This is a genomic window from Pseudoduganella sp. GW821-FHT11H04, from assembly GCF_058807935.1.
This window is the reverse complement of record NZ_JBXARE010000016.1, coordinates 53,678-110,560: the sequence shown is the minus strand read 5'-3', so window position 1 is coordinate 110,560 and position 56,883 is coordinate 53,678. Positions and strand designations below refer to the sequence as shown.

Annotated in this window: 49 protein-coding genes and 1 riboswitch (1 of these 50 running past the window's edge); of the genes, 32 read left to right on the top strand and 17 right to left on the bottom strand. The window is 62.3% G+C overall.

Annotation, left to right across the window (positions count from 1 at the left end; translation table 11 throughout):
* Nucleotides 1–80: 80 nt before the first annotated feature.
* From purH to AC1RTP_RS24845, 10 genes are all read left to right on the top strand, one after another.
* Nucleotides 81–1,655 carry a bifunctional phosphoribosylaminoimidazolecarboxamide formyltransferase/IMP cyclohydrolase gene (gene purH, locus AC1RTP_RS24890; protein ID WP_498611331.1) on the top strand — a complete coding sequence of 525 codons (1,575 nt, stop codon included), beginning with the start codon at nt 81–83 and terminating at the stop codon, nt 1,653–1,655.
* 146 nt (nt 1,656–1,801) lie between these two features.
* Nucleotides 1,802–2,338, top strand: coding sequence for a crossover junction endodeoxyribonuclease RuvC (ruvC, locus tag AC1RTP_RS24885; RefSeq protein WP_498611330.1), 537 nt, complete (start codon nt 1,802–1,804; stop codon nt 2,336–2,338).
* A gap of 16 nt (nt 2,339–2,354) precedes the next feature.
* Nucleotides 2,355–2,936, top strand: a complete 582-nt coding sequence (gene ruvA, locus AC1RTP_RS24880; RefSeq protein ID WP_498611329.1) for a Holliday junction branch migration protein RuvA — start codon at nt 2,355–2,357, stop codon at nt 2,934–2,936.
* A gap of 25 nt (nt 2,937–2,961) precedes the next feature.
* Nucleotides 2,962–3,186 carry a GDCCVxC domain-containing (seleno)protein gene (locus tag AC1RTP_RS24875; protein ID WP_498611328.1) on the top strand — a complete coding sequence of 75 codons (225 nt, stop codon included), beginning with the start codon at nt 2,962–2,964 and terminating at the stop codon, nt 3,184–3,186.
* Nucleotides 3,176–3,472: a hypothetical protein gene (locus AC1RTP_RS24870; RefSeq protein WP_498611327.1), complete on the top strand. Its 297-nt coding sequence runs from the start codon at nt 3,176–3,178 to the stop codon at nt 3,470–3,472. Before AC1RTP_RS24875 ends, AC1RTP_RS24870 begins: the two co-directional genes overlap by 11 nt.
* Nucleotides 3,473–3,503: 31 nt before the next feature.
* Nucleotides 3,504–3,785, top strand: coding sequence for a hypothetical protein (locus AC1RTP_RS24865; RefSeq protein ID WP_498611326.1), 282 nt, complete (start codon nt 3,504–3,506; stop codon nt 3,783–3,785).
* Nucleotides 3,786–3,872: 87 nt separating this feature from the next.
* Entirely contained in the window at nt 3,873–4,928 is a 1,056-nt protein-coding gene (gene ruvB, locus AC1RTP_RS24860; protein WP_498611325.1) for a Holliday junction branch migration DNA helicase RuvB, read from the top strand.
* Nucleotides 4,921–5,685 carry a glutaminyl-peptide cyclotransferase gene (locus tag AC1RTP_RS24855; protein WP_498611324.1) on the top strand — a complete coding sequence of 255 codons (765 nt, stop codon included), beginning with the start codon at nt 4,921–4,923 and terminating at the stop codon, nt 5,683–5,685. Before ruvB ends, AC1RTP_RS24855 begins: the two co-directional genes overlap by 8 nt.
* Nucleotides 5,686–5,761: 76 nt before the next feature.
* Complete coding sequence (locus AC1RTP_RS24850) at nt 5,762–9,268, top strand: response regulator (protein WP_498611323.1); 3,507 nt, start codon at nt 5,762–5,764, stop codon at nt 9,266–9,268.
* Between the two features lie 8 nt (nt 9,269–9,276).
* Nucleotides 9,277–10,785, top strand: a complete 1,509-nt coding sequence (locus AC1RTP_RS24845) for an ATP-binding protein (RefSeq protein ID WP_498611322.1) — start codon at nt 9,277–9,279, stop codon at nt 10,783–10,785.
* Here AC1RTP_RS24845 and AC1RTP_RS24840 read toward each other — a convergent pair.
* Nucleotides 10,782–11,471: an SDR family NAD(P)-dependent oxidoreductase gene (locus AC1RTP_RS24840; protein WP_498611321.1), complete on the bottom strand. Its 690-nt coding sequence runs from the start codon at nt 11,469–11,471 to the stop codon at nt 10,782–10,784. The two genes, AC1RTP_RS24845 and AC1RTP_RS24840, sit on opposite strands and share 4 nt — an antisense overlap.
* Nucleotides 11,464–12,321, bottom strand: coding sequence for a sterol desaturase family protein (locus tag AC1RTP_RS24835; RefSeq protein WP_498611320.1), 858 nt, complete (start codon nt 12,319–12,321; stop codon nt 11,464–11,466). Before AC1RTP_RS24835 ends, AC1RTP_RS24840 begins: the two co-directional genes overlap by 8 nt.
* A 77-nt stretch (nt 12,322–12,398) precedes the next feature.
* Here AC1RTP_RS24835 and AC1RTP_RS24830 point away from each other — a divergent pair, with 77 nt between their 5' ends.
* A complete protein-coding gene (locus AC1RTP_RS24830) occupies nt 12,399–13,079 on the top strand; it encodes a Crp/Fnr family transcriptional regulator (protein ID WP_498611319.1) in 681 nt (226 codons plus the stop codon).
* Nucleotides 13,080–13,151: 72 nt separating this feature from the next.
* Here the strand turns inward: AC1RTP_RS24830 and AC1RTP_RS24825 are convergent, their stop codons facing one another.
* Nucleotides 13,152–14,075: a LysR family transcriptional regulator gene (locus tag AC1RTP_RS24825; protein ID WP_498611318.1), complete on the bottom strand. Its 924-nt coding sequence runs from the start codon at nt 14,073–14,075 to the stop codon at nt 13,152–13,154.
* A 321-nt stretch (nt 14,076–14,396) separates the two neighbouring features.
* On the opposite strand from AC1RTP_RS24825, the gene AC1RTP_RS24820 reads away from it, so the two are divergent.
* The 5 genes from AC1RTP_RS24820 to AC1RTP_RS24800 all read left to right on the top strand — a co-directional run bounded on the left by AC1RTP_RS24820 (nt 14,397) and on the right by AC1RTP_RS24800 (nt 22,740).
* The gene (locus tag AC1RTP_RS24820; protein WP_498611317.1) at nt 14,397–15,821 is read left to right on the top strand and encodes a coniferyl aldehyde dehydrogenase; all 1,425 of its coding nucleotides are present in this window, start codon (nt 14,397–14,399) and stop codon (nt 15,819–15,821) included.
* A 67-nt stretch (nt 15,822–15,888) separates the two neighbouring features.
* Nucleotides 15,889–17,820 (top strand): DUF1302 domain-containing protein, encoded by a 1,932-nt coding sequence (locus AC1RTP_RS24815; RefSeq protein WP_498611316.1) that lies wholly within the window; start codon nt 15,889–15,891, stop codon nt 17,818–17,820.
* Nucleotides 17,821–17,842: 22 nt separating this feature from the next.
* The gene (locus AC1RTP_RS24810; protein WP_498611315.1) at nt 17,843–19,186 is read left to right on the top strand and encodes a DUF1329 domain-containing protein; all 1,344 of its coding nucleotides are present in this window, start codon (nt 17,843–17,845) and stop codon (nt 19,184–19,186) included.
* Nucleotides 19,187–19,270: 84 nt separating this feature from the next.
* A complete protein-coding gene (locus AC1RTP_RS24805) occupies nt 19,271–20,350 on the top strand; it encodes a WD40/YVTN/BNR-like repeat-containing protein (protein ID WP_498611314.1) in 1,080 nt (359 codons plus the stop codon).
* Nucleotides 20,350–22,740 (top strand): efflux RND transporter permease subunit, encoded by a 2,391-nt coding sequence (locus AC1RTP_RS24800; RefSeq protein ID WP_498611313.1) that lies wholly within the window; start codon nt 20,350–20,352, stop codon nt 22,738–22,740. Before AC1RTP_RS24805 ends, AC1RTP_RS24800 begins: the two co-directional genes overlap by 1 nt.
* A gap of 111 nt (nt 22,741–22,851) precedes the next feature.
* Here the strand turns inward: AC1RTP_RS24800 and AC1RTP_RS24795 are convergent, their stop codons facing one another.
* Nucleotides 22,852–23,301 (bottom strand): DUF2147 domain-containing protein, encoded by a 450-nt coding sequence (locus AC1RTP_RS24795; protein ID WP_498611312.1) that lies wholly within the window; start codon nt 23,299–23,301, stop codon nt 22,852–22,854.
* Nucleotides 23,302–23,451: 150 nt separating this feature from the next.
* Nucleotides 23,452–26,250: a valine--tRNA ligase gene (locus AC1RTP_RS24790; protein WP_498611311.1), complete on the bottom strand. Its 2,799-nt coding sequence runs from the start codon at nt 26,248–26,250 to the stop codon at nt 23,452–23,454.
* A gap of 213 nt (nt 26,251–26,463) precedes the next feature.
* On the opposite strand from AC1RTP_RS24790, the gene AC1RTP_RS24785 reads away from it, so the two are divergent.
* Nucleotides 26,464–26,955, top strand: a complete 492-nt coding sequence (locus AC1RTP_RS24785) for a hypothetical protein (protein ID WP_498611310.1) — start codon at nt 26,464–26,466, stop codon at nt 26,953–26,955.
* Here AC1RTP_RS24785 and AC1RTP_RS24780 read toward each other — a convergent pair.
* Both AC1RTP_RS24780 and AC1RTP_RS24775 read right to left on the bottom strand, forming a co-directional pair.
* Complete coding sequence (locus tag AC1RTP_RS24780; protein ID WP_498611309.1) at nt 26,952–28,163, bottom strand: DUF4382 domain-containing protein; 1,212 nt, start codon at nt 28,161–28,163, stop codon at nt 26,952–26,954. The two genes, AC1RTP_RS24785 and AC1RTP_RS24780, sit on opposite strands and share 4 nt — an antisense overlap.
* A gap of 145 nt (nt 28,164–28,308) precedes the next feature.
* Nucleotides 28,309–28,908, bottom strand: a complete 600-nt coding sequence (locus tag AC1RTP_RS24775; protein WP_498611308.1) for a hypothetical protein — start codon at nt 28,906–28,908, stop codon at nt 28,309–28,311.
* A 57-nt stretch (nt 28,909–28,965) separates the two neighbouring features.
* A riboswitch (TPP riboswitch) is annotated at nt 28,966–29,068 on the top strand.
* A 79-nt stretch (nt 29,069–29,147) separates the two neighbouring features.
* On the opposite strand from AC1RTP_RS24775, the gene thiC reads away from it, so the two are divergent.
* The 9 genes from thiC (at nt 29,148) to AC1RTP_RS24730 (ending at nt 38,231) form a co-directional block, all read left to right on the top strand.
* Nucleotides 29,148–31,007, top strand: coding sequence for a phosphomethylpyrimidine synthase ThiC (gene thiC, locus AC1RTP_RS24770; RefSeq protein ID WP_498611307.1), 1,860 nt, complete (start codon nt 29,148–29,150; stop codon nt 31,005–31,007).
* Nucleotides 31,004–31,207: a sulfur carrier protein ThiS gene (gene thiS, locus AC1RTP_RS24765; RefSeq protein ID WP_498611306.1), complete on the top strand. Its 204-nt coding sequence runs from the start codon at nt 31,004–31,006 to the stop codon at nt 31,205–31,207. The genes thiC and thiS overlap by 4 nt, the downstream gene beginning before the upstream one ends.
* 12 nt (nt 31,208–31,219) lie before the next feature.
* Complete coding sequence (locus tag AC1RTP_RS24760; RefSeq protein WP_498611305.1) at nt 31,220–32,002, top strand: thiazole synthase; 783 nt, start codon at nt 31,220–31,222, stop codon at nt 32,000–32,002.
* The gene (gene thiD, locus AC1RTP_RS24755; RefSeq protein WP_498611304.1) at nt 31,999–32,889 is read left to right on the top strand and encodes a bifunctional hydroxymethylpyrimidine kinase/phosphomethylpyrimidine kinase; all 891 of its coding nucleotides are present in this window, start codon (nt 31,999–32,001) and stop codon (nt 32,887–32,889) included. The genes AC1RTP_RS24760 and thiD overlap by 4 nt, the downstream gene beginning before the upstream one ends.
* Nucleotides 32,890–32,901: 12 nt before the next feature.
* Nucleotides 32,902–33,519 (top strand): thiamine phosphate synthase, encoded by a 618-nt coding sequence (gene thiE, locus AC1RTP_RS24750; protein WP_498611303.1) that lies wholly within the window; start codon nt 32,902–32,904, stop codon nt 33,517–33,519.
* An 18-nt stretch (nt 33,520–33,537) separates the two neighbouring features.
* Nucleotides 33,538–34,167, top strand: a complete 630-nt coding sequence (locus AC1RTP_RS24745; RefSeq protein ID WP_498611302.1) for an ANTAR domain-containing response regulator — start codon at nt 33,538–33,540, stop codon at nt 34,165–34,167.
* A gap of 151 nt (nt 34,168–34,318) precedes the next feature.
* A complete protein-coding gene (locus AC1RTP_RS24740; RefSeq protein WP_498611301.1) occupies nt 34,319–34,711 on the top strand; it encodes a response regulator in 393 nt (130 codons plus the stop codon).
* A 37-nt stretch (nt 34,712–34,748) separates the two neighbouring features.
* Entirely contained in the window at nt 34,749–35,855 is a 1,107-nt protein-coding gene (locus AC1RTP_RS24735; protein WP_498611300.1) for an S-(hydroxymethyl)glutathione dehydrogenase/class III alcohol dehydrogenase, read from the top strand.
* Between the two features lie 231 nt (nt 35,856–36,086).
* A complete protein-coding gene (locus tag AC1RTP_RS24730) occupies nt 36,087–38,231 on the top strand; it encodes a M56 family metallopeptidase (RefSeq protein ID WP_498611299.1) in 2,145 nt (714 codons plus the stop codon).
* A gap of 98 nt (nt 38,232–38,329) precedes the next feature.
* Here the strand turns inward: AC1RTP_RS24730 and AC1RTP_RS24725 are convergent, their stop codons facing one another.
* Together AC1RTP_RS24725 and AC1RTP_RS24720 are read right to left on the bottom strand one after the other, a co-directional pair.
* A complete protein-coding gene (locus AC1RTP_RS24725; RefSeq protein WP_498611298.1) occupies nt 38,330–41,764 on the bottom strand; it encodes an EAL domain-containing protein in 3,435 nt (1,144 codons plus the stop codon).
* A gap of 80 nt (nt 41,765–41,844) precedes the next feature.
* On the bottom strand, nt 41,845–42,147 hold the full coding sequence (locus AC1RTP_RS24720) for a DUF7709 family protein (protein ID WP_498611297.1): 303 nt from the start codon (nt 42,145–42,147) through the stop codon (nt 41,845–41,847).
* A 139-nt stretch (nt 42,148–42,286) separates the two neighbouring features.
* Here AC1RTP_RS24720 and AC1RTP_RS24715 point away from each other — a divergent pair, with 139 nt between their 5' ends.
* On the top strand, nt 42,287–42,796 hold the full coding sequence (locus tag AC1RTP_RS24715; protein ID WP_498611296.1) for a GNAT family N-acetyltransferase: 510 nt from the start codon (nt 42,287–42,289) through the stop codon (nt 42,794–42,796).
* Between the two features lie 12 nt (nt 42,797–42,808).
* Here AC1RTP_RS24715 and AC1RTP_RS24710 read toward each other — a convergent pair whose 3' ends face one another.
* The 5 genes from AC1RTP_RS24710 to AC1RTP_RS24690 all read right to left on the bottom strand — a co-directional run bounded on the left by AC1RTP_RS24710 (nt 42,809) and on the right by AC1RTP_RS24690 (nt 48,462).
* Nucleotides 42,809–44,143 carry a reverse transcriptase family protein gene (locus AC1RTP_RS24710; RefSeq protein ID WP_498611295.1) on the bottom strand — a complete coding sequence of 445 codons (1,335 nt, stop codon included), beginning with the start codon at nt 44,141–44,143 and terminating at the stop codon, nt 42,809–42,811.
* Nucleotides 44,144–44,359: 216 nt separating this feature from the next.
* Complete coding sequence (locus AC1RTP_RS24705; RefSeq protein WP_498611294.1) at nt 44,360–45,283, bottom strand: DMT family transporter; 924 nt, start codon at nt 45,281–45,283, stop codon at nt 44,360–44,362.
* Nucleotides 45,284–45,402: 119 nt separating this feature from the next.
* Nucleotides 45,403–45,765, bottom strand: coding sequence for an HVO_A0114 family putative DNA-binding protein (locus tag AC1RTP_RS24700; protein WP_498611293.1), 363 nt, complete (start codon nt 45,763–45,765; stop codon nt 45,403–45,405).
* Nucleotides 45,753–46,064: a toxin-antitoxin system TumE family protein gene (locus tag AC1RTP_RS24695; protein WP_498611292.1), complete on the bottom strand. Its 312-nt coding sequence runs from the start codon at nt 46,062–46,064 to the stop codon at nt 45,753–45,755. Before AC1RTP_RS24695 ends, AC1RTP_RS24700 begins: the two co-directional genes overlap by 13 nt.
* 88 nt (nt 46,065–46,152) lie before the next feature.
* A complete protein-coding gene (locus AC1RTP_RS24690; protein ID WP_498611291.1) occupies nt 46,153–48,462 on the bottom strand; it encodes a UvrD-helicase domain-containing protein in 2,310 nt (769 codons plus the stop codon).
* Between the two features lie 94 nt (nt 48,463–48,556).
* On the opposite strand from AC1RTP_RS24690, the gene AC1RTP_RS24685 reads away from it, so the two are divergent.
* A complete protein-coding gene (locus AC1RTP_RS24685) occupies nt 48,557–49,570 on the top strand; it encodes a hypothetical protein (protein ID WP_498611290.1) in 1,014 nt (337 codons plus the stop codon).
* A 6-nt stretch (nt 49,571–49,576) separates the two neighbouring features.
* Here AC1RTP_RS24685 and AC1RTP_RS24680 read toward each other — a convergent pair whose 3' ends face one another.
* From AC1RTP_RS24680 to AC1RTP_RS24670, 3 genes are read right to left on the bottom strand one after another with little or no spacing between them, the layout of a single operon-like run.
* Nucleotides 49,577–50,341 carry a BPSS1780 family membrane protein gene (locus AC1RTP_RS24680; RefSeq protein WP_498611289.1) on the bottom strand — a complete coding sequence of 255 codons (765 nt, stop codon included), beginning with the start codon at nt 50,339–50,341 and terminating at the stop codon, nt 49,577–49,579.
* 2 nt (nt 50,342–50,343) lie between these two features.
* Entirely contained in the window at nt 50,344–51,300 is a 957-nt protein-coding gene (locus tag AC1RTP_RS24675) for a homoserine kinase (protein WP_498611288.1), read from the bottom strand.
* Between the two features lie 36 nt (nt 51,301–51,336).
* The gene (locus tag AC1RTP_RS24670; RefSeq protein ID WP_498611287.1) at nt 51,337–51,762 is read right to left on the bottom strand and encodes a hypothetical protein; all 426 of its coding nucleotides are present in this window, start codon (nt 51,760–51,762) and stop codon (nt 51,337–51,339) included.
* 109 nt (nt 51,763–51,871) lie between these two features.
* On the opposite strand from AC1RTP_RS24670, the gene polA reads away from it, so the two are divergent.
* The 4 genes from polA to tagH form a co-directional block, all read left to right on the top strand.
* A complete protein-coding gene (polA, locus tag AC1RTP_RS24665) occupies nt 51,872–54,634 on the top strand; it encodes a DNA polymerase I (RefSeq protein WP_498611286.1) in 2,763 nt (920 codons plus the stop codon).
* Between the two features lie 229 nt (nt 54,635–54,863).
* Nucleotides 54,864–55,694 (top strand): dienelactone hydrolase family protein, encoded by an 831-nt coding sequence (locus AC1RTP_RS24660; RefSeq protein ID WP_498611285.1) that lies wholly within the window; start codon nt 54,864–54,866, stop codon nt 55,692–55,694.
* A 130-nt stretch (nt 55,695–55,824) separates the two neighbouring features.
* Nucleotides 55,825–56,538 carry a ZIP family metal transporter gene (locus AC1RTP_RS24655; protein WP_498611284.1) on the top strand — a complete coding sequence of 238 codons (714 nt, stop codon included), beginning with the start codon at nt 55,825–55,827 and terminating at the stop codon, nt 56,536–56,538.
* Between the two features lie 53 nt (nt 56,539–56,591).
* Nucleotides 56,592–56,883, top strand: partial view of a type VI secretion system-associated FHA domain protein TagH gene (tagH, locus tag AC1RTP_RS24650; protein WP_498611283.1) — the start only. It continues 311 nt past the right edge of the window; 292 of the gene's 603 nt are visible here — the first part of the coding sequence; it begins with the start codon at nt 56,592–56,594; the stop codon falls past the right edge of the window.

Genomic DNA, 56,883 nt, shown 5'->3' with positions numbered 1-56,883 from the left:
GTCCCGGTCCCTATTGGCCGCGACGGGCCGTGGGGCCGGTTGATTTTGTACAGACTTCAACAACCCTTCCCCCCACAGCTATGATCAAACAAGCTCTCATCTCCGTATCCGACAAGACCGGCGTGCTGGAATTCGCCAAGTCCCTGTCGGCCATGGGCGTCAACATCCTGTCCACCGGCGGCACCGCTAAACTGCTGGCCGATAACGGCGTGCCGGTCACCGAAGTGGCCGACTACACCGGCTTCCCGGAAATGCTGGATGGCCGCGTGAAGACGCTGCACCCGAAAGTCCACGGCGGCATCCTGGCTCGCCGCGATTTCCCTGAGCACGTCGCCAAGCTGGAAGAGCACAGCATCCCGACCATCGACATGGTGGTGGTGAACCTGTACCCGTTCCAGGCGACCGTGGCCAAAGCCGAGTGCTCGCTGGAAGACGCGATCGAGAACATCGACATCGGCGGCCCGGCCATGCTGCGCTCCGCTGCTAAGAACCACAAGGACGTGGTGGTGATCTGCGATCCGACCGACTACGGCGTGGTGCTGGCGGAGATGAAGGGTACCGACAACGCCCCTGGCTACGTGTCGTACGAAACCCGCTTCAACCTGGCCAAGAAAGTCTACGCGCACACCGCGCAGTACGATGGCGCCATCACCAACTATTTCTCGAGCCTGGGCCCGGACCGTAAGCACGAGACCCGTTCCGCCTACCCGGCAACCCTGAATGTGGCCTTCGAAAAAGTGCAGGACATGCGCTACGGCGAAAACCCGCACCAGTCGGCTGCCTTCTACCGTGACCTGGCTCCCGTAACCGGCGCACTGGCGAACTACCGCCAGCTGCAGGGCAAGGAACTGTCCTTCAACAATATCGCCGACGCTGATGCAGCGTGGGAGTGCGTGAAGTCCATGGGCTCCACCGCTTGCGTGATCATCAAGCACGCCAACCCATGCGGCGTAGCCCTGGGTGCGAACGCACTGGACGCTTACCAGCGCGCGCTGAAGACCGACCCGACCTCCGCTTTCGGCGGCATCATCGCCTTCAACGTGGAAGTGGACGGCGCAGCTGCTACCGAACTGGCCAAGCTGTTTGTGGAAGTGCTGATCGCTCCTTCCTTCACTGCTGAAGCCCTGCAAATCATGTCGGCCAAGCAGAACGTGCGTCTGCTGGAAATCCCTCTGGGCGACGGCGTGAACGCGATGGACTTCAAGCGCGTTGGCGGCGGCCTGCTGGTGCAGTCGGCCGACTCCAAGAACGTGCTGCCTTCCGAAGTGCGCGTAGTGTCCAAGCTGCAGCCTACCCAGCAGCAGCTGGCGGACCTGATGTTTGCATGGCGCGTGGCGAAGTACGTCAAGTCGAATGCCATCGTCTTCTGCGGTAACAATATGACCCTGGGCGTGGGTGCGGGCCAGATGTCCCGTATCGATTCCGCGCGTATCGCTTCCATCAAGGCACAAAATGCCGGCCTGTCGCTGCAAGGTTCCGCAGTGGCTTCCGATGCATTCTTCCCGTTCCGCGACGGCCTGGATGTGGTGGTTGATGCCGGCGCGACCTGCGTGATCCACCCAGGTGGTTCCATGCGCGACCAGGAAGTGATCGACGCCGCCGACGAGCGCGGCGTGGTGATGCTGTACACCGGCACCCGCCACTTCCGCCACTAAAACCCGGCAAACCTGGGGCAGACCCAAGGGGCAGCCCCGGTCTTCTCGACGGTCACTAGTGCTTTTTTGGCCGTAAAGTGTGCGCAGACAGGGTCAGACCCTCGGGTCTGACCCAGATTTACCGGGTTCTGCCGTACAATCCGGGAATGATCATTCTCGGCATCGACCCCGGCTTACGCACCACTGGCTTCGGCGTTATCCAAAAAGTGGGCAACAAGCTGCGCTACATCGCCTCCGGCACCATCAAGAGCGGGGAGGGCGACCTGCCGCAGCGGCTTAAAGTCATCCTCGACGGCGTCGCACAAGTCGCCGCCACCTACAAACCCGATTGCGCCGCAATCGAAAAAGTCTTCGTCAACGTCAACCCGCAATCTACGCTGCTGCTTGGACAAGCCCGCGGCGCCGCAATCTGCGCACTGGTGACGCACGAACTTAAAGTCGCCGAATACTCCCCGACCCAGCTGAAGCAAGCCGTCGTCGGCACCGGCCGCGCCACCAAGGCGCAGGTGCAGGACATGGTCGCGCGGCTGCTGGCGCTTCCCGGCCTGCCTGGCACTGACGCCGCCGACGCCCTCGGCATCGCAATCTGCCACGCTAATAGCCAGGCCACGCTAGCAATTGTCACCAACGCCCATCCCGCCCTGTCAGGCCTGCGCATGAAGCGCGGCCGCCTGGTGGGCTAATCTCATAAGGAACAATATGATCGGACGTCTCACCGGCATCCTGCTCGAAAAGAATCCCCCGCAACTGCTGGTTGACGTACAAGGCGTCGGCTATGAAGTCGACGTGCCGATGTCTACCTTCTACAACCTGCCTGGCGTCGGCGAAAAAATTAGTCTGTTCACCCACCTGGCGATCCGCGAAGACGCGCACCTGCTGTTCGGCTTCGGCAACGCCGAAGAACGCGCCGTGTTCCGCCAGTTGATCAAGATCAGCGGCATCGGCGCGCGCACTGCGCTGTCGATCCTGTCCGGCCTCTCGATCGCCGACCTGGCACAAGCCGTCACACTGCAGGAAGCCGGCCGCCTGGTGAAGATCCCCGGCATCGGCAAGAAAACGGCAGAACGCCTGCTGCTGGAATTGAAGGGCAAGCTGGGCGCCGACATCGGCGCCGGCGGCGGCGCACACCCGGTCCACGATTCGCAATCCGACATCCTGAACGCGCTGCTGGCACTGGGCTACTCCGACAAGGAAGCCTTGCTGGCGCTGAAGACCGTGCCGGCTGGTTCCTCGGTTTCGGACGGCATCAAGCAAGCGCTCAAAGCGCTGTCAAAAGGCTGACCACTGCCCACCTTTGGAGAAGGGAATGCAAACGACGACCCTGATTTCCGAGATCACTTGTCCGCATTGCGGCGCGACTGCGAGCGAGCAGATGCCGCACGACGCCTGCATGTTCTTCTACGAATGCAAGGCATGTGGCAATATGCTGCGGCCAAATAAGGGAGACTGCTGCGTGTTCTGCTCATTCGGCTCTGTCAAGTGCCCACCTGTCCAACTTCAAGCCTCGTGTTGCCGGCACCATGAAAAATAAAACGTCGTATGCGATTTTGGGTGCGCTGCTAGGCATGGTCGCCGTGTCGTGCTGGATCGGTGGCGTTATCGGTTGGCAGCAGCGTGGGCAATGGCCTGCGTGGCTTACAGTGCCGCTGGGTGTGGGAATGGGGCCGATGTATATCATGATCGACTTGTCGGACCTGATCGATGGCAAACCTGAAGGTATGACCGCTTTGCCGCAATCCCTGATCGGCGGGGTGGTTGGCGCGGCCCTCGGCTGGACGATCGCGCATATCCGTTCCCGCCTGACGCCATCGTCGTAACTGAAATGAAGCCTCACTTAGGAGATCGGCCATGAACTTGCACAAACTGATGCTGTTGACCATTGCCGCATGCGTCGCTGGCGCTGCGTTCGCGCAGGATAAGCAAAACGCTACGCAGGAGCAGCCGAACCAGCCCAAGGCGGGGGCCAAGATCAAAATGCGGCCGGCCAGTTCGGCGCGTACGGCGACCGGCCTGAAAAATGAGAAGCAGCCGGACGCGCAGGACCGCTTTGAGAAGGCGGAGAAGGTCGCCGGCAGCGTGCAGAAAAAGGCCAACGACACCGCCAGCGCCGCAGCATCCAACGTCAAATAGTCATTTGCAAAAGATCGGGCTGCTTCCTGAGCGGGGCGCGCAGCGATAACGGGTACAATCATGCCCAGACATCCTGAACGACCTGGCATGAGTATTCAAACCGACAATTTCACGGAACAGCGCATCATCGATGCTGCGCCAACCTCGCCCAACGAGGAAGCCATCGAGCGCGCGCTGCGCCCCAAGCACCTGGACGAATACGTCGGCCAGTCCAAGATCCGCGACCAGCTGGAAATCTTCATCGCGGCTGCCCGCAAGCGCAGCGAGGCGCTCGACCATACTTTGCTGTTCGGTCCGCCCGGTCTGGGCAAGACCACGCTGGCCAACATCATCGCTCGTGAAATGGGCGTCAACCTGCGCCAGACTTCCGGCCCGGTGCTGGAGCGTCCGGGCGACCTGGCTGCGATCCTGACCAACCTGGAAGCGAACGACGTCCTGTTCATCGACGAGATTCACCGCCTATCGCCGGTGGTCGAGGAGATCCTGTACCCGGCGCTGGAGGACTACCAGATCGACATCATGATCGGCGAGGGTCCGGCGGCGCGCAGCGTCAAACTGGACCTGCAGCCGTTCACCCTGGTCGGCGCCACCACCCGCGCCGGCATGTTGACCAACCCCCTGCGCGACCGTTTCGGCATCGTAGCGCGTCTTGAGTTTTACACCACCGATGAACTGGCGAAGATCGTCACCCGCAGCGCCGCGCTGCTGAAGGCGAAGATCGACGACGCCGGCGCGGTGGAAATCGCCCGCCGCGCACGCGGCACGCCGCGTATCGCCAACCGCCTGCTGCGCCGTGTGCGCGACTATGCGGAGGTGAAGGGCAACGGCGACATCACGCGTGAACTGGCCGACGCTGCGCTGCGCATGCTGGACGTCGACCACGTGGGCTTTGACGTCATGGACCGCAAGCTGCTGGAGGCGGTGCTGTACAAATTCGGCGGTGGCCCGGTCGGCATCGGCAACCTGGCGGCCGCCATCGGCGAGGCTGCGGATACTATCGAGGATGTTTTGGAACCTTACCTGATCCAGCAGGGCTTCCTGCAACGCACGCCGCGTGGCCGCGTCGCCACGGCGTTGGCGTACCAGCATTTCGGCGTCACCCCGCCGCGCAGCAACGCCAGCGGAGACCTGTGGGATGCGTAAGGTTGTAGCGCTGGGCGCGGCGGCGCTGGCCGCGCAAATCGCATCGGCAGCCGTGCCGGTGCAGGGATATTCGATCAAGGCGGCTTACCCGCACGATCCGCAAGCCTTTACCCAGGGCCTGTTCTTCAAGGACGGCTTCCTGTGGGAGAGCACGGGCCAGTACGGCGCGTCTTCGGTACGCAAGGTGGAACTGGCGACCGGCAAAGTGCTGCAGAAACGCGATTTGCCGGAAAAAGTATTCGGCGAAGGCATTGCGCCGCATGGCGACAGCATTGTCGGCATTACCTGGATGAACCAGGCCGGTTACGTGATGGACCAGGGCAGCTTTGCCATCAAGGGCACCTTCAACTACATGGGGGAGGGCTGGGGCCTGACCAGCGACGGCGAGCGCCTGTACATGAGCGACGGCACGCCGGAAATCCGCGTCATCGACCCAAAGACCTTCGGTGAGCAGCGCCGCATCAAGGTCACCGTCGACGGCCAGCCGCTGATGCAGATCAATGAGCTGGAATGGGTGGACGGGCAGATTTACGCCAATGTCTGGCAGACCGACCGCATCGCCCGCATCGACCCGTTCAGCGGCCATGTGCTGGGCTGGATTGACCTGAGTGGACTGGCGGCCGCCGCCAAGGTGGGCAAGGACGTGGACAATGTCCTGAACGGCATCGCCTACGACGCCAAGTCGCATCGCCTGTTCGTGACCGGCAAGCGCTGGCCGAAGCTGTTCGAAATCGAGCTGCGTCCCAAGCGTAAATAGTAACTGTCAGTAGTCTTGCTTCAGAGAGTTTTCCGCGCAAGAATAGGGTGACAACCCATCCTTGCGGAGACTGACCGTGCTCGCACGTTCCAGCAGCTTGTTCTGGAAGCTGTTCTTGCCGATCGGCTTGCTGCTGGCTGGGTGCGGTCTGGTCATTTCAGCATTATTGCCTGTCCTGATCAGCGATAACGCGGAACGGGATGCGGTCGACTCGGCCCAAGCCACGGTGCGCCAGTTCCTTTTGCTGCGCAGGTACTACACCGAGAACGTGGCGGCGCGCGTGCTGGCGCAGACCGATATGCAGGTGGACCCGGATTATCGCAACAAGGAAAACGCGATCCCGCTGCCGGCCACCATGATCCACGACCTGAGCGCCCTGATGCAGGGCAGCGGCACCACGGTCAAGCTTTACAGCCCCTTCCCCTTTCCCCAGCGGCGCGACCGGCCCAGCGACCAGTTTGCGCAAGACGCGTGGAGCTACCTGCAGCAAACGCCGGACGGCGTATTCTCCCGCACCGAAACCCTGCATGGCCGCACCACGGTGCGGGTGGCGCTGGCCGACCGTATGAGCGTCCAGGCTTGCGTCTCCTGTCATAACAGCCATCCGCAAAGTCCGAAGACGGACTGGAAGCTGGGCGACGTGCGCGGCGTGCTGGAAGTCGACTCGATCCGCGAGGCGGCCAGTGCGACCCGTATTGCGAGCTGGGTGCTGATGGCGGTGGGTTCCCTACTGGTGTTGGTGGCGGTGGCGCTCCGCGTGTTCTACCAGCGTAATGTGGCGCGGCCGTTGCATCGGGCGCTTGATGCGGCGCGGGCGCTGGCCCAATCCCGTGCCGCTCATGTGGAGGCTGTGCAGGCGGTGGCGGGCGGGAACCTGGAGCACGATTTCACGCCGGCGCCATTGCCGCAGCTGGAGCTGGCCGGGGTGGCGCATGACGAGGCGGGAGACTTGCTGCTGTCGGTGGCGGGGCTGGCCGAGTCGCAGCGCAGTTTCGACGAGTCCTTTGCCAGGATGACGGCGGCCCTGCGCGCGAGCAACCTGTCCGAGCGTGAGCGCGATTGGCTCAAGTCAAGCCAGAATGAGCTCAATACCGTGATGCGCGGCGAGCAGGAGCTGACCATGCTGGGCCAGCGAATACTGGATTTCGTGGCCGGCCTTTTGGACGCGAGAGTAGGGGCGCTGTATGTGGATGAAGGGCAGGGCACAGGCATGTGCCTGCTGGCCGGATTCAGCCTGGTTGGCGATCGCCATCCTACGCGGGTGGTGCCGGGCGACGGCCTGGCGGGGCAGGCCATCCTCGATGGCAAGCGGGTGCTGGTAAATGCTGTGCCGCCGGGATACCTGGAGGTCGGATCGGCCCTGGGCAATGCGCGTCCTTCCTGTGTGCTGGTGCTGCCGCTGCAGCATGGTCGCAATATGGTGGGTGTGATGGAGTTGGCGACGTTCCGCGAATTCAGCGCCAATGAACTGGCGTTTGTCGACTTGTGTGCGGAGGCTATCGCGATCGGGCTGGAGGTGAACATCACGCGCCAGCGTACGCGGGCCTTGCTGACGGAAACGGCGCAGCAGGCGGAGGAATTGCGGGTGCAGCAGGAGGAACTCCAGCAAAGCAATTCGGAGCTGGAGGAACGTGCGGACCTGCTGGAGCGGCAGCGTGAGGAGATTGCGCGCGTCAGCGCCTACAAGAGCGAGTTCATGGCGAATATGTCGCACGAGCTGCGCACGCCGCTGAATTCGATGCTGATCCTGTCGGCGCTGCTGAAAGAGAACAAGACCGGCAACCTGAATGAGCGCCAGCTCGATTACGCGGGCACCATCCACAATGCGGGGCGCGATTTACTGAACCTGATCAACGACATCCTGGACCTGGCGAAGATCGAGGCGGGCAAGGTTGAATTGCATATCGAGCCTGTAGAGCTGGCGGATATGTGCGAGGAGCTGCTGGCGCAGTTCCAGCCGCAGGCGCAGCAGAAGGGGCTGGCTTTCCAGATCGAGCGCTTGCCAGGCATGCCACAGGCGGCGCTGATGGATGGGCAGCGTGTTTTGCAGGTGCTACGCAACCTGCTGTCCAATGCGCTCAAGTTCACGCACCAGGGCAGTGTGGTGATGCGTTTGTCGGTCGCCGGCGAGCAGTTGTCCTTTGCTGTAAGCGATACGGGGATTGGTGTGCCGGCGGACAAGCAGGTGACCATCTTTGAGGCTTTCCGGCAGGCGGATGGAAGCATCAGCCGTCATTACGGCGGCACAGGGCTGGGCTTGTCGATTTCGCTGCAGCTGGCGCGCAACATGGGTGGCGCGCTTCACCTGCATAGCAAGGAGGGGGAAGGCAGCACCTTTACTCTGATGCTGCCGTTGCAGCCAGGGGCGGTTATGGCCGGGGGCTTGGACGGCCCGGCTACGGGCGGCGCGGCGTCGTCCGGGGCGACGAACGGCCCGCGCCGCATCCTGATCGTCGAGGATGATCCTTTCTTCGCGACGCTGCTGGCCGATTTTGTGCGCGCACGCGGCTACACGCCGCTGGTCGCAGAAGACGGCGAGAAAGGCCTGGAGCTGGCGCGCATGGAGGCTCCGCACGCCGTGCTGCTGGACGTGATGATGGCCCGCATGGACGGATGGGAGGTAATGCGCCAGCTGCGCGCCGACCAGCGCACCAGCCACCTGCCGGTGCACTTCATTTCCTGCCTCGATGAGATCCAGCGAGCACGAGACCTGGGAGCTTTGGGGCTGGTGACGAAACCGGTCAGCCCCGAACAACTGGAGCAGGTCTTCGGCACCATCGAGCGAGCCTGGGTGGGGGCTCTGAAGCGGGTGCTGGTGGTGGAAGACGACGAATCGCAATCGAGCAGCCTGGCCGCCCTGCTGGCAGGCCGCGATGTCGAAGTGGTGCGAACCAAGTCTGGCCGCGAGGCGCTGGACATGCTTGCGCGTGGCCACTTCGACTGCATGGTGCTGGACCTCGGCCTGCTGGACATGTCCGGCTACGAAGTACTGGAAGCGCTGCAAGTTGCCCCCGGCCTGCGCCACTTGCCGGTGGTGGTGCACTCCGGCCAGGACCTGACGCGCGAGCAGCTGCGCATGTTGAACCGCTACGCGCGCAGCGTGATCATCAAAGGCACGCGCAGCCCGGAACGCCTGCTGAGCGAGGTGCAGCTATTTCTGCACAGCGTGGAACAGGGCGTAGGGGGAGTGCAGCAGGAAGCTTTTGCACTGGCCGGCAGCAAAGTGCTGGTGGCGGACGACGATATGCGCAACCTGTTCTCGCTTGCCAGCTTGCTGGGCGAGCGCGGGGTGCAGGTGGTGGAGGCGGAAAACGGACTGGAGGCGCTGGAGAAGCTGGCAAGCGAGGATCATATCGACGCCGTATTGATGGATATAATGATGCCGCAGATGGACGGTTACCAGGCGATGCGCCGCATTCGCGCTGACGCCCGTTACAAGGACCTGCCCATCATTGCGATGACCGCCAAGGCGATGCCGGGCGATCATCAGAACTGCCTGGAGGCGGGAGCCAGTGATTACCTCGCCAAGCCGATCGATACCGCGCAGCTGCTGTCGCTGTTGCGGGTCTGGATTAGACGCTAGGGGAAAGCATGGACCGACCGATTCCGGTGCTGCTCGTCGACGACCGCCAGGAAAACCTGACGGCGCTGGAGGCGCTGCTGGAAGATATGGCGCTGCCGTTACAGCTGGTGAAAGCCATGTCCGGCAACGAGGCGCTGCGCCAGTCGCTCAAGCACGATTTTGCCGTGGTGCTGCTGGACGTGCAAATGCCTGAAATGGATGGCCTGGAAACGGCCGAACTGCTGCGCGCCAACCCTCGCACGCGACACCAGCCCATCATCTTCATCACCGCCGGCCTGCATGACAAGGTGCGCCAGTTCAAGGGCTACGAAATGGGCGCGGTGGACTTCCTCAACAAACCGATCGAACCGGCCGTGCTGCGCAACAAGGTGGCCGTGCTGTGCGAGTTGTACGCCAAGGTGCAGGAGCGCACGCAGGCGCTGCACGATTCGGAGCGGCGCTTGCGCATGGTGATCGACGGCGCCAGCGAGGCCTTCATCGGCACCGATAGCCACGGCGTGGTCACGGACTGGAACCATGCGGCGGAAGGCTTGTTCGGCTGGCGCCGCGACGAAATGTTGGGCCAGCCCGCCAGCAAGGTGCTGCTCCCTTCGCAGAACGGCTGCGCGCGTGCGCGCCACCGCGAGGGGCGCGAATTCGACGTCGAGCTGTCGCAGTGGCAGGTGCCGCAGTCGCAGCCGCCGTCTTTTGCCGCGCTGGTGCGCGACATCACGCAGCGCAGGGAGGCGGAGGAAGCGCGCAGCTGCGAGCTGCGGCAAGCCTTGCAGCAGATCGTTGAACAGGAAAAGATGGTGGCGCTGGGCAGCATCGTGGCCGGCGTGGCGCACGAACTGAATACGCCGGTGGGCAACCTCGTGCTGCTGGCGTCGACCTTGCGCGACCGCGTGATTGAGCTGGCGGACAATGCGTTGGCAGGCAAGCTGACACGTTCCTGCCTGATCCAGTTGGCCGGCGATTGCAGCGAAGCGAGCGAAGTGCTGATACGCAGCGCCGACAAGGCGCGCGAACTGATCGAGAGCTTCAAGAACGTGGCGGTGGACCAGACAAGCCAACGCCGCCGCCAGTTCGACCTGCACACCTGCCTGCACGATATCCTGGTGACGCTGGGGCGCATGATGCGGCAGGCGAATGTAACGGCGGACTTGCAGGTGCCGCCGGGCGTGATGATGAATTCCTATCCCGGCCACCTGGAGCAGATCCTCAACAACCTGATCGTCAACTCCATCCTGCACGGCTTTGAAGGGCGCAGCTGCGGCAAGGTATCGATCGCCGCCAGCGTGGCGGGCGACGACCTCTGCCTGGTCTACTGCGACGATGGCGTGGGCATTGCACCCGAAGTGCAGGCCAGGATTTTCGAACCCTTCTTCTCCACCAAGATCGGCGCCGGCGGCTCGGGACTGGGCATGTTCATCGTGAACAACCTTGTTGGCGGTGCGCTGCAAGGCAGCGTGAGCCTGAGCAGCACGCCGGGCCAGGGCGTGCGCTTCGAATTTACTTTCCCGCTGACGGCCGGCTAGTGCCTTTGCGCCGTGGGGACGGTGACGGGCAGCAGGGCGCCGCTGACGGCGGCCGATGCATCCGACAACAGGAACATGATTACGCGCGCCAGCGCCGCAGGATCGACCCAGCGCGAAGGATCTGCTTGCGGCATGGCGCTGCGGTTGGCCGGCGTGTCGATGATGCTGGGCAGGACGGCGTTGACGGTGATGCCGCTTTCAATGAATTCGTCGGCCATCGCTTCGGTCAGGCGGGCCACGCCGGATTTGGCTGCGGCATAAGCGCCCATGCCAAGCTGCGCACGGCTGGCGGCCATGGCGCCGACATTGACGATGCGCCCGCGTCCCTGGCGCAGCAAGTGCGGCAGGGCTGCCTGGGAAGCTAGCAGGGTGGTGCGTACGTTCATGGCGTACATGCGGTCCCAGGTGGCGACATCGCCCTGTTCCACGGTCTCCCAGGCAAAGCCGCCGGCTACGTTGACGATGCCATCGAGACCGCTGAAGCGCTGTGCCACTTCGTCGATGCAAATCCGCGTTGGCACCGGGGCGCACAGGTCGACGCTGCCACAAAGCAGGGCGCCGAGGGGCAGGCCGGGTTGGGCGGGGGCGTGATCGACCAGGGCGACTTGCGCGCCCGCCTCCAGCAAGGCTTCGCCGACGGCGCGTCCCAGTGCACCAAAGCCGCCGGTGATAATGAAGCTATTCATCGCTGTAGATCTTTCCGCCGAATTTCAGCGCGCTGTATTCGCGCTTCGATTGCAGCAAGGGGTAGAACATCTGCTTGTCCCAGCGCTCGTCGCCGAACAGCTGGTCGTCGCGCAGGCCCACTTCAGCTGGATAGCGGCGCGTAATGTGTGCGGTACGGAACAGCACGTCCCAGAAGAACAGCAGGTTGCCGAAATTGCCCTTGTAATGACCGATGCCGTCGGCGTTGGTGATGGCGTGGTGGGCGCGGTGCGTGGCGGGTGTGGAAATGGTGCGCTCTACCACCCACATCAGCGGGCGCAGGGCGCGCACCTTGTACAGCGGCTCGTCCCAGGCCCAGGCGCAATGCGCGCCGATGATGACGGCCTGCTTGACGACCACGTAGGCGAAATACATCCAGCCGCACCCCAGGTAGACCATGGCGCCGGCGAACCAGATCCCCGGCATCATCAAGTAGTAAAAGAAGTTGTTGCGGTAGGTGATGCGGACGCTCATGTAGGAGGCGCTGTGGTGCGCGCGGTGCAGGGGCCACAGCAGCGGCGAATGTGAGATGCGGTGCCACCAGTACTGGGTCATGTCATCGCCCACCAGCAGCAGGGCGGCCCATGCCCACCAGGGCAGGCTCGCCCACGCGTTGCGCATGCCGGGAGCCAGCCATTGGCCCAGCAGGTCGGCGGAGAAGAGGATGAATGGCTGCGTCACCGCCAGCAGGCCTAGTGTCATCAGGATTTCCAGCGTTGTATCATTGGCGCTGGCATGCACGGTGTCGCGGTAGCGGCGGCTGGCCCACTCCATGGCGCCGAAGCCCGCCAGCACCAGTGCGATCAGCAAGTACATCATGTTCTTGTCCATATGGTCTCCTTTGCGATTCATCATGCAGCGCCGGGGCCTAGGAAGAATGTTCAATTCCGTGCAATTCAGGACTTTCCATGCAAAAGTTTTTCGATAATCCCTGGTTTGCAACGCTGGCCCCGGAGCTGGGGCGGGCCTTGCTGGACGCGGCGCGCCCGCTGCGCCTGGCCCAGGGCGAAATACTCTACCTGCAGGGGGAGCCGACCGCTAATGTGCATACCGGCATATGGGGCGTGGCCTCGGGCTGCTTGCGCTTGTCGGTCATGCATGAGAATGGCAACGAGGCTATCCTGACCATGGTGGAAGCGGGCAACTGGTTCGGCGAGACGGCCCTGCTTGAGGATTTGCCGCGCGCCGCCACGGCGACAGCGCAGGAGGACTCCGAACTGTTGGCGGTGAGCGCCGAGCGTTTCGAAGCGCTGATGCGGGAACCTGATTTTGCTTATGCCATTGCGCGGCTTGAGGCGCAGCGCCTGCGCGCCGCCCTTGGCCTGCTGGCCGATATGGCGCTGCATGGCACACGTGCTCGCGTCGCGCGTCGCCTGCTGATGCTGGCGCGGGGCGACCTGACCAACGCCAGCAACCCGCGCAGCACTATCGTCATTTCGCAGGATCACATCGCAATGATGCTGGGCATGGGACGCACCACTTTGAACACGGAGCTGCGGGCGTTGGCGCGCAGCGGCGCGATCGCGCTGCGCTACGGCCAGATCGAGGTGAAGGACCTTGAACTGCTGAGCGCCGCGGCGTCCGCCTGAGCGCAACGGTAGAGCTCGTGTCAAGCAAACCGGCTCGGCGCCCCCGCCATGCCCCCCAGGTTGACACGGGCTCTAGTGGCGGGGCATTTCGGTGCCGGCCAGCTGCGACAGGATGGAGCGGGCGGCGTGCAGTACGCGTTGGGCGCCGGGGGAGAGGGTGCGGCCGCGCAGGCGGATGGTGGCGATGTCGGCCCATAGCGGCGGCAAGGGCACTGCGACTTGTGCCAGCCGGCCTGCTTCGGCGGCTTCGGCCAGCGCGGCGTGGCTGGAGATCAGCAGCAGGTCGCTTTCGGCCACCACGTCGATCAGGGTGTGTACGCTGTCGCAACTGAGCATGATCGGCAGGTCGCGTCCGGGCGGGAGGCGGAATAGCTTGTTCATCTGCTGCATCAGCACTTCGGGCATGGTTGGCGCCGCCATGCCATAGGGCAGAAGGTCGGCTGGCGTAACGTCGCTGCGTTGCAACAGCGGGTGTCCGCGGCGGCAGTAGATGCCGCCGAACTGGCGGCATTCGTGGGTAATGATCAAGTCTTCCGCCGGTTCGATCAGGCGCACGTCGGACATGAAGAATTCCATTTCCTCGGCGCGCAGGTGATCCAGCAGGTAGGTGGAGTTGTTGATCGCGACGGACAGGCTGATGCCCGGCTGGTCGGCGCGCACCTGGCGCAGCACGCGCGGCAGCAGGGCGCCCGAATGCAGGGGGCCGATGCCGAAGGTGACATGGCCGCTGTCGCCATCACGCAACAGCGCCAGGTCGTGTTCCATGTTGCGTACATCAAACAGCAGGCGCCGCGCGTGGTTGAAGAAAGCGGCGCCGGCGACTGTCACCACCACGTTGCGGTTACCGCGGTCGAACAGCAGGAATCCCAGCTCTTCTTCCAGTGTCTGCACTGCGCGCGAGAGGGCGGGCTGGCTGATGTTGACCCTCTCCGCCGCACGCACAAAATTGCCTTCGTCGGCCACGGCCAGGGCGTAGCGCAAGCGCTTGAAATCCATGGAAATCCCCTTGTATGCACAATATGCATTGCACGGATAAGAACAATGCATTGGACGAATAGTAGTGCCAAACACATACTCATTTCAACGACAGCGTTAATAAAACGCGGCACATACTGGAGACACTGCATGAAAATTCAGCGATTCGATGTTGTCGCCGGGCCCGGCTCGCCCGGCCATGGCCCCACTTTCCCCCTCCTGGCTGCACCCGCAGCCTGAAATGACCCGAGCGCGTTTGCTCGCGGCGCCGATCGACGTCCGGCTATTGCCGGCGCAAGTCGCCGTGCGCCCGTTCGTGCCTATGACCCTGATTGCTTACCCATGAACGCACCACTGTCTTTCAGTACCCAGAACCTCGCCGACACGCTGGAAATCCAGCGCGCTGCCTTCAACGCCGACATGCTGCCATCGGCCGCTGTGCGGCGCGAACGGCTGGACCGCCTGCAAGCCCTGGTGGCCGACAATGAGTCGGCCATCCTGGAGGCGATCAATGCCGATTTCGGCGGCCGCGCGCGGCAGGAGATGGTGTTGACGGAACTGTTCATCGTGCTGTCGGCGATCCGCCAGCAGCGCCGCAAGCTGGGACGCTGGATGCGGCCGCGCCGCGTGGCGACGCCACTGCACATGCTTCCCGGCTCCAGCCAGCTCATGCCGCAGCCGCTGGGCGTGGTCGGCAATATCGTGCCTTGGAATTACCCCTGCCAGCTGGCGCTGGTGCCGGCGGCGGCGGCACTGGCTGCTGGCAACCGCGTCATGATCAAGCCGAGCGAATTGACGCCGGCTTTCTCGCAGCTGCTGGCGCAACTGGCGGCGCGCTATTTCAGCCCGTCAGAACTGGCCGTGATCGAGGGCGGCGTGGACGTCAGCCGCGACTTCGCGTCGCTGCCTTTTGACCATCTCGTGTTCACGGGTTCCACCGCCGTCGGCCGCCAGGTCGCGGTAGCCGCAGCGCGCAACCTGACGCCGGTCACGCTGGAGCTGGGCGGCAAATCGCCCGCCATCATTGACGAAAGTTGCGACCTGGCGGAAGCGGCGCCGCGCCTGGCCTTCGGTAAATTGTTCAATGCGGGGCAGACTTGCGTGGCGCCGGACTATGCGCTGGTGCCGCGCGCCCGCGTGACGGACTTCGTCCGCGAAATCACGGCGGCGGCGGCTGCAATGTATCCGCAGTTTGCCGGCAACGAGCAATACACCAGCATTATCAGCGAGCGCCACTTCGCACGGCTACAGCAACTGGTGCGCGAAGCGGAAGAACAGGGCGCTACCGTGGTGCGCTTGGGCGGGGAGGCTGATGCCGCCGGCGCGCGCCGCATGGCGCCCGTGCTGCTGCTGAACGTGACGCCGGACATGGCGGTGATGCGCGAGGAGATCTTCGGGCCGCTGCTGCCGGTCGTGGCCTACGACGCGCTGCAGGAAGCCATCGCCTTCATCAACCAGCGCGAGCGCCCGCTGGCGCTGTACTGGTTCGGCAGGGAGCGCCGCAACTGCACCAAGGTGCTGCGCTCGACGATTTCCGGCGGCGTGACGATCAACGACGCGCTGTGGCATGCGGCGCAGGAGAACCTGCCGTTCGGCGGTGTGGGCGCGAGCGGCATCGGCGCTTATCACGGCGAGCATGGCTTCCTGGCCTTCTCCAAGCAGAAACCGATTTTCCGCCAGGCGCGCCTGAATGGCTTTGGCCTGTTCCGCCCGCCGTATGGGCGTGTGTTCGACGCGCTGGCCGGTTTCCTCAAACAGCATATGTAGTGGCATCCCCCAAGCAGTCCAAAGCAGTCAAACAGCAGTCAAATATAAAACGATAGGAGACACTAGGATGACGAGGAAGTACAACCGCACCATGGCCCTCGCCGTGGCGGCTGCCCTGGCAAGCCCCCTGGCGCATGCAGAAACCTTCACCACCGACAATGGCCTGGAAGGACGCTTTTCCCTCAATGTTTCGGTGGGCACCAGCATCCGGATGAAGGATGCGGACAAGAACCTGATCTCCGTCCCCAATGGCGGCACGGCCGGCGCCGGCGCCGACGACGGCAATTTGAACTTCGCCAAGCACGACGCCTACTCTACCGTGGGCAAGCTGACCGGCGAATTCGAGCTGAAAGGCGAGACCTACGGCATTTTCGCGCGCGGCTTTGCCTGGTATGACTACACGCTGAAACACCACAAAATGGCGCACGGCAGTTTCAACAACGCCTATGTGCCAAACACCCAGTTGAGCGACAACGGCTTCGATCAGTTGTCCACCTTTGATGGCGCGGCATTGGCCGACGCCTACGTGTTTGCCAACTGGGATGTGAGCGGCAAGCCGCTGTCGGTCAAACTGGGCAACCAGGTGATCAACTGGGGCGAAAGCCTGTTCGTGCCGGGCATTAACGCCATGGGCGCCTTCGATACCAGCGCCGCGCGCCGACCGGGTGCACAGGTGAAGGAAATCCTGCGGCCGCAGCCGGCCCTGATGGCCAACCTGGGCCTGGGTAACGGCGTATCGGTGGAAGCATTCTACAACCTGGGCTGGCGCCAGAACGTGGTGGACGGCTGCGGCACCTATTGGTCGGCGGCGGATTCGCTGAACTGCAATAACGGCACCGTGCTGTTTGGCGACAGCACCAAGATGGACGACCAGGGCCAGTACAACGGCAAGCCTTTCCTGGCAGGCCTGCCGCCGCAGCTCGATCCTGTGCTGGCCTCGCTAGGCCTGTCGCGATCCATGCCGCTGAACTTCCGCATGACTACCGCTAACAAGATCAAGCCTAAGAACTCGGGCCAGTTCGGCGTGTCGACGCACTATTTTGCCGACGCTATTTCGACTGACTTCGGCCTTTACTTCGCGCGCTACCATGGCCACTCGCCTATCGTGTCTGTGGTCAAGCAGCCTTCGGCCTTGCCGTCCGTGTGGTCGGGGCGCTTGGCGCAGCTGGTCAAAGCCGTGCCTTCGCTGGCACCGGCATTGGGTACGCTGGGTGTACTGCCGCCGGGGAATATCGTGTGGGACTACAGCGGCGAGAATGTGAAGACGCTGGGCCTGTCGGCGGCTACCGAGGTGGGCGGCTTCTCCCTGTTCGGCGAGCTGTCGCGCACCAAGGATATTCCGGTGCAGATTAACGCTATCGACCTCCTGGTGGGTACGGCACTGGGCATCGGCCCGCAAGCCAAGCTGGCTGCACTGGCGCGCGATCCGAACGTGCCGACCGGCACTGTGATCCACGGCTATGACCGCAAGGACAAGACCCAGGCCCAGATGTCCTTCATCCGCCAGTTCCCGCAAGTGCTGGGCGCGGATTCGCTCACGCTCCTGGGCGAAGTGGCGGGCCAGAAGTGGAGCGGCATCGGCGACCCGAATACCAGCACCCGTTATGTGCGCGGCTTCATGTACAACTTCGGCCCGACGGCGGCGTTGGGCGGCACTTGCGGCCCGGCTGGCATCCAGCCTAACGCTTCGTACTGCGAGAACGAGGGCTATGCGACCAGCACCGCCTGGGGCTATCGCCTGTCGGCCGAGCTGCTGTTCCCGAACGTGGTGGCCGGCGTCAACTTCAAGCCGCGCCTGTACTTCGCGCATGACGTGAAGGGCTATTCGGCGGACAACCTGTTTGTCGAAGACCGCCAGACCCGCTCTATCGGCCTGCGCGCGGACTACAACAACCGCTACTACGCTGACATCAGCTACACCAGCTATAACAAGAGCGCCAAATACGACCAGTTCCACGACCGCGACAATATGTCCTTCGTGATCGGCGCCAACTTCTAATCGAGACATAGGAGACCACCAGATGAAGATGATGAAGCAAAGCTTGCTGGCTGCAGCGCTGGCGTGCATCGCGGGCAGCGCCGTGGCCGGCCTGCCGCAAGCGGAAGTGGACCGCCTGGGCAAGGACCTGACGCCGGTCGGCGCGGAAAAGGACGGCAACAAGGCCGGCACCATCCCGGCCTGGACGGGCGGCCTGACCAAGGCGCCGGCCGGCTTCGACGGCAAGAACGGCTACGCCGATCCGCTGCCGAACGAGGCGCCCCTGTATACGGTGACCGCGGCCAATATGGACAAGTACAAGGATGTGCTGACGCCGGGCCAGATGGAGATGCTCAAGCGCTACCCGAGCTACAAGATGAACGTCTACAAGACCTATCGCACGGCGGCTTACCCTCAGACCGTGTACGACAACATCAAGGCCGAAGCTTCGAAGGCCGACCTGACCGGCGGCGGCAACGGCGTGACCGGCACCGCCAAGACCACGGTGCCGTTCCCGATCCCGAAAACCGGGGTGGAAGTGATCTGGAACCACCTGATGCGCTACCGTGGCGGCACCATCGAGCGCTACACCGCTGAATTCCCAGTGCAGACCAATGGCGCGTTCACGCCGGTGACGCGCACCGAGAAAGTGGCCTTCGCGCAGGGCATGGCCAATCCTGAACCGAACCGCCTGGTGTACTACATGGCGACCCTGACGGGGCCGTCCTCCGTGGCGGGCGATGCGCTGCTGGTGGTGGACCCGATGGACCAGGTTAAGGAATCACGCATGGCGTGGACCTACAACCCGGGCCAGCGCCGCGTGCTGCGCGCACCGAACGTGGCGTATGACTCTCCGGGCCAAGGTGCGGACGGCTTACGCACGACCGACGACTACGACGGCTTCAATGGCGCACCGGACCGCTACGACTGGAAGCTGGTTGGCAAGAAGGAGATGTTGATCTCCTATAACAACTACAAGATGACCAACAAGGCCGTGAAGTATGCCGACATCGTTCGCGCGGGCCACATCAACCAGGATATGGTGCGTTATGAGCTGCACCGCGTGTGGGTGGTGGAGGCGACGCTGAAGAAAGACAAGCGCCATATCTACGCCAAGCGCGTCTTCTATGTGGACGAGGACAGCTGGCAAGTCGCACACACCGATGCCTATGATGGCCGCGGCGAGCTGTGGCGCGTGCACGAAATCGGCGGCATCCAGTATTACGACGCTCAGACCCACTACTTCGCTAACGAAGTGTTCTACGACCTGCAGGCACGCCGCTACCTGCTGTCCGGCATCTCGAACCAGGAGAAGCAGATCAAATTTGGCGTAAAGCTCGATCCGTCGAACTTCACGCCAGATACGCTGCGCCGTTCCTCTAACTAAGGAAAGGCGTAGCGGGTTTGGGGGTGTCTCTTCGGGCGCACGCGTTCTCAGGGTTCGCTGCGCCCATTTTTTGCGGGTTGAAGCATGAATAAAGCATTGATACTGGCGGCAGCCTTCGCAGGCGCCGTGGCGGCGCTGCCGGCAGCGGCAGGCGAGCCACTGCAAACGCCGGCGCGCATCTCGGCGCGGGCGCCGAAAGCCCTGGTCCTGGCGCTGGCGCAAGCGGGCGCACGCACGGTGGCGGTGGGGGAGCGCGGCATCATCCTGGTGCGCGATGGCGACGCGGCGTGGCGGCAGGCGAAGGTGCCGGTGTCGGTTACGCTGACCGGGGTGGCCTTTGCCGATGCGGCCAACGGCTGGGCGGTTGGGCATGATGGGGTGATCCTGTCCACAAGCGACGGCGGGGCGCAGTGGACGACGCGCTTTGACGGCAACAAGGCCAACGCGCTGATGCTGGCGGACGCCAAAGCGGCGGTGGCGAAGGCGCAGGCGGCTGGCGCGGACAACGCAGCGCTGGGCGACGCTGAGAATGCGCTGGGCGATATTGAAGCGGCGGCAAAGTTCGGCCCGTCGCGGCCCTTGCTGGGCGTATGGTTCCGCGATGCCAAAACGGGCTACGCGGTGGGCGCATACGGCCAGGCTTTCCGCACGATGGATGGCGGGGCAAACTGGAGTTCCATGGGCGCGGGGCTGACAAACCCCGAAGGCCTGCATTACAACGCCATCGCGGGCGGCCCAGGCAATGTGCTGGCCATCGCGGGCGAGGGCGGCTACGTTTATCGATCGAACGACGGCGGCGCAAGTTGGCAGCGCAGCGCGACCGGCTACAGCGGCCAGCTGTACGGCGTGATCTTCACGGGCCGCAGCATGCTGGCTTACGGTTTTGGCGGTCACGTATTCCGCAGCGAAGACGGCGGCGCCACCTGGCGCGAAACGCCTGCGGTGACGAAAAAAAGCCTGGTCGGCGGCGTAATGCAGGGCGCGAGCATCGTGCTGGCCGCGCAGGACGGCGCGCTGCTGCGCAGCGACGACGACGGCGCCAGCTTCCGTGTGATCCGCCAGGGTGATGCAGTGTCAACAGCGGGCATGCTGGCCGCGAACGGCACGGTGCTGTTGTCCGGCGTAGGCGGCGTGCGCGCTGCTGCGGCAGGGGAGGGACGGTAATGATGCGCGACGATAACGACAAATCCTGCGAGGCGATGGAGCAGAGCCACCAGCGCTTCGACTCCATCGAGCACTGGCTGGAACCGCGCCTGTTCAAGCACCGCTTCATCATCATGCTGGCCTTCCTGGCGGCGTCCGTGGTGTTTGCCTGGCAGGCGGCGCTGCTCAAGCCCGATGCCAGCTTCCAGAAGATGGTGCCGGCCACGCACCCCTTCATTGCCAATTACCTGAAGTACGAGAACGAGTTGCGCCCGCTGGGCAACAACATCCGTATCGCGGTGGAGGCGACCAAGGGCGACATCTATTCCAAAGAGTACCTCGACACGCTGAAGGCGGTCACGGACGAAGTGTTCTACATTCCCGGCGTTGACCGCGGCAACCTGAAATCGCTGTGGACGCCAAACGTGTACTGGATGGAGGTGACCGAGACGGGCATGAACAGCGGCCAGATCATCCCGCAGGGCTTCGATGGTTCGCCGGCCATGCTGGACGAGGTGCGCGCCAACGTGGCGCGTTCGGGCCGCATCGGCAGCCTGGTGGCGGCGGACCAGAAGTCCACCATCGTGCAGGTGCCGCTGCTGGAGATCGATCCGGACAAGGGCACCAAGCTTGATTACGGCTTGTTCTCCGAGCGGCTGGAAAAACTGGTGCGCGCCAAGTACGAGGCGCAGGGCGTGAAGATCCACATCGTCGGCTTTGCCAAGGTGGTGGGCGACTTGATCCACGGCGCCAAGGCGATCGGCATGTTCTTCGCGATTACCTTCGCCATGACGGTGGCATTGCTGCTCTGGTATTCGCACTGCTGGAAGTCGACCCTGGTGACGGTATTCTGCTGCTCGCTGGCGGTGATCTGGCAGCTGGGCATCGTGCGGCTATTGGGCTTTGGGCTCGATCCGTATTCGATCCTGGTGCCGTTTCTGACTTTTGCCATCGGCGTGTCGCACGCGGTGCAGAACATTAACACCATGGCGACGGAACGGCTGGCCGGCAAGTCGAATATGGAAACGGCCAAGCAGACCTTCCGCCAGCTGTTCATTCCCGGCACGATTGCGCTGCTGTGCGATGCGGTGGGCTTTTCGACCCTGCTGGTGATCGAGATCGGCGTGATCCGCGAGCTGGCGATATCCGCATCGGTTGGTGTGGCGGTCATCGTGCTGACCAAGATGTTCCTGCTGCCGATCCTGATGTCGTACGTAGGCGTGACCGATGCCTGCCTGCGCAACCAGGCGCGCAAGGCGCAGCGTCCGCACCGCTTTATGCGCAAGCTGTCGCGTTTTGCGGAGCCGAAGTTCGCGAAGCTGGCGGTGCTGGGTGCGCTGGCCGTATTTGCCACGGCTTTTGCTTTGAACCGCGACCTGAAGATAGGCGATCTTGATCCGGGCGCGCCGGAGCTGCGGGCGGATTCGCGCTATAACCGCGACAACGCCTTCATCACCGGCCACTATTCGACCAGTTCGGACGTGTTCGTGGTGATGGTGAAGACGCCGGCCGGCGAGTGCGGTGCTTATCCGACGGCGGAAGTGGTGGACCGCTTCCAGTGGGAGATGGAGAACGTGCCGGGTGTGGAGTCGACCACTTCATTGTTCACGGTGCAGAAGCGGATCATCTCCAACGTGAACGGCGGCAGTTTGAAATGGCAGGCGCTGTCGCGCAACCGCTTTGTTTCCAATTCTGCGCAGCGCATGATTCCGTCCGAGTTGTACAGCAACGATTGCTCGATGCTGCCGGTGCTGGTGTTCCTGGCCGATCACAAGGCCGACACGCTGACGCGTGTGGTGCAGGCGGCGCAGGCGTTTGCGAAAGAGAACAATACGCCGCAGGCGGAGTTCATCCTGGCAGCGGGCAATTCGGGCATCGAGGCGGCTACCAATATCGTGATCAAGCAGGCCGAGATCACCATGCTGGTGCTGGTGTACGCCATCGTGGCGCTGCTGGTGTGGTGGGAGTTCCGTTCCTGGCGTGTGACGGTGTGCATCATGGTGCCGCTGTATATCACCTCGGCGCTGTGCGAGGCGATCATGGCGCGGCTCGGGCTGGGCGTGAAGGTGGCGACCTTGCCGGTGATTGCGCTGGGCATCGGCATCGGCGTGGACTACGGTATCTACATTTACAACCGCTTGCAGTGCTTCCTGGATCGCGGGCTGGAGTTGAAGGAGGCGTATTTCGAAACGCTGAAGACGACAGGCGTTGCGGTGGCGCTGACCGGGGCGACGCTGGCGCTGGGGGTGCTGACCTGGGTCTGGTCGGACATCAAATTCCAAGCCGATATGGGCCTGTTGCTGATGTTTATGTTCCTGTGGAATATGGTGGGCGCGATCGTGATGATTCCGGCGTTGGCGGCGTTGTTGCTGCCTAAAACCGGTAAACCAGGGTCAGACCCAAGGGTCTGACCCTGTACGGTCTCAGGGCTTGTGGTTGGTTCCCCCGAAACCCGAGGCCGTAGTTCTGGCGTGTCTGACCCTGCGGGTCAGACGGGACGGCCATCCGGCAGGTTTGCCGGTTTATTCCTGGCGTTCCCAGGTTTGCGAGCGGCCCAGCCACGAAACGCCGATATAGCCACGCACTTTCAGCTTCTTGCCGCCATCGGCCACTTCCAGCTTGCTCTTGTAGACCTTGCCGTTGTTCGGGTCGAGGATCTCGCCGCCGTTGTATTCGCTGCCATCCTTCTTCAGGCCCGAGACGATCACCATGCCGACGATAGGCTTGTCTTTGCGCGCGTCGGTGCACTTGTCGCATACCGGATTCTGTTCTTCGGCCGGGCCACGGAACAGCTTCTCGATCTTGCCCTGCAGGGCGCCGTTTTCCTCGGTGATGCGGATCAGGGCTTTCGGCTTGCCGCTGACATCATCGATGTTTTTCCACAGGCCGATCGGGGAAGGGTCTTGGGCAAATGCTGGTGCGGCAGCCAGCAGGGCTGCTGCGGCCAGCGCCGCAGTGCGGGTTAGGCGCATGGGGGTGTCTCTTTTATATGGGTTTTGGGGAAAACCAGTGTAGCGTATGACTCGGCGCGACACCGCACGATCATGCTATTTTTATTGGAGGGAAAGCTCTAGAAACAAAAATGCCCGGCCGAAGCCGGGCATTGCGCGGGGACTTTAGCCTTAGGCGGCTGGCAGCTTGGCCAGTTGTTCCTGCATTTTTGCAAGCGTTGCGCCGAAGTTGGCGACGCGCTCTTTTTCCTGCGCCACCACGGCGGCCGGGGCGCGCGCGACGAAGGATTCGGAGGACAGCTTGCCGTTGGCCTTGGCGATCTCGCCTTCCAGGCGGGCGATCTCTTTCGACAGGCGCTCGCGCTCTGCTTTGACGTCGATTTCAACTTTCAGCATCAGCTTCGTCGTGCCGACCACGGAGACGGCGGCCGGGGATTCCGGCAGGGTGTCGACGATCTGCACTTCCGACAGCTTGCCCAGCATCTGGATGTACGGTGCGAAGGCGGCCATCTTGGCCTTGTCGGCGCCGGTGGCTTCCACGATCAGTGGCACGCGCACCGATGGCGACAGCTTCATCTCGCCGCGCAGGTTGCGGGCGGCGTCGGTCATGCCTTTCAGCTCGCCCATCCAGGCTTCGGCTTCGGCGCTGATGGCCGCTTCGTTAGGCAGCGGGTAGGGCTGGGTCATGATCGACATGCCTTCGCCGCCTTTGCCGGCCAGCGGTGCCACGGTTTGCCACAGCTGCTCGGTGACGAACGGGATGATCGGGTGCGCCATGCGCAGGATCACTTCCAGCACGCGCAGCAGGGTGTGGCGGGTAGCTTGCTGCTGGCCCGGCGTGCCATGCTGTACCTGCACCTTCGCCAGTTCCAGGTACCAGTCGCAGTACTCGTACCAGACGAATTGGTAGATGGTGGAGGCGATATTGTCGAAGCGGTAGTCGGCAAAGCCTTTGTGCACTTCCTGCTCGGCGCGGTTGAGGGCGGAGATGATCCACTTGTCGGCGGCCGACAGGTCGGCTTCGTTGGCGGAGCAGTCGTGGCCTTCGGTGTTCATCAGCACGAAGCGGGTGGCGTTCCACAGCTTGTTGCCGAAGTTGCGGTAGCCTTCGCAGCGGCCCAGGTCGAAGTTGATGTTGCGGCCCAGCGAGGCGTAGGAGGCCATGGTGAAGCGCACAGCGTCAGTGCCATAGGCTGGAATACCGTCCGGGAACTCCTTGCGGGTGGCTTTTTCGATCTTGGCCGCGTCTTTCGGGTTCATCAAGCCGGTGGTGCGCTTGGCGACAAGGGCGTCCAGGTCGATGCCGTCGATCAGGTCGATCGGGTCCAGGGTGTTGCCCTTGGACTTGGACATTTTCTGGCCTTGCGAGTCGCGCACCAGGCCGTGCACGTACACGGTTTCGAACGGCACCTTGTTGGTGAAGTGGCTGGTCATGATGACCATGCGCGCGACCCAGAAGAAGATGATGTCGAAGCCGGTGACCAGCACGGAGCTTGGCAGGAAGGCCTGCAGTTCGGGCGTTTCGCTCGGCCAGCCAAGGGTGGAGAACGGTACCAGGGCGGACGAGAACCAGGTGTCCAGCACGTCGTTGTCGCGGGTCAGGGCGCCGGTCACGCCCTTGGCGGCGGCTTGCGCTTGCGCGTCTTCTTCGCTGCGGGCGACGTAGATGTTGCCTTGCTCGTCGTACCAGGCCGGGATCTGGTGGCCCCACCACAGCTGGCGGGAGATACACCAGTCCTGGATGTTGTTCAGCCACTGGTTGTATGTGGTGCTCCAGTTTTCAGGGACGAACTTGATCTCGCCGCTGGAGACTTTTTCCAGCGCTACTTCGGTGATGGATTTGCCCGGGTTGAAGGTGCCTTCAGGTGCCGGTTTGCTCATGGCGACGAACCATTGGTCGGTCAGCATAGGCTCGATCACGACGCCGGTGCGGTCGCCGCGCGGCACCATCAGTTTGTGCGGTTTGACTTCGACCAGGAAGCCTTGCGCATCCAGGTCCGCCACGATTTGCTTGCGGGCGGCGAAGCGGTCCATGCCCTGGTAGGCGGCCGGGCCGTTTTCGTTGATCTTGGCGTCCAAAGTCAGGATGGACGGCATGTCCAGCTTGTGGCGCTGGCCAACGGCGTAGTCGTTGAAGTCGTGGGCTGGGGTGATCTTCACGCAGCCGGTGCCGAATTCCTTGTCGACGTATTCGTCGGCGATGACCGGGATTTCGCGGCCGACCAGCGGCAGCTTGAGCATCTTGCCGACCAGCGCGGTGTAGCGCTCGTCGGTTGGGTCCACGGCCACGGCGACGTCGCCCAGCATGGTTTCAGGGCGAGTGGTTGCAACGACCAGGTGTCCGCTGCCGTCGGCCAGCGGGTACTTGATGTGCCACATCGAGCCGTCTTCTTCTTCAGATACCACTTCCAGGTCGGAGACGGCGGTGCCCAGTACCGGGTCCCAGTTGACCAGGCGCTTGCCGCGGTAGATCAGGCCTTGTTCGAACAGGCGCACGAAGACTTCGCTCACCACCTTGGAGCGCTCGGCGTCCATGGTGAAGTATTCGCGCTTCCAGTCAGGGGAGGTGCCCATGCGGCGCATCTGGCCGGTGATGGTGGAGCCGGATTTTTCCTTCCACTCCCATACTTTTTCGACGAATTTTTCGCGGCCCAGGTCATGGCGGGATACCTTCTGCGCATCGAGCTGGCGCTCCACCACGATCTGGGTGGCGATGCCGGCGTGGTCGGTGCCAGGAATCCAGGCGGTGTTGTGGCCCAGCATACGGTGGTAGCGGGTCAGGCCATCCATGATGGTCTGGTTGAAGGCGTGGCCCATATGCAGGGTGCCGGTCACGTTCGGCGGCGGCAGCTGGATGCTGAAGGACGGCTTGCTCAGGTCGAGGGAGGCTGCGTAGTAACCGCGCTTTTCCCACTCGCTGCGCCAGAACTGTTCAATGTCGGCAGGCTCGAAAGACTTGGCTAATTCCATGATTTGGGCTGTAAATTTGGCGAAAACCTTCATTATAAGGGAGATGCCCACGATCTGGCCGAGTCCGCCACTGAATACCCGCTTGGGGAGTCCGGTGCGCATCTGTCGCTGCCTACTACTGAAAACTACTGAAATTTTTACTGAAACTACTGAAAAACTGAACTTTTTGCCCTTGGTAGCGCTCTAAGGGAGAAAATTTCAGGAGTTTTCAGTATGACTACCCGAGTGACCTTGGAGGTAAGCCTCCCGACCCTACACGCCCTGCTCGACTACCACGCTGAGCAGGCGACAGGCCTGGCCGTCGCAGACTTGGCAGACATCGCCATTCGTGAATGGCTGCAACGCCAGCGCGCTGCCGGCAAGCCGCTGGATCCTAAAGGATATTTCTGGAAGACAGTGTTCCTGCCAGATGGGACGCGGCTGCGCATTTGCAGTCGTCATGGCCCGCATTACGCTGAGGTGGTTTGTGGCGAACTGCTCTATGAGTCGCAACCGCTCTCGCCGAACCAGTTTGTCTTGGCCAGTCTGGGCAATGTGGGCAACGCCTGGAAGGTTGTTGATGTTCAACTCCCTGGCGACAGCGACTGGACACCGGCGATTCGGCTGCGCCACGCGGCGATGGCGCATGCGTTCCGAACTGCGAAACGCAAGGCTGAACGTACGTCGCCGCCCGAGAGGGACGGCGACGGGAGGGGGGGTACTTAAGGCACCAGGGCGAAGTTGACGTTGGTTGCGTTGGCGACGGTGATATCCACCGTTGGAATCGCCAGGGTGGTGTAGCCGGTCGCGGAGGCGTCGACCTTGTACATGCCGGTGGTCGGCGTCGTCAGGGCCGGGGCGAAGGACAGCGGCAGGGTGGCGCTATAGGCGGCGTACTGGGGCGCAGCCAGCGGCAGCTTGGTGATGCTGTAGGCGCCGGTCGTCATGTCGGCATTGGTATAGCGCAGCGTCACAGTTGGTCCACCGGAAATGGCTTGCTTGGCGGAAACCAGCGCAGATTCGGTAGCGCTGGCCGGGGTCAGCGTGGCGGTGCCGCTGATCGAGCCCATCAGGCTGGCGCTTGCCAACGTGAACGGTGCGCCCGTGGTGCTGATTGGGACCATGCCGGTGAGCGAGGTGACCGGTACGCCACCCACCACATACGCCGCGTGGGTGTTGGACGTGATCACGACGTCGTAGTTACCGAGGGGCAGGCGGGTCAGGTCGAATTCACCGGTGCTGCCTGGCACAGTCGATGCGACTACTACGCCATTCTGCTGGGCGCTGACCACGATGCCGTCCGACAGTAGCGGTACGCTGACGAAGCCGCTGATGCCATTCAGCGCGGTCGGAATCACCTTAACTACCGGTTTCAGCGCGTACTTGCCGTTGCCCTTGGTGACGATGGATTTGCAGGCGTCGAAGTCCATCACCAGGTCATAACGCTGGCCCGCTTCCACCGTGAAGTCGGCGTTCATCTTGATGCCGCTTTGCACCGCGCTAGGCGTATCGAGCGAGATCTCAGTGGTCGTGCCGCTCAAGACTACAGAGTTATTGGTGGCGTTGCCGCTGTTCGCATCGAGCACCAGGCGCACCTGGTTGTAACGGCCGGCCGCCAGCGAGGTCTGGCCCAGGGCTTCCAAGGTGCCGTTGGTCAGGTTCAGCAGGTTAATTTTCTTGGCCGGCGACAGCGTGATGTCGGTCCAGCCGCCTTCCGTGTCACTGGCGGTAGCGCTGGTGTTCACGCGCACCTTGTTGACGGTCACGTTCACTGCATCAAAGCCACAGGATGGCGCGTCCGTCATGGAAACGGCCAGCGTACCCATGGTCTGGGTAGGCTGGCCGCCGCCGCTGTAACCGCCACCTCCTCCACCGCACGCCGCGAGCAGGAGGGAGGACAGGAAGAGGGGTAGGAGGGAGACTTTCGGGTTCATGGCAGTGCCTCTCGAAGTTATTAGTGCTCTTCCATTATGGATTCCGAGAGGAAAACTGCTATGTGCGATTTCGCACGTAGTTACGGATTGTTACACCTTTCAGATAAATAGCCACTCCAAAGCCTCTTCAAGCTCGGGGAAGCCCTTATTTACCGCAGGCTACATTCCACGCAGTCAATTCGCCCCCCCTCGTCTGGCGCACCGTGATATTGGCCGTGCTGCCGATATCGCTTTCATAGCCAAGCACATACATGCCGTCCGCGCTCCGACCCAAAGTCCGCAGTTGGAAGTTGCGCGAACGGATCGGCGCGCAGCTCGTATTGCCGGCCATGAGCAGGCGCGCTCGCTGCAGCATTTCGCCTTGGGCCTGGATCAAACGCAGCATATCGATTTCAGCCAGCGGCGCGCGCAGTTCGACCATTCTTGCTGGTGGCGTGCCGCAATCGGTGGTGTGGTGGATCCACACATGCTGGCTGCTGTCGGCGCGCCAGCTGTCGTCCGCCTGGAGCGCGTAGTGCGTACGCGTCACGCGGCAAAGCGGCAGCACCAGGCGCACCGGCGGTGCGTCGGCGCTTGCGCTGACTTCCCATTGCTTCGCCCCGCGTGCGCGCTGCGCGTGCAGGGCCGGCAGCGGCGCGCCGGGCGCGCTTCGCTGCATGAATTGTTCGAACGAGCGCTGCTCGGCCAGCGTCGGTGCACGTGTCTCCAGCGCGGTCATCGCCGCCAGGAATACTACATATAGCATTCGGTCTCCTTTCAATGCGCAACGATTATAGATATAATCCGCTCGCTACCGAAAGGTGGCAAACGCTAGGGGTCCTGTGCGGCGCAAGCTACGCGGGTGAGAAATACCCTCCGAACCTGATCTGGATAATGCCAGCGAAGGGAAGCTTCAGGATACGCCTGCTGCCGCGCGAACGCGCGCCACCGCCAGGTGCAACCTAACCTCCTTTGCTGGCTCCTGCGCCAACACAAGGAGCCAAAATGAACGCCAATCCAACCTTCCTCGCCGCCCAGGCGGAAGTCGACTCCGCAGCTGTCACCCCGCTGCCGAATTCCCGCAAGATTTACGTCACCGGCAGCCGCCCTGACATGCGCGTGCCGATGCGCGAAATCAGCCTGTCCGGCGACAATGCGCCGGTCACCGTCTACGACTGTTCCGGCCTATACAGCGACCCGGACGCCACGATCGACATCCGCAAAGGCCTGAACACCCCGCGTGCAGCCTGGATCGCCGAGCGCAATGACACCGAACTGCTCGAAGGCCCGACTTCCGACTACGGCCGCCAGCGCCTGGCCGACGAAAAGCTCGACGCCCTGCGCTTCGAACTGCACCGCCAGCCGCGCCGCGCGCAAGCCGGCCGCAACGTGACCCAGATGCACTACGCGCGTCAGGGCATCGTTACTCCGGAAATGGAATACGTGGCGATCCGCGAAAACCTGCGCCGCAAGGAATACCTGGCCGGCCTGCGCGCCCAGGGCGAGAAGGGCAACCGCATGGCCGACCTGCTGGGCCGCCAGCACCGCGGCGAGTCCTTTGGCGCTGCCATTCCTGAAGAAATCACGCCGGAATTCGTGCGCGAGGAAATTGCCCGCGGCCGCGCCATCATCCCGGCAAACATCAACCACCCGGAGCTGGAGCCGATGATCATCGGCCGCAATTTCCTGGTCAAGATCAACGCCAACATCGGCAACTCCGCCGTCACTTCCTCCATCGGCGAAGAAGTGGAGAAAATGACCTGGGCCATCCGCTGGGGCGGCGACACCGTGATGGACCTCTCCACCGGCAAGCATATCCACGAAACCCGCGAATGGATCGTGCGTAATTCGCCTGTGCCTATCGGCACCGTGCCGATTTACCAGGCGCTGGAAAAGGTCAACGGCAAGGCCGAAGACCTGACCTGGGAAATTTTCCGCGACACCCTGATCGAACAGGCGGAGCAGGGCGTCGACTACTTCACCATCCACGCCGGCGTGCTGCTGCGCTACGTGCCGATGACCGCCAACCGCATGACCGGCATCGTCTCGCGCGGCGGCTCGATCATGGCCAAGTGGTGCCTGGCCCATCACAAGGAAAACTTCCTGTACACGCACTTCGAAGAGATCTGCGAAATCATGAAGGCCTACGACGTCAGCTTCTCGCTGGGCGACGGCCTGCGTCCAGGCTCGGTATGGGATGCCAACGATGACGCGCAACTGGGCGAGCTGAAAACCCTGGGCGAATTGACCCAGATCGCCTGGAAGCACGATGTGCAGGTGATGATCGAAGGCCCGGGCCACGTGCCGATGCAGCTCATTAAAGAAAACATGGACCTGCAACTGGAACAGTGCAGCGAAGCCCCGTTCTATACCCTGGGCCCATTGACCACCGATATCGCGCCGGGCTACGACCACATCACCTCCGGCATCGGCGCCGCGCAGATCGGCTGGTACGGCTGCGCCATGCTGTGCTACGTGACGCCGAAGGAGCACCTGGGCCTGCCGAATAAGGACGACGTCAAGGAAGGCATCATCACATACAAGATCGCCGCCCACGCCGCCGACCTGGCAAAAGGCCATCCTGGCGCCCAGATCCGCGACAACGCCTTGTCGCTGGCGCGCTTCGAATTCCGTTGGGAAGACCAGTTCAACCTGGGCCTGGACCCGGACCGCGCACGCGAATTCCACGACGAGACCCTGCCGAAGGATTCGGCCAAGGTGGCGCACTTCTGCTCCATGTGCGGCCCGCATTTCTGCTCGATGAAGATCACGCAGGAGGTGCGCGAGTTCGCCGCCAAGGGCATGCAGGAAAAATCCATCGAGTTCGTCAAGGGCGGGGCCAGCATCTACCGCGAGCAAGCATGATCGAAATCGAATTGAACGGCGCCGCCCGTGCGGTGCCGCCGCAGCAGACGCTGGACCAGTTGATCGATGCGCTCGAACTGACTGGCCAGGCGCTGGCCCTGGCGGTCAACCGCCAGGTGGTGCCGCGCCAGCGCTGGCCGCAGGTCGCGCTGAACCAAAACGACAAAGTAGATATCGTCCGCGCCATCGGCGGGGGCTAAGGGGAGCTTGAAATGCATGACAAACCATTGACCATCGCCGGCAAGGAATACAATTCGCGCCTGCTGGTCGGCAGCGGCAAGTACCAGGACCTGCCGCAAACCCGCGAAGCCACGCTGGCCGCCGGCGCGGAAATCATCACGGTGGCGATCCGCCGCGTCAACATCGGCCAGGACCCGAAGGCGCCCAGCCTGCTGGACTACGTGCCGCCGCATGAATTCACCATCCTGCCCAATACGGCCGGCTGCTACACGGCGAAAGACGCCGTCTACACGCTGCAGATGGCGCGCGAACTCCTGAACGGTCGCAAGCTGGTCAAGCTGGAAGTGTTGGGCGACGAGAAGACCCTGTTCCCCAATATGCCGGAAACCCTGGCCGCCGCGCGCGAGCTGGTGAAGGACGGCTTCGACGTCATGGTCTACTGCAGCGACGACCCGATCCAGGCCCGCATGCTGGAAGATATCGGCTGCTGCGCCGTGATGCCGCTGGCCTCCCTGATCGGTTCGGGCATGGGCATTCTCAACCCGTGGAACCTGTCCCTGATCATCGAACAGTCGAAGGTGCCGGTGCTGGTCGATGCCGGCGTCGGTACCGCCTCCGACGCCGCCATCGCGATGGAACTGGGCTGCGACGGCGTGCTGATGAACACCGCCATCGCCGGCGCCAACGACCCGGTACGCATGGCGCGCGCCATGAAGCTGGGCGTGCAGGCGGGCCGTGAAGCCTTCCTGGCCGGCCGCATCCCGCGTCGCTTCGCCGCCTCGCCATCGTCGCCGATGGCGGGGAGGTTCGCATGAGCGACCGGCCCTGCGTGCTGGTGTTCTCCGGCGCCGACCCCTCGGGCGGCGCCGGCATGGCGGCCGATATCCAGGCTATCACCGCCATGGGCGCGCACGCCTTGCCGGTGCTGACCGCTATCACGGTGCAGGACAATAACCACGTCCACGCCGTCATGCCGCTTGCATCGGAAGTGGTGCAGCAGCAGGCCCGCACCCTGATGGCGCAGGTGCCGGTGGCGGCCGTCAAGATCGGCATCCCCGGCAGCGCCGAAAACGCTCACGCCATCGCGCAACTGATCGTCGAACTGCGCGCCACCCATCGCCAGGCGGCGCAAGCGGCGCCCGGCTGGGCCGCAAAACTGTATAGCGAACCGCCCGTCGTGCTGGACCCTGTGCTGCGCAGCGGCCATGGTGACGCGCTTGGCCGTGACGATGCGATCAAGTCGCTGTCGCCTTTGCTGCCGCTCGCGACCCTGGTCACGCCCAATGGCCCGGAAGCGGCCGCGCTGGCCGCCGGCATGGCCCGCCACGCTGCATTGCCGCCCGGCGCTTCAGGCGGCGGCCACGCCGCATGGCATGGCACGCCGCACGGCGACGCGCTCACGCACGCACGAACCTTGCGTGCACTGGGCTGCGGCCACGTGCTGGTAACCGGCGGCCATGACGAAGACAGCGACGTGGTGATCAACCGCTGGCTGGGGCCGGACCGCCAGCAGAACTGGAGCTGGCCGCGCCTGCCCGGCAGCTTCCATGGCAGCGGCTGCACCCTGGCTGCCGCCATCGCGGCCCTGCTCGCGATGGGCAACAATATGGCGCAGGCGCTGACCAAGGCCCAGGGCTACACCCAGCGCGCACTGGCCGCCTCGTACGCCATCGCGCCGGGCCAGCGCATACCGCAACGCTAAGGAGCATATGTAATGCAAGGACTTTACCTGGTCACCCCGAACTGGGATGACACCGAAAAACTGCTGGCCGTGACCGAGCAGGCGCTGGCCGCCGGCGTGGCGCTGCTGCAGTACCGCCACAAGGACGCCAGCCCGGCGCTGCGGCGCGAGCAGGGCGGGGCGCTGCGCGAGTTGTGCCACAAGTACAGTGTGCCTTTCCTGATCAACGACCACGTGGCGCTGTGCCGCGAACTGGGCGCGGACGGCGTGCACCTGGGCGGCACCGATGCGCCATTGGCCGAAGTGCGCGCCACGCTGGGGCCAAACAAGCTGATTGGTGCTTCCTGCTACGGCGAATTGGCGCGCGCGCAGGCGGCGCAGGCGGCAGGCGCCAGCTACGTGGCGTTTGGCGGCTTCTACCCCTCGAAGGTGAAGCAGTATGCCGTCACCACCCAGCCCTCGATCCTGCGCCACGCGCGCGAAGTGATCGGCGTGCCGCTGTGCGTGATCGGCGGCATGACACCGGAAAATGCACGGCCGCTGGTGGCTGAAGGCGCGCATATGGTGGCCGCAATTACCAGTGTTTACCTGGCCGATGATGTAGGGGCGGCAGTGCGGGAATTTCAGTCTATAATTTCCCCATTAGCATAACCATAAGGTTGCCGCCAAATGAACGCCCAGACTCCGCCAAAGCGCCTGATCCTGATCGTCGACGATGACAAGATCCTGACCGAGTTCCTGGGCGAGCTGCTGGCCCGCGCCGGTTACGACACTATGCTGGCGCATTCCTCCGACCAGGCCCTGGCCTTGATCGCCGAACGCGAACCGGACCTGGCCCTGCTCGACATCCACATGCCCGGCATGTCGGGCCTGGAACTGGCCAAGCAGCTCAACCGCAACACCAGCGTGCCTTTCATGTTCCTCTCCGGCCGCGGCGACGCCGACGCCGGCAAGCAGGCCGCCGCCTACGGCGCCGTGGGCTTCGTCGTGAAGCCGGTTGACGAGCAGCACCTGATGCCGGCCTTTGAAGCCGGCCTGGCGCGCGCCGACGAAATCCGTCAGCTGCGCCGCACTGAGATCAACCTCAACGCCGCACTGGCGGCCGGTCGCGAAACCAGCCTGGCCGTCGGTCTCTTGATGTGCAAATTCCAGACCGACCGCAACACCGCCTTCGAAGTGCTGCGCGACCACGCGCGCTCGAGCCGGCGCAAGATCAACGAAGTGGCCGACCAGCTGCTTGCAGCGGAAGAAACCTTGAATGGTTTGCATGCGGCTTTCAATGCACGACTAAAAAAATAGTTTTCCTCGGCCCATCTACTTACGGTAGACTATTTCGGTGGGCCCCACCTCGCCTACTGCAATACCCCAGCGGCCGCCCCTCCTTCGCGGCCCGGCAAGATCCTTCGGCCCAGCTCCGCCGACCACCCCCTGTAGTGCGGAGAACCGTTCCATGAATATGCCATTTGATTTGCATCCGGCGCCCCGGGTGCTGCATGTCGATCCCGATGAAGATAGCGCCGTGGTGCTGGCCACTTTGCTGGCGCCGGAAATCCACGTGGTGCACGCCGCCAGCTACCATGAAGCGCAAAGCCAGCTGCAGCGCGGCGAGTTCGCGCTGCTCGTGATCGACCCCGACCTGCCGGACGGCGACGGCCACACCCTGATCCGTAACCTGCGCCAGAATGACCAGTACACGCCGGTGCTGCTGTATTCGGCCAGCCAGCCGATGCTGCATCACCAGGCGCACGCCTTCCTGCCCAAACCATGGACTTCGCCACGCCAGCTATGGCGCACGGTGTCGCACATGCTGGGGTTGGAGTCCATGCTCGCCGTTAGGACTTAAGCTATGCTGTCGTCTTTATCACATTCGGAGTACGGCGATGAAGACGAAAGCGGCAGTAGCATGGAAGGCGGGCGCCCCGCTGACGATTGAAGAAGTGGACCTGGACGGCCCGCGCGCAGGCGAGGTGCTGGTGGAAATCAAGGCCACCGGCATCTGCCACACCGACCACTACACCCTGTCCGGCGCCGACCCGGAAGGCATCTTCCCGGCCATCCTCGGCCACGAAGGCGCCGGCGTGGTGGTCGACGTCGGCCCCGGCGTCACTTCGCTTAAAAAAGACGACCACGTCATTCCGCTCTACACGCCGGAATGCCGCCAGTGCAAATTCTGCCTGTCGCGCAAGACCAACCTGTGCCAGGCCATCCGCTCCACGCAGGGCAAGGGCCTGATGCCAGACGGCTCCAGCCGCTTCTCGCTGGACGGCAAACCGCTGTTCCACTACATGGGCACTTCCACCTTCTCCAACTACATCGTGGTGCCGGAAATCGCGCTGGCGAAAATCCGTTCCGATGCGCCTTTCGACAAGGTCTGCTACATCGGCTGCGGCGTCACTACCGGCGTTGGGGCCGTGCTGTTCACCGCCAAGGTGGAAGCAGGCGCCAACGTTGTGGTGTTCGGCCTGGGCGGCATTGGCCTGAACGTGATCCAGGCGGCCAAGATGGTCGGCGCCGACAAGATCATCGGCGTCGACATCAACCCGGCGCGTGAGGCCATGGCGCGCCAGTTCGGCATGACCCACTTCATCAACCCGCGCAATGTGGAGAACGTGGTGGACGCCATCGTGCAACTGACCGACGGCGGCGCCGATTACAGCTTCGAATGCGTCGGCAACACCCAGCTGATGCGCCAGGCGCTCGAATGCTGCCACAAAGGCTGGGGCAAATCGATCGTGATCGGCGTCGCAGCGGCAGGGCAGGAAATCTCCACCCGCCCATTCCAGCTGGTCACAGGCCGCCACTGGCTCGGCTCCGCCTTCGGCGGCGCCCGCGGCCGCACCGACGTCCCGAAAATCGTCGACTGGTACATGGAAGGCAAGCTCAAAATCGATGAGCTGATCACCCACACCCTGCCGCTCGACCGCATCAACGAAGGCTTCGACCTGATGGAACGCGGCGAATCCATCCGCTCCGTCGTCATCTACTAAGCTGTGAACAGACGGGGTCCGACCCTTGGGTCGTACCCTGGTTTCCCGCTTTTCAGCGGTTTAGTCGACGATTCGAGCCGTCTGTCGCAAATCCTACCTCCCCCCGACGCCGCTCCGCTACATTCCCTCCTGAGCCCTCGCATCCGCATCTAGACAAAAACTTCTAGACACAAAGTTCTAGATCATTTAATCTAGTTAGCAAGGACACCAAAGAACCCGGAGCCACGCGCCATGAGCCACCTGCTAAACGCCATCATCCCCGCCCTCGGCTGGTCCCTGCTGCACTTCCTGTGGCAAGGCTTGCTGATCGGCTGTGCGGCAGCCCTGGCCCTGCACGCGCTCCGCAACGCCCGTCCGCAAACCCGCTACCTGGTCGCATGCGCCGCGCTTATGCTGTGCGCAGCCCTTCCGCTAGCCAACTTCGCCTGGCGCCTGGCCGACGCCGCCGACACCGGCTACGTCCAGCCAACGCCCCTTGAAACCACCGTCATCGCCGCCATCCCCGGCGCAATCGATGGACAGACCGCCGACACCGTGCTGGTCGACGTCGACGCCATGACCTCCTGGGAATACCTGCTGCGCCGCCAGATGCCGTGGCTGGTAATGCTGTGGGCCGCCGGCGCCGCCCTGATGACGCTGCGCCTCTCGCTCGGCCTGCAATGGGTACGCCAACGCACCCTCCCGAACCACTACCACGCCGACGCCACCTGGCAAGTGCGCGCCACCGAACTGGCGCAGCGCATGGGCATCAAGCGCCCGGTGCGCCTGGGCGTATCCGATGATGCGCTGGAAGGCCCGATCACTGCCGGCATCCTGCGCCCCATCGTGCTGCTGCCAGCCTGCCTGGTGAGCGGCCTGCCGCCTGATTTGCTGGAAGCGCTGCTCGCCCACGAGCTGGCCCACATACGCCGCCACGACTACCTGGTCAACCTGGTTCAAAGCGGCATCGAGATTTTCTTGTTCTACCACCCAAGCGTGTGGATGCTGTCGCAATGCATCCGCCGCGAACGCGAACAGATTGCAGACGACTTAGCCGCAAGCACGCTCGGCGAACCGCGGCGCCTGGCACTTGCACTTTCCGAGCTGGATAAATTCCAGTTCACCACCACTCACTTTGCTGCCCCCGCGGCACATGGAGGAGACCTCATGTCCCGAATCAAACGCCTGATCCGTCCCGCTGCACAACCACTGAGCTGGAAGATGGCGACCCCCTTGTTAGGAATTTTTGCGGCCTGCGCCGCGCTGTATGCCCACGCCATGCCGAGCGCCAGCGCATTGCCTGCCGCCGCTGCCGCACCGGCCGCAATAGCTGTTGCCGCGCCAGAAGCCGCAGCCGCCCCCGAAGCCCCAGCTGCAGCCGAAGCGCCAGCCGCCGAGCCGATGCACGTCAGCGATCAGCAGCACGAAGTAGAGCCAGCACCGCCAGCGCCGCCAGCACCAGCGGCCCTCCCAGCCCCACCAGCTCCGCCTGCGCCTCCAGCGCCGGATGCAGCGCCGCCGGCCGTACCGGCAATGCCGGCCGACCTGCCGCCCCCGCCTAAGCCACCGAAGCCGCCAAAGGCACCTAAGCCTCCGAAAGAGCTGAAGGACTACCATGGCAGCAACAACTACAACTTCGAAGACGGCAACCGCACCGCCTACGCCATCGTGCGCGACGGGCAGCAGGTGATGAACGTCCACGGCCGCAATGGCGACCTGTCCGCCGCCCAGCGCCTGAAACAGGAAACCAAGGGCGACTATATCTACGTTCGCAAAGACGGCAAGGCCTACCTGATCCAGGACCCAGCCATACTGGCCAAAGTCAAAGCCGCCTGGCAGCCAGCCGAAGAGCAAGGCAAAAAGATGGAAGAACAGGGCAAGCTGATGGAAATCCAAGGCAAGCAAGTTGAAGCCATGGGCGAGCAAATCGAGAAGGAAGTCGAAGCTGCCATGGGCAGCAAAGAGCAACAAGCCGCCCAGCGCGAGATGGAACGCGAGATCGAACGCAAGATGCAAAAGTCCGCACGCCAGCAAGAACGCGTCGGCCGCGCCATGGAAAAAGCCAGCCGCAAGATGGAAATGGCCGACGACAAGACCCGCGCCCAGCTTGAACGTGACATGGACGACCTGCGCAAGCAAATGCAACCGCTGACTGAAGAAATGGCCCGCAACGGCGCCGAAATCGGCGCCCGCCACGCCGCGCTGGCAGCACGCCAAGCACCGATGGCAGCGATCCACGCCCGCATTGCCGAAGCCTCCAAGCCCCTGCACGAAATGGGCCGCAAGATGGGCGAGTTAGGCCGCGAACAAGGTCGCCTCTCCCGCGAAGCCGACAAAGCGGCCCGCGCCCTGATCGAAGACGCCATCACCAACGGCAGCGCCAAGCCGCTTATGTAATAAAAGTCGGGGTCAGGTCGAGCAAACAGACACGGGCTCAACAGCGATGCTGTTGAGCCCGTGTCTGTTTGCTCGACCTGACCCCGACTTTCAAAAGCTTAGGCGCGTTCCAGCTGCTCTGGCTGCAGCAGCTCCTCGAACTTGGCTACCGGCAGCGGCGGCCCAAACAGATAACCCTGGAAGGCGAGGCAGCCTTGGCGCGCAAGGTAGTCTTGCTGCTCCACGGACTCCACGCCTTCCGCAATAGCCGACAGCCCCATGCTGCTGGCCAGCGTCAGGATGGTTTTGGTGATGGCGGCATCGTCGGTGTTGTGCAGGATGTCGCGCACAAAGGAGCGGTCTATCTTCAACTGGCTAAGCGGCAGGCGCTTGAGGTAGGCCAGCGAGGAATAGCCGGTGCCGAAATCGTCCAGCGATATGCCGATGCCGGCCGCCGCCAGCAGCGCCATTTTGGCAATCGACGCTTCCACATCATCCAGCAGCAAGCCTTCCGTCAACTCCAGTTTAAGCAGGCGGGGTGCTGCGCCGCTGCGCACCAGCGCTCCCATCACTTGCTCCACGAAGTCGGGCTGGTGGAACTGGCGCGGGCTGACATTCACGGCCAGTTCCAGCTCCGCCGTGACCGGGTCATGGGACCATGCCACCAATTGGGCGCAAGCCTGCTCCAGCACCCAGGCGCCAAGCGGCAGGATCAGGCCGGAGGATTCGGCAGCAGGGATGAATTGCATGGGCGGTACCAGGCCCCGCGAGGGATGCTGCCAGCGCAGCAGCGCTTCGGCGCCGGTGATGCGTCCCTCGGCATCGACTTGCGGCTGATAGTGCAGCATGAACTGCTGCAGTGACAGGCCCTGGCGCAGGTCGGAGTCCAATGCGGCCCGCGCGCTGACAACAGTCTGCATGGCGGGGTCGAAGAAGCACATGGTGTTGCGGCCAGCTGCTTTCGCCTGGTACATCGCCAGGTCGGTCTGTTTGAGCAAGTCCTCCACGCTTTCCTGTTCGCCGCGGAATACCGTGATGCCGACGCTGGATGTGCAGCTATGCTCGTGCGGCCCCATGACGTAAGGTTCGTTTTGCCGCGCCAGAAGTTTGCTGCCGATGGCGCGCGCCTGTTCGGCTGCCAGTTCGGAATCGTCGGCCAGGTTCTCCAGCATGATCACGAATTCGTCGCCGCCAAGCCGCGCCACCGTGTCGCTTTCGCGCACGCAGCCGACGAAGCGGCGCGCAGCCTGTTGCAGCAGCTCGTCGCCGATATTGTGGCCCAGTGTGTCGTTCAGATCCTTGAAGTTGTCCAGGTCGATAAACAGCAGGGCGCCGCATTGGCCGGTACGCGCGCTTGCCGCCAGCGCATGCTGCAGGCGGTCCATCAGGCAGCGCCGGTTAGGCAGCTGGGTCAGGAAGTCGAACAGCGCCAGGTTGCGGATCTCCTGCTCCGAGGCCTTGCGTTCGGTGATGTCGGTCAGGGCGCAGACATGGTGGGTGATGCTGCCGGCAGCATCGCGCACTGCCGTCACCACCAGCCAGCACGGGAAGCGCCCGCCGTTCTTGCGTTGCTGCCAGACTTCCCCCTGCCATGCGCCGTGGGCCGCCACGCCGTCCCAGATGCGCTCCTGCAGGGCGGGTTCGTCGCACACTGTCAGTTCATGGTCCAGCGCATCGCGTTCGGAAAAACCGGTGATGTCCGTGTAGGCGCGGTTGACGCGCAAGATCACATGGTCGGCATCGGTGATGGCCATGCCTTCCAGTGACTCGAAAGCGGTGGCGGCAACGCGCAGGTCGGCGTCTGCTTTTTGCTTCTCGCGCAGGTAGAGCGCGGTGGCAGTGGCTGCGGCCACCAGCATGCTGCCGGCGAACTCGATCAGCAGGAAGAGCCAGAAGCGCCGCACGCCTTGGTGCAGCAGGGCGGGCAATGGGCGAGGCACGGTCACCGTCAGCATGCCGTCGGCCAGCGAGCGGCTGGCGAGCACGCTCGGCACCTTGGCGCCGGCAACGCGCGCCACGGCTGGCATGTCGGCATCATCCCACGCTTGCAGCGACAGGCTTTCGAAGCTTTCGCGCGCATAACGCTGGCGGCGCTGCGCCCGTTCCAGCGTGTGCACGCGCGCATCGGGCAATGCCTGGTGGCGAAGGGCGGCATCGCTTGCGTAGATAATGACGCCATTCGCATCGGCTATCCAGGCTCGCGACTGGCCGGCCATCGCAGTCAGCGCGGTAGCATTCAGCTTGACCACGGCGACGCCGAGGAATTTTTCGCCATCGCGGATGGCATGGGCGTAATACAGTCCGCCCACCTTGCCGTCCCGGCTCACGCCATATTGCTGCCCCACCTGGCCGGCGCGCGCCTGGGTGAAGTAATCGCGGTCGGCGAAACTGCGGCCAACGTACAGCGGTGCATCGGCGGCTGTGGCAAGTGTGATGCCGGCGGCATCCAGGACGAACATGCTGTCCACTTTCAGCGCGCGCGCCATTTCTGCCAGGCGTTCATTTGCACCGGGCGTATCCGCGCCCTGCACCGCGATCTGGCGGATGCCGGGATCGCGCGCCAGCATCAGTGCAAAGCCGCGCAGTCGGGCCGTGCTTTCCTCGATATTGCTGGCGACGTTGGCCGCCTGTTCCTGCGCCAGCTGCCGTTCGTGCTGATACAGTTCATCGGCCATGCGCTGCTGGAAGTAGCTGGCGCCCAGCCATGCGATCACAGTCCAGCCGAGGATCAGCAGGCCAATCAGGCGATACGAACGTTCGAAGGTGAACAAACGGCGCTTGCCGACATAAGTGGCGACGATGGTGACCACGATCAGCAGGCTTGTAAGCACGAGCACCGAAGCGGCCAGCGTGCTCGGGCTGATATGCGCCGCATCGGTCCCACCGGCGCCTGTGGTTTGGCCATCATGGACGAAGTAGGCCGCCGCCATAGCTGTGTAATGCATGCAGGCCACGGCCAGGCCCATGACGACGGAGCTCCACAGCGGTGAGGCCCAGCGACCTTTTAGGCGCGCCAGCCGGAACTTCAGCCACAACGCCAGTGTGGCCATGACCACCGCAACCACGATCGACAATAGGAACAGGCGCAAGTCGTAGTGGATCATGCCGTCGAACTGCATGGCGGCCATGCCGGTGTAGTGCATGGCGCCGATGCCTGCGCCGAGCAGCGTACCGGCGAGCCAGAGACGGATCGTATTGGGAGGTCCCTGGCTGATCACATGCAGGGCAAGCGCGCTGGCCAGCATGCCGGGAACGGTAGATAGAACCGTCAAGCCGGCATCATAGCTATTCGCGCAGGGCAGGGTGAAGGCCAGCATGCCGACAAAGTGCATGGCCCAGATGCCCAGGCCCAGGCAGCCCCCGCCCGCAGCCAGCCAGCCGGCGCGGCGCGCACGGCTGCCGGCGGACGGCAGCAATTGCGCCACCAGCAGCGCGGCGTAGGAGGCGAAAATGGCGACTGCCACCGACAGGCTGACCAGCACGGGATCGTAGTGGCCAAGGTAAAGCACGCTGCTGTCGGGCGCGCCGAGGACGAGAATCAGGTAGTCGAACATTGCCACCCTTATTTTTCAAATATTTCAGTGTGGACAGCCCCCTCCTTAATCTAGCAGAAAAAAATCCTGTCAGAAATTAACTATTTAAATGCAAGAAAACGAGCCGCCATCGTTCCGACCAACCGGCGACCTTCATTGCTTCCTGCAATCCACTCGTCCGGCGGGAAAAGTTCGAACAGGCCTACCTTCGCAACGGTTGGAATGGCCGCCTCCAATTGCTCTTCAATGTCGCCGCGCTCGCCGGCGTTGTACAGCTCGATATTGCGCAACAACGTGGCGACAGTGCCGGTTTGCACTCTGCTGCCATCCTTCAGTTGCACCAGCGGCAGGGACTCTCCATCGGCCAGAATCTTCTGGTTGATTGCGGCTAGGTTTTCCATCATGGCTCCTTTGAATGAAATATGTGACGCATATTCGCATCACTGATTACACATTCAAGCCCTCGGAAAACAGCTTGGCGGTTTCGCGACAAGATGTGGCGAAAACCCATCAACCGACCCACTTGGATACAATGCTGGCACCATGAATATCAGACTCATCTCATCTCCTGACGCTTCTGCTTACCAAGCCTTGCGCTTGGAGGGCTTGCGTGAAGCGCCATCGGCTTTCACGGCCAGTTTTGATGAAGAATCAGTAACGCCGCTCAGCGAAATCGAACGGCGGCTCGCGCCTGGTTCGGGACGCATTTATTTGGGCGCCTTCGTGGGCGAAAAGCTGATTGCGATAGCGCGCGTTGATCGCGACAGCGGTCCAAAGCAATGCCACCGTGCCCATATCCGCGGCGTGTACGTAGCGACAGCGCACCGCGGAACAGGCGCAGCGCGCAAGTTGATGGAGCACAGCCTGGAAATCGCCGCATCGCTGCAAGGCGTTACCCATGTTAGCCTCGCTGTCACCGCGGGCAATGAAGCGGCGAAAAAGCTATACGAATCTTTAGGCTTTAAAGCCTGGGGCTGCGAACCCGCCGCCCTCGTCGTTGATGGCGTAGTGTATGACGAGATCCCAATGACCTTGATTCTGGCGCGAACCTGAATGGGCGACCGGTCAAGACGCCCACGAAACGCTCGCCAACAGTCTCTGCAGCTTCGCCGCCCGGTTCGTATTGACCATTTTCACGTACGAGATCCTTCCTGCCAGGTAGGCTTGGAAGTTGGGATGGCTCTCGCGATTCTGCGATGCAGGACCATGGCGCACGCAGTTCGTCAGGATCGCCTTCAGCTTGTCGTACTCTACGCGCACGACGTTGGGATGTGCGTTGACCACGACGCCAGTCACCTGCTGGCGCACGCCTTGCCGCATTTGCCTGGTCTTCCGGGTGTTGATGCTGAAACCTTCTTCAAGTGCGATGGCGGCGACCTGGATGTGAAAGCGGTCGGCGGCGCGCGCAAAGTCCGATCCGCCGGAAAAGCTCAGGTCGTCAGCGTAGCGGCTATAAGTCGCACCAAGCGACTGCGCCAGGGACTCAAGGCGTATATCCAGCCGGTATGCGCAGAGATTGGCCAGTGCAGGCGAACATGGCGACCCTTGTGGAAGGTGGGGCGATTGCAAAGCACTGCGCGCCCCCCAGCTCAATGAACCACCTTCGCGGAGAGCTCCATGCGGCGTGCGATTGGTGCACAGACGCGCCAGCACGCTGGCAACGCTCGGTGTGTAGCCGAGCTTTTCAAATAGAGCATGAATGCGCGAGAGCTGAATGCTCGGAAAGAAGTCCTTCAAATCCATGCGGATGACGACAGATTGCCCCGCGTGCAGCGCAGCGTGGGTCACGCACGAACGACCGCGCCGGAAGCCATGCGCAGAAGGGTGAGGCGGCACCAGGTCCAGGATCTGGCGCAGGATTTTCTGCTGAATACGTCGCAGGCGCGCTTTGGGGATTTCAATCAGGCGCAAGCCGCCGCTGCGCTTTGGCAGCCAGCGGTAGTTGTAATGCTGGAGGCGCAATCGCGCATCGCCCTCAAGGCGCCATTGGTCTGCAAACCATTCGAGTGCGCCGACCGGTTCGTTGAGCCAATTGGCGAGGCCTCCGACTGTGAATAGTTCCGGCAAGGCGAGTGATGCCAGCCAGGCTGGTTTCGGCGGACGTACTGGCTGATCGATGCAATAGCGCCGTACCTCAGGTAATTTGATAAAGGGCGGCGAAGCGTCGTCTTCATCGAACCCGTGGCCGAGGAGCTGCAGCAAGGTATCGGCCAGCTCATGTCGGCTGAAGAAATGGAAATTGTCGCCCGTCCGCTCAATAAGAGCGGCGCAAATCTTCGTCGACCATCGTTGCGGAGCATCGAACACGCGATCACATGCCCCGACCAGGCTTTCCATGCCGCCGTCCGTGGCAAGCATCGTGTCTGCGAGGGCAAGCGCGGCGAGCTTTTCAGTATTCATGCGTCGAGGAAGGGGCGGAGAACCATCAACGAGTCTCGTGATGCGTGAGCTGATTTGCGTGGTAACGCAAGGCCGCTCATGCGGCGAAATGCTGAACAATGAAAATCCCACGGGGTAGCCCCGTAGAGGCTGTCCCTGCACGAGGCAAAGACAGGCCGGCTTGATGGATCCCCCCCGTCGCCACAGTAGGGGAGATTTGTTTAGACGTCAACCCGGTTACAACAGCTTGATCGCCGCCACGCCAGCGAGCAGCAGCACGACCCCCGAAAGCCTTAGCAGCGACACTTCGCGTTTCGGCAGTCGGAACCAGCCATGCCGGTCGACGAAGACCGACGCCACTTGCTGGCCCGCGACCGTCAGGCCAACTGCTGCCGACGCTCCGATGACAGGAATCGCGGTGAATACGGTGGTGACGTAAATCGCGCCGGCGAAACCGCCAAGCCATCCCCACCACGGCATCGATGGCAGGCCGCGCAGCGACGGCGCCGGAGCGCGCAAGATAGTGGCGGAGAAAAGGAGTGTCGCAGCCATCGCCAACGTAGCGACCAGGAAGCTCACTGCACCGACGACGAATGGTGCACCGAGATCATGCCGCAGCAAGCCATTGACCACGCCCTGTACCGGCAACACGGCGCCGGCCAGCAAGGCAAGCACAATCCAGCCACTCTTACCCGGCACAGGCTGCGATTGCTGCCCTCTCTGACCCTTCACGATAATCGCCGCTCCAGCCAGGATAGCCAGCATGCCTAGCGCAAGCGGCGCATCGACAGCGCGCGGCGTACCGCCGGATAGCCCGCTCACATCAAGGGCAAATGAGGCCAGCATTTGACCCGCAATGAAAAGTCCCACTGAGACGATCGCGCCAAGACGCGGGAACAGCAGGATCGTTGAAACCACATAAAACGCGCTCGCCACGCCACCAACAGCATGCCACCACGGGGCCTGGGGCAGGGCCGCGACCGCGGTCAGCGTGCCGGTGAGCAGCGCAAGCACCAGGAGCGCAAGCGTGCCAACCGACAGCTGCAGCGTAGTTGCTGCAAATGGGCTGCCGGTTGCTTTCGAGAGTTGCGCATTTGCGCCCGCCTGCACGGCAAGCAGGCCGCCGGCAAAGAGCGACGCGGGGATCAGAAGGGTTTCCATGTATAGCCTCCGTGGGTAACGATGGCCCCCACTGTAGGCTATGCTTCGATGCACGAGAATTCTCAGAAATCGCGTTTTGGCTATGCAAAATTGCATAGCTCACGCGCTGTCTCGAAGAGCTAAACCTCTGGAGCGAGCTGTAGAATTAGTTCGAATACGACAGTTTCGGCGACTCCTTGCACCGTGCCGTTTTCCAGAGTGACTATGTCGGCGTCGACAAGCATGCGGACATCCTGTTCGACATCCACGGAGTTACGTTGAAGTCGCATTGAAAGTTCGTGGACTGAACCTGGCTCCCGAAGTATTTCAGCCAACAATTCTTGTCTCGATGGAGTAAAAAGAGTCAACAAGTCTTCAGGGTCTTCAAAGCTTCGGATGCAACTTTCCTCTAACGGGAGCCCTTGATCTATCTTCCAGGCAAGTGCTTTACCACGAGCGAGAAACCCTTCCACGCTTTCAATCCGTATGATCATCTTTTCCATTTCTCCCCACCTTTCTGCAGTGCTGCCACTTCACGGGCGAAGCGTGCTTCAATGTCCGGAAAACTGATGTAGTCAACGTGTTCGATATGTCCTTTGAAGTGGCGATGATGCTCGCCGTGGGAATTGTCGTATCCGATAACGCGACCATTGTCGCGCTGGTAAAGCTCCCGGTTAATGTAGGCCAGGTTGTAGTGCGTAACGTTCCCTTTGGCGTCTTTCCAGACCTCACGGCGAAGAATGCCATTTTCTCGCTTTTTAGGAATGATACTGCTTTCGTTAATGACTCTCTCGGCACGCATTTCGCAATCGTGTCACGCGATTGCTTGAGGTGTTTCGATATGGCTCAACGAGTGGGCGGAAATGCGAAGATTTCCGCCCTGAGCGGGATCAGAGACGTTCCAGCTTGGCGACCGAGAGGTCGAGCACCTTCATGCCGAAGGAGCCGAAGTTGATTTGCGCGCGGCAGTTGGCGCCACTGCCTTCGATGTTGACGATCACGCCTTCGCCGAACTTGGTATGCGCCACCGATTCGCCAATGCGCCAGCCGCCCGAAGCGCCGGAGCGTTCGTTCATGCGCGCGGCCAGGCGGTTGTCGGCGCTCGGTACTGAAGGCATCTCATCCCACGCCGACTTGCGCGAGCCGGTGCTGAACCAGTTGCCCTGTTGGACGCGGGCGGTCAGCCACTTCAGCGATTCCTCCGGCAGTTCGTCGAAGAAGCGCGACTTCATGTTGTAGCGCGTCTGGCCGTGCAGCATACGGGTCTGGCAGAACGCCATATATAAACGCTTACGGGCACGCGTGATCGCGACGTACATCAGGCGACGTTCTTCCTCAACACCGCCTTCCTCCTTCGAGCTGCTTTCGTGAGGGAACAAGCCTTCTTCCAGGCCGGTGATGAAGACGTTGTCGAATTCCAGGCCCTTGGCCGAGTGCACCGTCATCAGCTGCAGCGCATCCTGGCCTTCCTGCGCCTGGTTGTCGCCGGCTTCCAGCGAGGCGTGCGAGAGGAAAGCGGACAGCGGCGACATCACGGTTGCCAGCGGCGCGTCGGCGTCGATGATTTCCACGCCATCGGCCACCACCACTTGGGCGCCAGCGGAGGCAGAAGCCTGGGGGCCGAGGTGCGCAGGCGCGCCTTGGCCGAAGCCTTCTTCCGACACGAACTGCGTGGCAGCGCTGACCATCTGCTCCAAGTTCTCGACGCGGTCTGCGCCTTCTTTCTCGTTCGTGTAATGCTGCAGCAGGCCGGAAGAATCCAGCGTGATCTTCACCAGCTCCGGCAGCGCCAGTTGCTGCGTCTCGAATCGCACGCCTTCAATCAGCTTGGTGAAGGCTGCTAGCGAGGTGCCTGCCTTGCCGACCATGTAAGGCACGGCGGCGTACAGCGAGCAGTTGTAAGTGGCCGCTGCGTTCTGCAACTGCTCGATCGAGCGCGCACCGATGCCGCGCGCCGGGAAGTTCACCACACGCAGGAAAGCCGAATCATTGTGCGGGTTATCCATCAGCTGAAGGTAGGCGATGGCGTGCTTGACCTCAGCGCGCTGGAAGTAGCGCAGGCCGCCGTACACGTGATAAGGCATACCGGCCGAGAACAGCGCATGTTCGATCACGCGCGATTGTGCATTGGAGCGGTACAGGATGGCGATCTCGCGGCGCAGGGCGCCTTCCGCGATCAGCGACTTCGCTTCCTCGATGATCCACTGCGCTTCCTGCAAGTCCGAGCTGGCCTCGTACACGCGCACCGGCTCGCCGTGACCGGCGTCGGTGCGCAGGTTCTTGCCCAGGCGGCGGCTGTTATTCGCGATCAGCATATTAGCCGCATCCAGGATGTGGCCGTGCGAGCGGTAATTCTGTTCCAGCTTGATCAGGTTCTGTACGCGGAACTCGCTTTCGAAGGCCTGCATATTGCCCACGTTGGCGCCGCGGAAGGCGTAGATGCTCTGGTCATCGTCGCCCACGGCGAACAACGCACCACCGAATTGCGAGCCGTGGCCGGCCATCAGTTTCAGCCAGGCATATTGCAGGTTATTCGTATCCTGGAACTCGTCGACCAGGATGTGGCGGAAGCGCTGCTGGTAGTGCTGGCGCAGCGGCTCGTTGCGCGACAACAGTTCGTAGGTGCGCAGCAGCAGTTCCGCAAAGTCCACCACGCCTTCGCGCTGGCACTGGTCGTCGTACAGCTGGTACAACTCGACCAGCTTGCGCTCCAGCGCGTCGTAGGCCTCCACCTGCGAGGCGCGCAAGCCCTGGTCTTTGTTATTGTTGATGAAGTACATCACCTGCTTCGGCGGGAACTTCTCATCATCGATGTTGTTCGCCTTAAGCAGGCGCTTGATCATCGACAGCTGGTCTTGCGAGTCGAGGATCTGGAAAGTCTGTGGCAGCGCAGCGTCCTTGTAGTGCGTGCGCAGCAGGCGGTTACACAGGCCGTGGAAGGTGCCGATCCACATGCCGCGTGTATTGATCGGCAACATGGCGCTCAAACGGGTGAGCATTTCCTTCGCCGCTTTATTGGTAAAGGTCACCGCCAGCACACCGGCCGGGGAAACCTGGCCAGTCTGGATCAGCCACGCGATACGGGTGGTCAGCACGCGCGTCTTACCCGATCCGGCGCCGGCCAGGATCAGGGCATTTTGCGGTGGCAGGGTGACAGCTGCGAGTTGTTCGGGATTGAGGTTGTGGAGGAGATTTTGCATCCCGCCATTATACCGGCGTGGGGCCTGCGCAGCCGGTGGCTACATGTGTTGGGGATATAATGAACTTTGTTAAAACATCAATATTGTTCTGATTATGCGCATCCAAAAATTGCTGGTGCTCACCACATTCATCGGTCTGCAGGGGTGTATCGTTCCTGCGGCGCGGGATGCGATGACCAGGTGGGACGACTATGGCCTCGTGGCGGCGCGTCAAATCGACAATCAGAATTTCCTTGTACTTGTCACCACCTATCATCAGCGGGGAGAGTTTGATCCCTTGGGCGGGCATGGTTCCCATATTGTGACCCGCAGTATTGACCTTGAGCTTTTGCGATTAACTGTGACCGAGCATGGATTAGAAACAAAGAAAGTGGACGCCCGAAGGTTTGAGACCGAGAAACAGATAAGCGACTGGGGATATGTTACCAACGCGGGGATTGATCTGGCCCAAGCACGCATCGTTCTGAATGCTCCGAAAGAAAATTCCCGTGCTTTGCGCCGCTATTTCACGGGTAATTTGGAAATTGAGGGCTTAGACAATAACGAAGTTGTCCATAAGAAGGTTCGCGGCTTGGTCAATGGTCGGGAGTGTGTATTGTCGTTGCCACCTTCGCCAACGGAACGAAACACTTTACGTGACTATGTTGCCAGCGACGGCGGCGAGTACCTCATGATCTTGGATGTCGCAGGTCCTAGGCTATTGCAGTCTGTGGTTCGAAATGCCGCGGTTCTCGACCTATGCAAATCGAATATGGCGAGGCGCGAAGTTCTGTTTCCCATTGCGGAGACAACTGGATTCTCTACCAAGCCTGACGGAAGCCTACATGTCGTTCGTGGAATCACGCGAGACACCAAGGCCCCGGAAGATAATCGGAAGGTCTATGAAGTGCAGATATATCCGGGACCAGAGAGGCTTGCGTTCAAGGAAGTTGATTTAGGAATACAAGACAGGTACGCCAATATTTCGGACAAGTTCATGTTTGACGAACAAACACGCAGTTTTCACTGGATCGTGGTGCCTTACAAGAATCCTCGCTATAAGCTGATCTCGTATGATGCGCGGAGCGCAAAGATGGTTACACACGAGTTCACGGTAGAGAAGCCGTGACTCGCTTTACGCATCCTTGGCTGGCAGCTCCGGCGCGCCGAAAATCGTGCGATAAGCGGCGTACACCGAGCACTGGAAAATCATCGCGATCACCATCAGCAGCGATTGGACGATCGCCATGCCAAGCAGGGTCTTGCCCAGCAAGAACAGCACGACCTGGGTCAGCAGCATCACGATCAGCATCCAGCTCAGGAAGAACAGGATGAAGGCGCGCAGTGCACGCCATACGCCGAAGAAGCTGAAGAACAGGGCCTTGCCCACGCCCATTTGCTGCCAGAAGATTAATGGCGCGGCGAACAGCATCGCCATGCTGACCGGCAGGGATAACAGGAATACCACTAGCATGGCAGTGCCGAAATTACCCACGGCCGCTGCCGCTTCAGGCTGCAGCTGCTGCTGCGCCAGCTGGCGCATGATGTCGCCCCCGACTACCACGCCGAAGATCAGGAACAGCGCTACAACCGCCACCGTGAACATGGAGCCCAGGCCGAGCAATCGCGGGAATACCGGCTTTTCAAAGATTGGGCGCAACATTTCCGGCGCCAGGTTTTGCTGGCGGTCTGCTGTGGCGCAGGCTTGCACGAATACCGCCGTGAAGACAGGCGTCAGCACGAATGGCAGCAACTGGCCCAGGATGGGAATGATCCCCACCACCAAGCCCGCCACCAGGTAAGCCAGCATCAACAGCATCAGCCCGCCGGGCTGTTTGCGGAAGATGGCGAAGCCTTCGCGGATCCAGGCGACACCTGTGCTGGCGGGAATATTACTCATTTTTAATACAACTCCGGTGCCGGAACGGCAATGCGCGCGCGCAGGATGCGCTCAAAGTGGGTAGGGTCGTGCGGCGTCAGCATTTCTGCGGCGCGCGGCAAGTGAAGGTCGTACATGCGCGAAATCCAGAAGCGCAGGGCGCCGGCGCGCAGCATGGCTGGCCACAGCGAGTGTTCGGTCGCGGTGAATGGACGCACGGCGTGGTAGGCGTCCAGCATGCCGCGCACGCGTGCTTCGTCCAGGGCGCCAGTGGCCAGGTCGATGCACCAGTCGTTGACGGTCACCGCCACGTCGAACAGCCAGCTGTCGCAGCCTGCGAAGTAGAAGTCGAAGAAGCCGGTCAAGCGCTCTCCGTCGAACATCACGTTATCGCGGAACAGGTCGGCGTGCACCGGGCCGCGTTGCAGCTCGTGGTACTCGGTGGAAGCGTGCAGCGCTTCCTGGAATTTCATTTCTTCGTGCAGCAGGTGGGCCTGTTCCAGCGCGATGTGAGGCAACACGGCGGCAGTCGCTTCGCGCCACCACGGCAGGGCGCGCAGGTTAGGCTGGTCCAGCTTGAAGTCCCGGCCGGCAAGGTGCATACGGGCCAGCATGCCGCCCACTGCGGCGCAATGCACCGGCTGCGGCGCCATTTGCGGCTTTCCTTCGAGCTTGGAGACGATGGCAGCCGGCTTGCCGTGCAGCGGCACGCACAGTTCGCCCTTGTCGTTGGGGACCGGGGCCGGCACCAGTACGCCGTGTTCGGCCAGGTGGCGCATCAGCTGCAGGTAGAACGGCAGCTGCGCAAACGTGAGGTTTTCAAAAATCGTGAGCACGTACTCGCCGCGCTCCGTTGTCAGGAAAAAGTTGCTGTTTTCGATGCCGGACGCGATACCTTTCAGCGCGACGGCTTTGCCAAGAGGGAATTGCGAAATCCAATGGCCGACATCTTCCAGTGTGACCGGGGTAAAAACTGCCATGAGAAACCAGGTTAAATGTTCGTTCGGGGCGCGCGCTTACTTAGTCGGCGCGGCCGGCTGGGATGGCATAGGTGGCGGCGGCGGGCCGTCCTCCTTTTCCGCCTCCTCGGCAGAGCGTTTCTTCTTCTTGCTGAGGACGTCGAACTCAAACACGGTCCACTGCGGGCCACGATTGGCCAGGCCGGCGGCATCGCCGGGCAGTGCACTGCCAGCCGGGGTATTCGGCTTGACGGTATATGTGCTTCCGCCGCTGTGGACCTTAGCTTCGGTCACGCGGCCGCCTTCACGCTTTTCCACAATCTTGGTCTGTGGGCTCGGTTTCGAGCTCACTGTTACCGGGTTGTCCACTTCTTCGATCTGCTCCAGCTTTTGCGGCTGTTGCTGGGGCGGAGCCGATTGCGCGGCCGCGCCGGTAGCCAACAGGACGAGGGGGAGGGCAATCCAGGAAATTGGGGCGCTCATGATGGGATTTCGTTCAATTTATTGGTTTGACCATTGTATCAAAAGCCCTCCTGTCCCGTTGTAAAACTCTGCGATAATGGAATATTGAGATTTACACCACATACCTGCTATGCAAAAGACCCTGTTGCTGGTCGATGGTTCCAGCTACCTGTACCGTGCCTTCCACGCCTTGCCTGACCTGCGCAGTGCAGAAGGCCATCCAACCGGCGCCATGCACGGCATGGTCAATATGCTGCGTCGCCTGCGCGCTGACTTCCCGGCTGCATATATCGCGTGCGTTTTCGACGCCAAGGGCAAGACTTTCCGCGACGATATGTACCCCGACTATAAGGCGACCCGTGCGCCGATGCCGGACGACCTGCGCCTGCAGATCGAACCTATCCACGAGGCGGTGCGCGCCATGGGCTGGCCGATCCTGATGGTGGAGGGTGTGGAGGCGGACGACGTGCTGGGCACCCTGTCGGTGCAGGCCGAACAAGCCGGCATGGACGTGGTGATTTCCACCGGCGACAAAGACCTGGCGCAGCTGGTGACCTCGAAAGTCATGCTGATCAACACCATGACCAATGAGAAGCTGGACGAGGCGGGCGTGCTGGCCAAGTTCGGCGTGCCGCCAAATCGCATCATTGATTACCTGACCCTGATAGGCGACACCGTCGACAACGTGCCCGGCGTGGCCAAGTGCGGACCGAAAACCGCGCTGAAATGGCTGCAGGAGTACGACAGCCTGGCCGGCATCATGGAAAACGCCGACAAGATCGGCGGCGTGGTGGGCGGCAACCTGCGTTCTGCGCTGGAATGGCTGCCTAAGGGACGTGAGCTGATCACCGTCAAGTGCGATTGTGACCTGTCGGCGCACATGATGTCGATTTCCGAATCGCTGGGCGCCAAGGATGAAGACCGCGAGCAGCTGATTGCCTTCTTCACAAAATACGGCTTCAAGACCCTGCTGCGCGAACTGTCCGGCCTGACGCCGGCCGCACCGTCCGCTGGCAGCCCTGCCGCCGCACGTGCCGCCGAACCAGCGCCGGGCGCCACCGCGGACTTGTTCGCCGCGCCGCCTGCCACCATCAGCTACGAGACTGTGCTGACCGAGGAACAGCTGGATGCGTGGATTGCGCGCATCGATGCTGCCGAACTCACCGCGCTCGATACCGAAACCACTTCGCTGGAACCTATGCTGGCGGAGATGGTCGGCATTTCGCTGTCGACCGAGCCCGGTATCGCCTGCTACATCCCGCTGGCGCACCGTTATCCGGACGCGCCGCAGCAGCTGCAGCGCGACTGGGTGCTGTCCAAGCTCAAGCCGTGGCTGGAAGACGCGAGCAAGCCTAAGCTGGGCCAGAACCTGAAGTACGACGCGCACATCTTTGCCAACCACGGCGTAGCCCTGCGCGGCATCGTCCATGACACGCTGCTGCAATCGTATGTGTTCGAGTCGCACCGCACCCACGATATGGACAGCCTGGCGCTGCGTCACCTGAACCACAAAACCATCGCCTACGAAGAGGTGTGCGGCAAGGGCGCCAGCCAGATCGGCTTCGACCAGGTTGAAATCGGCCGTGCAACCGAGTACGCGGCGGAAGATGCCGACATCACGCTGCGCCTGCACCTTGCCATGCACGGCCAGGTATCTGGCGATGAGGGCCTGACCCGCATCTACAGCACCATCGAGCTGCCGACCGCCGTGGTGCTGCAAAAGATCGAGCGTAACGGTGTATTGATTGACGCCGGATTGCTGGCCACTCAGTCGAATGAACTGGGCGCGCGCATCCTCGAGCTGGAGCAGAAGGCTTACGAACTGGCGGGCCAGCCGTTCAACCTCGGCTCGCCGAAACAGATCGGCGAAATCTTCTTCACCAAGCTGGAACTGCCGATCGTGAAGAAGACCCCGAGCGGAGCGCCTTCGACCGACGAAGAGGTGCTGCAAAAGCTGGCAGAAGATTACCCGCTGCCGAAAGTGCTGCTGGAATACCGCGGCATGGCCAAGCTCAAGTCGACCTACACCGACAAGCTGCCGAAGATGATCAACAAAGTTACTGGCCGCGTGCATACCAACTACGCGCAGGCGGTGGCGATTACGGGCCGCCTGGCTTCGAATGATCCGAACCTGCAGAACATCCCGGTGCGTACTGCCGAAGGGCGCCGTATCCGCGAGGCCTTCGTGGCACCGCCTGGCGCACACATTGTGTCGGCCGACTATTCGCAGATCGAGCTGCGCATCATGGCCCATATTTCGGGCGATGAAGCGATGCTGCGCGCCTTCCACGAAGGCGAGGATATTCACCGCGCTACCGCTGCCGAAATCTTTGGGGTGGCGCCTTCCGAGGTGCAGCCGGAACAGCGCCGTTATGCCAAGGTGATTAACTTTGGCCTGATCTACGGCATGAGCGCGTTCGGTTTGGCGGCCAATCTGGGTATCGACCGCACCGCTGCGCAGAATTACATCGACCGCTATTTTGCACGCTTCGCCGGCGTTAAGCGCTATATGGACGAAACCCGTGCGGAAGCCAAGGCGCAGGGTTTTGTGCAGACTGTGTTCGGGCGTCGCCTGTGGCTGCCGGAGATCAATTCGCCGAACGGTCCCCGCCGCCAGGGTGCGGAGCGCGCGGCGATCAATGCGCCGATGCAGGGGACTGCTGCGGACTTGATCAAGCTGGCCATGATCGCGGTGCAGGATTGGATCGAGCGCGAGGGGCTGGCGTCCAAAATGATCATGCAGGTGCACGATGAACTGGTGCTCGAGGTGCCGGATACGGAGCTGGCGCTAGTTAAAGAGATGCTGCCGAAGCTGATGGCGGGCGTGGCGGAGCTCAAAGTGCCGCTGGTGGCCGAAGTCGGTGTTGGCTGCAATTGGGAAGAGGCGCACTAAACCCGGTAAACCTGGGTCAGACCCAAGGGTCTGACCCTGTCAGATCATCCGTCGCGGGCGGGTCTAAGGTTTTTGACTTATTTCGAAGGTCAAAGGCCCAGAAGCCCACCAATAGCAGGCGAATAGACTGGGTCTGACCCCGGTTTACCGGGTTTAAAAAAGGCCAAAATTTGTCACCACTGACAATTTTTGGCAGTCCACAAAGACAAACCTTGTCAACAGGAGACTCATGAAGGTAGACCGTCGCGAATTCATCAAAGCCGCCCTCGGCACCGGTTTCGCCGCCGCAGTGATGCCAATCCAGGCCCAAACCGTGATCAGCACCGACACCAAGGGCATCACCGCGGGTACGATCCACATCAAAGTCGCCGGCCAAACCGTCCCGGTCTACCGCGCCCAGCCCGAAGGCAAAACCAAGCTCCCGGTCATTCTTGTCGTTTCCGAAATTTTCGGCGTCCACGAGCACATTGCCGATGTAGTGCGCCGCTTCGCCAAAGCCGGCTACCTTGCCCTGGCGCCCGACCTCTTCGTCCGACAGGGCGATGCCGGCGCCGTGCAATCCATCCCCGACCTGATGGCCAACATCATCCGCAAAACTCCTGACGCCGAAGTGATGGCCGACCTTGATGCGGTCGTGGAGTGGGCGCGCACTAACGGCGGCGACACTAGCCGCCTTGGCATTACCGGTTTCTGCTACGGCGGCCGCATCACCTGGCTGTACAGCCATTACAACCCTCGGGTGAAAGCCGGCGTTGCCTGGTACGGCCGCCTGGCCGGCGAACGCACCGCAGCCTGGCCGAAGCTGCCGGTCGACATCGCGCCGGACCTGAAAGTGCCGGTCCTGGGCCTGTACGGCGGCAAAGACCAGGGTATCACCCAGGAAAACGTGGAGCAGATGCGCGCCGGCCTGGCGCAAGGAAATAGCAAATCGACCATCCACGTCTATCCCGACGCCCCGCACGGCTTCAACGCCGACTACCGCCAGGAATACCGCCCGGAGGAAGCGAAGGACGGCTGGCAGCGTACTCTGGCCTGGTTCAAGGCCAACGGCGTAGCCTAAGTTAGCGAAAAATGCGCCCGGGCGGTAAAATGCCCGGTTTGCATACCGAGGAAGCATCATCGATCCCGTCCTGATTTCCATCCTGCTGGCCACCACGATTGCCGGCGTTGCCAGCATTACGGCGGCGGCGGTGTTTTCGTTCGCCCTGCTGTCGAAGGTGGTCGAGAAGATGGTCAGCTTGTCGGTCGGCATCATGCTGTCCACCTCCTTGCTGCACGCACTACCGGAAGCTTTTGAATCGGGCACCGACCCGCGTCACCTGTTTGGCGCCTTGCTGGCCGGCTTGCTGGCCTTCTTCCTGCTCGAAAAACTGGCCATCCTGCGCCACTCGCACCACCACGAACACGACGGCCACCACCATCACCACGGCCACGACAAGGCCGAAGCAGGCCGCGCCGGCTGGATGATCCTGCTGGGCGACGGCATGCACAATTTCACCGATGGCATCCTGATCGCGGCCGCCTTCCTGGCCAACCCGGAGCTGGGTATCGTCACCGGCGTCGCCATCATCGCCCATGAAATCCCGCAGGAAATCGGCGATTTCATCGTGCTGCTGAATGCCGGTTTCTCGCGCACCCGCGCCTATGTCTACAACCTGCTGTGCAGCCTGCTCGCCGTAGCTGGCGGCCTGCTCGGTTATTACACTTTGGACAAGGCCACCAACCTGATTCCTTTCGTGCTGGTGTTCGCTTCTTCAGGCTTCATTTACATCGCGGTCAGCGACCTGATGCCACAAATGCAACGCCGCGCAACCATGCGTGAAACCATCCCACAAGTTTTACTTATAGCATTAGGTGTTGTAATTGTGCTATTTTTGACCGGAAGCGCGCACGATAGACATTAATCAGTTTCCGATTGGCATCATTTTTGCTACGCTAGGGGGATAGGAGACCCCCGATGCTCGAAACTTCGAACGAACACCAAACCGCCGAAACCCTGATGGCCGCTTTCCAGCGCGGCGCAGGGGTGCAACCCAACTGGCAACTCACGCCAGAATTCATGGAAATGCTGGGCAAGCTGGTAGCCACCTCGATCGGCGGCGCACATAAGCTGCTGGAAACCCGAGCCGAACTCAAACGCGATATCCACGCCGATGCAACGGTAGTGGTGGTGCGCAACAACAATCCCCTCAAATTCCTGCCTGACAGCCTGGCCGCCAAAACCCAGATGCTGCGCAAGAAGATGCCTG

What these genes read in the sequence shown, in the direction of transcription:
- AC1RTP_RS24825 (WP_498611318.1), bottom strand. Translation starts at nt 14,075, where the DNA reads ATGGATTTCAAGCGCTTGCGCTACGCCCTGGCCGTGGCCGACGAAGGC.
- thiS (WP_498611306.1), top strand. Translation starts at nt 31,004, where the DNA reads ATGATCGAAATCGAATTGAACGGCGCCGCCCGTGCGGTGCCGCCGCAG.
- AC1RTP_RS24855 (WP_498611324.1), top strand. Translation starts at nt 4,921, where the DNA reads ATGCGTAAGGTTGTAGCGCTGGGCGCGGCGGCGCTGGCCGCGCAAATC.
- ruvB (WP_498611325.1), top strand. Translation starts at nt 3,873, where the DNA reads ATGAGTATTCAAACCGACAATTTCACGGAACAGCGCATCATCGATGCT.
- AC1RTP_RS24820 (WP_498611317.1), top strand. Translation starts at nt 14,397, where the DNA reads ATGAACGCACCACTGTCTTTCAGTACCCAGAACCTCGCCGACACGCTG.
- AC1RTP_RS24675 (WP_498611288.1), bottom strand. Translation starts at nt 51,300, where the DNA reads ATGGCAGTTTTTACCCCGGTCACACTGGAAGATGTCGGCCATTGGATT.
- AC1RTP_RS24775 (WP_498611308.1), bottom strand. Translation starts at nt 28,908, where the DNA reads ATGCTATATGTAGTATTCCTGGCGGCGATGACCGCGCTGGAGACACGT.
- AC1RTP_RS24865 (WP_498611326.1), top strand. Translation starts at nt 3,504, where the DNA reads ATGAACTTGCACAAACTGATGCTGTTGACCATTGCCGCATGCGTCGCT.
- purH (WP_498611331.1), top strand. Translation starts at nt 81, where the DNA reads ATGATCAAACAAGCTCTCATCTCCGTATCCGACAAGACCGGCGTGCTG.
- AC1RTP_RS24715 (WP_498611296.1), top strand. Translation starts at nt 42,287, where the DNA reads ATGAATATCAGACTCATCTCATCTCCTGACGCTTCTGCTTACCAAGCC.
- AC1RTP_RS24710 (WP_498611295.1), bottom strand. Translation starts at nt 44,143, where the DNA reads ATGAATACTGAAAAGCTCGCCGCGCTTGCCCTCGCAGACACGATGCTT.
- AC1RTP_RS24670 (WP_498611287.1), bottom strand. Translation starts at nt 51,762, where the DNA reads ATGAGCGCCCCAATTTCCTGGATTGCCCTCCCCCTCGTCCTGTTGGCT.
- AC1RTP_RS24845 (WP_498611322.1), top strand. Translation starts at nt 9,277, where the DNA reads ATGGACCGACCGATTCCGGTGCTGCTCGTCGACGACCGCCAGGAAAAC.
- AC1RTP_RS24875 (WP_498611328.1), top strand. Translation starts at nt 2,962, where the DNA reads ATGCAAACGACGACCCTGATTTCCGAGATCACTTGTCCGCATTGCGGC.
- AC1RTP_RS24730 (WP_498611299.1), top strand. Translation starts at nt 36,087, where the DNA reads ATGAGCCACCTGCTAAACGCCATCATCCCCGCCCTCGGCTGGTCCCTG.
- AC1RTP_RS24680 (WP_498611289.1), bottom strand. Translation starts at nt 50,341, where the DNA reads ATGAGTAATATTCCCGCCAGCACAGGTGTCGCCTGGATCCGCGAAGGC.
- AC1RTP_RS24785 (WP_498611310.1), top strand. Translation starts at nt 26,464, where the DNA reads ATGACTACCCGAGTGACCTTGGAGGTAAGCCTCCCGACCCTACACGCC.
- AC1RTP_RS24725 (WP_498611298.1), bottom strand. Translation starts at nt 41,764, where the DNA reads ATGTTCGACTACCTGATTCTCGTCCTCGGCGCGCCCGACAGCAGCGTG.
- AC1RTP_RS24705 (WP_498611294.1), bottom strand. Translation starts at nt 45,283, where the DNA reads ATGGAAACCCTTCTGATCCCCGCGTCGCTCTTTGCCGGCGGCCTGCTT.
- AC1RTP_RS24805 (WP_498611314.1), top strand. Translation starts at nt 19,271, where the DNA reads ATGAATAAAGCATTGATACTGGCGGCAGCCTTCGCAGGCGCCGTGGCG.
- AC1RTP_RS24720 (WP_498611297.1), bottom strand. Translation starts at nt 42,147, where the DNA reads ATGATGGAAAACCTAGCCGCAATCAACCAGAAGATTCTGGCCGATGGA.
- AC1RTP_RS24790 (WP_498611311.1), bottom strand. Translation starts at nt 26,250, where the DNA reads ATGGAATTAGCCAAGTCTTTCGAGCCTGCCGACATTGAACAGTTCTGG.
- AC1RTP_RS24660 (WP_498611285.1), top strand. Translation starts at nt 54,864, where the DNA reads ATGAAGGTAGACCGTCGCGAATTCATCAAAGCCGCCCTCGGCACCGGT.
- AC1RTP_RS24735 (WP_498611300.1), top strand. Translation starts at nt 34,749, where the DNA reads ATGAAGACGAAAGCGGCAGTAGCATGGAAGGCGGGCGCCCCGCTGACG.
- AC1RTP_RS24810 (WP_498611315.1), top strand. Translation starts at nt 17,843, where the DNA reads ATGAAGATGATGAAGCAAAGCTTGCTGGCTGCAGCGCTGGCGTGCATC.
- AC1RTP_RS24695 (WP_498611292.1), bottom strand. Translation starts at nt 46,064, where the DNA reads ATGCGTGCCGAGAGAGTCATTAACGAAAGCAGTATCATTCCTAAAAAG.
- ruvA (WP_498611329.1), top strand. Translation starts at nt 2,355, where the DNA reads ATGATCGGACGTCTCACCGGCATCCTGCTCGAAAAGAATCCCCCGCAA.
- thiD (WP_498611304.1), top strand. Translation starts at nt 31,999, where the DNA reads ATGAGCGACCGGCCCTGCGTGCTGGTGTTCTCCGGCGCCGACCCCTCG.
- AC1RTP_RS24780 (WP_498611309.1), bottom strand. Translation starts at nt 28,163, where the DNA reads ATGAACCCGAAAGTCTCCCTCCTACCCCTCTTCCTGTCCTCCCTCCTG.
- AC1RTP_RS24700 (WP_498611293.1), bottom strand. Translation starts at nt 45,765, where the DNA reads ATGGAAAAGATGATCATACGGATTGAAAGCGTGGAAGGGTTTCTCGCT.
- AC1RTP_RS24685 (WP_498611290.1), top strand. Translation starts at nt 48,557, where the DNA reads ATGCGCATCCAAAAATTGCTGGTGCTCACCACATTCATCGGTCTGCAG.
- AC1RTP_RS24835 (WP_498611320.1), bottom strand. Translation starts at nt 12,321, where the DNA reads ATGGACAAGAACATGATGTACTTGCTGATCGCACTGGTGCTGGCGGGC.
- AC1RTP_RS24840 (WP_498611321.1), bottom strand. Translation starts at nt 11,471, where the DNA reads ATGAATAGCTTCATTATCACCGGCGGCTTTGGTGCACTGGGACGCGCC.
- AC1RTP_RS24795 (WP_498611312.1), bottom strand. Translation starts at nt 23,301, where the DNA reads ATGCGCCTAACCCGCACTGCGGCGCTGGCCGCAGCAGCCCTGCTGGCT.
- AC1RTP_RS24870 (WP_498611327.1), top strand. Translation starts at nt 3,176, where the DNA reads ATGAAAAATAAAACGTCGTATGCGATTTTGGGTGCGCTGCTAGGCATG.
- thiE (WP_498611303.1), top strand. Translation starts at nt 32,902, where the DNA reads ATGCAAGGACTTTACCTGGTCACCCCGAACTGGGATGACACCGAAAAA.
- AC1RTP_RS24830 (WP_498611319.1), top strand. Translation starts at nt 12,399, where the DNA reads ATGCAAAAGTTTTTCGATAATCCCTGGTTTGCAACGCTGGCCCCGGAG.
- AC1RTP_RS24745 (WP_498611302.1), top strand. Translation starts at nt 33,538, where the DNA reads ATGAACGCCCAGACTCCGCCAAAGCGCCTGATCCTGATCGTCGACGAT.
- AC1RTP_RS24740 (WP_498611301.1), top strand. Translation starts at nt 34,319, where the DNA reads ATGAATATGCCATTTGATTTGCATCCGGCGCCCCGGGTGCTGCATGTC.
- thiC (WP_498611307.1), top strand. Translation starts at nt 29,148, where the DNA reads ATGAACGCCAATCCAACCTTCCTCGCCGCCCAGGCGGAAGTCGACTCC.
- AC1RTP_RS24815 (WP_498611316.1), top strand. Translation starts at nt 15,889, where the DNA reads ATGACGAGGAAGTACAACCGCACCATGGCCCTCGCCGTGGCGGCTGCC.
- ruvC (WP_498611330.1), top strand. Translation starts at nt 1,802, where the DNA reads ATGATCATTCTCGGCATCGACCCCGGCTTACGCACCACTGGCTTCGGC.
- AC1RTP_RS24800 (WP_498611313.1), top strand. Translation starts at nt 20,350, where the DNA reads ATGATGCGCGACGATAACGACAAATCCTGCGAGGCGATGGAGCAGAGC.
- polA (WP_498611286.1), top strand. Translation starts at nt 51,872, where the DNA reads ATGCAAAAGACCCTGTTGCTGGTCGATGGTTCCAGCTACCTGTACCGT.
- AC1RTP_RS24760 (WP_498611305.1), top strand. Translation starts at nt 31,220, where the DNA reads ATGCATGACAAACCATTGACCATCGCCGGCAAGGAATACAATTCGCGC.
- AC1RTP_RS24690 (WP_498611291.1), bottom strand. Translation starts at nt 48,462, where the DNA reads ATGCAAAATCTCCTCCACAACCTCAATCCCGAACAACTCGCAGCTGTC.